This window comes from Pseudoxanthomonas fibrivorans, assembly GCF_041464125.1.
GTDB lineage: Bacteria > Pseudomonadota > Gammaproteobacteria > Xanthomonadales > Xanthomonadaceae > Pseudoxanthomonas.
This window is the reverse complement of sequence record NZ_JBGNUG010000002.1, coordinates 111609-168271: the sequence shown is the minus strand read 5'-3', so window position 1 is coordinate 168271 and position 56663 is coordinate 111609. Positions and strand designations below refer to the sequence as shown.

Sequence of the window (56663 nt, the reverse complement as noted above, 5' to 3'; positions counted from 1 at the left end):
CTCCCGGCGCAGGGCGCCGTCCGGGTCACGGCCATGCGTACGCATGCACGCGGTAGTCGCGCACCGGCACGCCGCGGACCTGCAGGGTGGTGCGATGGGTGCAGTAGCAGGCCGGCTGCGGGCCTTCCGGCGCGCGGTAGCCGGTGCGGACGAACAGATGCCCGCCCACCCGCTGCACCGCGACCGACTCCAGGCCCAGGCCGCAGTTCTCCACCTGCGCGATCGCCAGGTGCAGGGCGTCGCCGGACCAGCGGCTGCGTACCGTGGTGCCGGTCGCCAGCGATGCATCGCACACATCGCTGGCCACCTCCACGCCGGACAGCGCCAGCGGCGTCCCGCGGAAGAACACCAGCGCGCCGCCGGCCAGTGCCAGCAGCACGATCAACGACATCCCGATGCGCCATCGCATGGCGTCCCCCTGTTTCCGTCATCGCCCCCGCCCGGCCGGGCATTCGCCCGGCCCTGCCCCCGCTTTACTCCCGGGCCCCTCAATCACCCGTCGCGCGCGCCGCGCCCCTGCGCCGCCATGTTCGCCGCAACAGGACCGCCGCGCCACCGGCCGTGGCGCCGAGCAGGCAGAGCAGCCCCAGGTGGTCCACGTCGATCCGGTACAGCAGCGGATTGGCGGACGTGAGCGGCCAGAACGGCCGCATGTCGGCATGCATGAACGCATCGAGCACGATGTGCGACAGGCTGCCGGCCCAGGCGCCGGCGAACGCCGCCGGCCAGCCGACCGGCACGCTCGCCGGCGACACCCGCCGCAGCACCGCATTGGTCACCGGCTTGCCGGTGACGGCGCCCACGCCGCCGATGAGCACGGCCCCGGCCAGCGTGTGCGTCGGGCCATGCAGGACCGCACTGCCGCGGAGGATGCCGACCAGGGGCTCCAAGTCCATCAGCACCTGGGTGCCGGCGAAGACCAGGAAGCTCATCCGGCGGCCGGCGACCGCCTTGAACACCGCGCCGGCGCCGAGATGCAGGGGGGTGAAGGGCATCGACCGCAGGCTCCTTTCGTACGTGGGTCAATCGGCCCGCCCCGGCGCGGCATGGGTGCAGCCCGCGCAGGACTCCCGCGTGCGCGGCACGCATGGGACGGCACGCGCGGCGGGCGACGGCGTACGGATGACCGCTCAGGCCTGCCGGTCGTCGCTGGACATGTACCGGTGGTAATGGGCGATGTAGTCGTCCAGGTGCGCTTCCAGCATCTTGGCGTACTCGGCCACGTAATAGTCGCGGATGCCGGCACGCCCGTCGACCAGCGCGTCGCGCGACCCGCTGTTGCATGCGGCGACATGCACGTTGAAGCGGGATGCGCCGTACAGGAACGACGCACTGACCCGTCCGCGGTCGGCGTCCTTGAGCTGTCCGTTCGCCAGGTGGATGTGGGCGTCGGCGCGGTCGTAGAAATGGTCGTCGGGGGCAGTGGGCATGGGTCGTCGTCGAGGTGGGGGCGCGGTCGGGTCCGCCGCCCGGCATAGTGCCTGCAATGACGGGTCACGGCACTGCAGCGGGGAGTGCCAAGTGCAGCTCGCAGGGCTGCGCAGCGGCCCGCACGAACAGCCAAGCCATCCTGCCGCCCCGCACTGGAACCGCTCGCTGGCAGACCGGCGCCCCTGTCTGGACAGCCAGACCGGTGCCCCACCGATACGAGCGCCACTACCCGCCTGACGCCGGAACTGAGCCGACTGGCGAAGCCGGTTCGGCTTGAATGAGTTGTCAGCCCTTCTTGCCAAACCTGCTTCCCAGCGGCAGGCGACCAGTGATTGCGTAGCAGCCGAACAGGTAGATTCCGTAGCAAGCGGAAACCGCAAGCAATCCCGACCACCCGTCAATTGAGCCAGCAGCGAAGAGTTCAAGTGCAGCGAACGCTACGGACAGAAGGCCCACAGCGGCCAATGCGCCACTGATAACCCGAAGCATGATTCGCGAATCTACTACTTCACTCTCATGTGTCATCAAGGGATCCTCATCAGGCCTAACGCCGGAGTTACGCCGCACCGCGAACCGGTGCCGGCTTGAGTGGATAGTCAGGCCGCGCGCCTGCCGCGCCTCAGCGACCTGAAAGCAGCAGGCAGCAAGAGAACACCCACAAGTACCAACGCGATTGAGCCGACAAGGACTGCCGGGCCTAGCCAAGAGGGAGAGGTACCCAGAGCCGCTGCATACGTGCGGCCAATCGTGACGCCAACCAAGCCAGGAGCGAGGCATCCGATTGCTGGAAGAAAGATGGCTAGCCACCTCTTGAAGTCCTTCATCGACCCTCCTGTGGCCCAACGCCGGAGTTAGGCCGACTGGCGAAGCCAGTTCGGCTTGAATGAGTTGTTAGGCCGCATTCTGCGCCGACATGATGCCGTAGACGAGTATGGCAAAGCTGGCCACGTAGACGACCAGCAAAACGCGCATGACGTTGGCCTGTAACAGAACCGCGCGATCACCCAATGATTCGGGTTTGCGAGTAAGCAGGAAGCTGAGAAGCGCGGACGTAGCCTGAGCCCCAAAGCCGCGAGGGCTGCCAATGCGTTGGTGCATCTCGGGATGCTTGTCGGCCAAGGCCCGAAAAAGCATTTGCACTAGTACCAGCCAAACAATGGCGAGGCAGAACAGTGCAAAGAACAAAGGGAGCGTGAAGTTGGTCATGCGGCCTAACACCTGAGTTAAGCCGCGCCGCGAAGCGGCGTCGGCTTGGACGAATTGTTAGCCATTGCCTCGTTTCCTCCAAGACTCGAGCACGAAGAGCGCCAGAGTGTGAGCCGCATGAATAGCCAACCGGGCGTGACGCGGCTCCAAGCGGTACGGTGCCTTGCCCGCGCCGTGTGCCGAACTCGCATGCGTACGCAGCGATCCGATGCCATGTACGACGGAAATGAGCCCAGTAAGAATCTGCTGAAGATCCTGATCTTCGATCTTGCTCGGATCAATCCCAAGGTGCTTGCGCACAACACTCCACACTGACTGTAGGTCCTGCTTGGAGGGCATGGGCAAACCCTCATCCGAGATCACGATCTTGCACACGGATTCAAGAATGTTGCTTGCAGCAGACACGGCCTCACGGGGGGAGGTCGCGGCGTTCTGGACCGCGCGCTGAAATTCTTGATCTATTGACTCTAGGTCACCCTCGCGAATGAACTCCGACAAGGTTCTGGTCGGTGTGCCCATGGCCCCGACGACTCGGCCACCTTTGACATATTGAAGATTGGCGTCTGCCAGTGCGCGGACCAACTTGTCACGTTGGGCAATCTTTTCCTTGTCCCAGCGGTCGTTCGGGTCTAGTACCTGCTCCATGTAGCCTTCGAGGATGCGACCTAACACCTGCAGCGGGTTGGCAGACTCGCTATTGGCACGGCGCAGCCAAGCCAGAGCTTTAGCGTGCTTGCTTCCCTCTGGCGGATCGCCAGGCGCGCCGGCATACGTAAAGAGGCTGTCCAAGGTGGCGTGCGTCTCGCGCTCGGAGCTGAGCTCAGCGGTAAGTGCGAGGACTGCTGCGGGAATCAACTGACGCATAGTGTGATGGCTAACGCCGGAGTTAAGCCGCGCCGCGAAGCGGCGTCGGCTTGAAGGAACTGTTAGGTGGCCAGCTTGCGAGATTCATCTGCGGATGCGATTGGCCAAGTCATACGCGCGGTCTCGCAAGGCGAGTAGCTCCCGATGCGACTCCGGGTTGGCTCCCTGCAAGTCTAGAAATGATCCCATGCCGCCCTGATACATTGCCAAAAATGCAGGAGTGCCAGATGTGCTTCCGGAAGCAATCTGATCGACGTATTTCTCGACGCGTTTGCGCCATTGCTTGGCTTCCGGCTCGCCAAGTTGCCGAACAAGGTCGCGCAGAGTCTCTTCGAGTTCGCGAAGCTCTTCCATGGCCACCTAACGCCTGAATTAAGCCGACCCGCGAAGCGGGTTCGGCTTGAATGAATTGTTAGAGCCCGCCCGATTACGACGGAGCTCTCGCGGAGAGTGTGGCGCGCAATGACCGACGCGTGAGGCTACATATGTGCGGCCTTGCATCGAAGTGAGCGATACAGCGCAAACAAATGGATCGCCATAAGTGAGCCGCGAGGGCTTTGTGTGTGGTACGAGGGCTCCGAACTCAAGAGTTATATGAGCGGCACTGATGGCCAGCCCATCCAGCCTAGATGTTAAGTAAGTGGCGTAGTGCAGAACAACCGCTCGGGTAACGGGGGTGTTTGGCTGCGAGATGCCAATCAAGAGATCCAGGTCGATGCTTGAAGCCGAGTGCGTCAGCGCATCTTGGTAGAGCTTACCGATACCCCAATATCCAGACACGTCGTTGTTGCGACTGATGAAAGTCTCAACAAGGCTGTTGGCTATTCCTTTCAAGTCGCGATTCCGCGTCATAAGGGCTCTAACGCCCGAGATAAGCCGACTGGCGAAGCCAGTTCGGCTTGATTGAGTTGTTAGGCGCAAACTTCAGCATTGCTGGGTCACTCCTTGGGCCGGTACAGCGAGACGGCACCAACAACCAGGCCAAAAACCATCAACGCAATTCCATGGAACCTGGATTGCGCGGGAGTCACATGCTGCGTGGGCGTGACGAAGCGCGAAGGTGTATTCCCACGGGGCATCATATTTGGATGCGAGGCGACCATGTCCGCGGGAAAGGCCGTGAGGTAGCCGCCAGCCGCCAGCATTGAAACCGCCAGAAAGAGTCCAAGCTTGCTGATAGACCCACTTAGCTTCATCGCGCCTAACGCCGGAGTTAAGGCGTGCCGCGAAGCGGCATCGCCTTGAACGAGTGGTTAGGCCGGCGACCCATCAGGCAAGAAGCCTGGATAGCCGAAGCGCCAGCCTGGTGATTGTGCGAGACGCGCGCCGACCGAACGCCTTCCCCGCGTCCGACCCGCTGCGATGCCGCACGCCAACGATCCATTGCGATTCCCCTACCGAAGTCCGACGACCCACCCCAAACACGAACGCCACAACCCGCCTAACTACCAGTAGACCCCCAGCAGGGGTGTAGCGCCGAGTCTGTGGCCACGTCCGGCGGGCCGTCAATCGAGAAACTCCTACGCCGATCACGGACTTGGCCGATACCGCCGGGGTCCGCGACGGGGCCACGCTGCCGGGTAAAGGCGGCAAGGAGGCCCCGATATGTCTTATGACGGCGAGCACACCCCGATATCTTCCGGCGGACGCCAGGGCGGGGAGCCGCGCCTGCTGGAGCAGGTGCGCGGCCGGATGCGGCTCAGGCACTACAGCCTGCGCACCGAGCAGGCGTACCTGTACTGGATCCGCCGGTATATCCGGGCGAACCTGCCGCGGCATCCGCGCGAACTTGACGGGGTGGCGGTGGAGGCTTTCCTCACCCGCCTGGCGACCCGCGACCACGTCGCCGCCAGCACCCAGAACCAGGCCCTGTCGGCGCTGCTGTTCCTCTACCGGGAGGTGCTGGGGATCGAGCTGCCGTGGATGGAGAACGTGGTCCGGGCCAGGCGGCCGCAGCGGCTGCCGGTGGTGCTGTCGCGGGCGCAGGTCGGGCAGCTGCTCGCCCGCCTGGCCGGGCGCGAGGCGCTGATGGCCGGCCTGCTCTACGGCAGCGGCCTGCGCCTCATGGAATGCGTGCGGTTGCGGGTCAAGGACGTGGGCCTGGCGCGCAACGAACTGCTCGTGCGCGACGGCAAGGGCGGCAAGGACCGGATGACCGTGCTGCCGGCGGCGCTGCGCGAAGCGCTGGCGCGCCAGCTGGCCGAGGTGCGCGTGCTGCACGCGCGCGACCTCGCGGCGGGGTTCGGCCGCGTGCACCTGCCGCATGCGCTCGCGCGCAAGTATCCGAACGCGGCGGTGGAGCTGGCCTGGCGGTACGTGTTCCCGGCCACGCGCCTCTCGGTGGACCCGCGCGATGGCGTGCAGCGGCGCCACCACATCGACGAGAAGGTGCTGCAGAAGGCGGTGCGGCGGGCGGCGCTGGAGTCGGGCTTCGACCGGCCGGTCACGCCGCACACCCTGCGCCACTGCTTCGCCACCCACCTGCTGGAAGCCGGGGCCGACATCCGCACGGTGCAGGAGCTGCTCGGCCACAAGGACGTGGCGACCACGCAGCGTTACACCCATGTCCTCAACCGGGGCGCGCACGGGGTGCTGAGTCCGTTGGACCGCTGACGGGTCGCGCGGCCGGCGGCGGCAAGCCGGCAAGGCCCCAGGCGCTGCGCGCAAGGCTTCCGGGCCTGCGCGCAAGGGTCGGAGGCTTGCGCGCAAGGCTTTTCGCCTTGCGCACGAGGCTCCAGGGCTCCGATCACGAGGCTTTTTGCCTTGCGCACGGGGCTCCGGGGCCCGATCACGGGGCTTTTGGCCTCGCGCACGGGGCGCCAGGGCTCCGATCACGGGGCTTTATGCCATGGGCACGGGGCTCCAGGGCTCCGATCGCAAGGCTTTTTGCCTTGCGCACGAGGTTCCAGGGCCCCGATCGCGGGGCTTTTTGCCTTGCGCACGGGGCTCCAGGGCTCCGATCGCGGGGCTTTTTGCCTTAGGCACGGGGCTCCAGGGCTCCGATCGCAAGGCTCGGAGGCTTGCGCGCAAGGCTTTTTGCCTTGCGCACGGGGCTCGAGGGCTCCGATCGCGGGGCTTTTTGCCTCGCGCACCAGGCTCCAGGGCTCCGGTCGCAAGGCGATGTGCCTCGCGCGCGAGGCCCGGGAACTCCGGTCACGGGGCCCTTTGCCGTGCGCGCAAGGCTCCGTGGCTTGCGCGCTGGACGGGGAGGCGGGCGATCGGGACCGCGGGGGCCAGGTTCCCGCGGCAACGCCGGCGTTCATGCCGCGATCTGCGGCGTCCGCCGGCTCACCCCACCACCCGCTCCAGGACCAGCACCCCCGCCAGCCCGATCACCGAGATCAGCGACTCCATCACCGTCCACGACTGGAAGGTCTGCTTCATCGACAGGCCGAAGAACTCCTTGAACATCCAGAACGCGGAGTCGTTGACGTGCGAGCCGAACACGCTGCCGGCGCCCACCGCCAGCACCATCAGCTCCGGCGAGGCGCCGGTGCTGGCGATCAGCGGGCTGACAATGCCGGCGGCGGTGATCACCGCGACGGTGGCCGAGCCGATCATCACCCGCAGGATCGCGGTGGCCAGCCAGGCGAACACCAGCGGCGGCATGTGCCAGCTGGCGCTGAGCGCGGCGATGCGGGCGCCGACGCCGCTGTCCACCAGCACCTGCTTGAACACGCCGCCGGCGGTGATGATCAGCAGGATCACCGCGATCCCGGCGATGGCGGCATTGAGCCAGCGCGTCTGCACCTCCAGGCCCACGCCGCGGCGATACCCCAGCCACCAGAACGCGACCAGCGTGGCCAGCAGCAGGGCCACGGTGGGATTGCCCAGGAACAGCAGCGCGGTCCGCCACACGCCGTCGGGCAGCAGCGCGTCGGCCAGCACCGAGGCGCTGATCAGCAGCACCGGCGAGAGCGCGATCAGGAACGAACACCACGCGCCCGGCAGCTCGCGCGGCGCTTCGCTGGCGGTGAACAGGTCCGGTAGCGGCGGGTTGATCGCCTGCAGGCGCCGGCCCAGCCAGGGCCCGGCGACGACCACCGCCGGGACCGCCATCGCGATGCCGTACACCAGGGTCAGGCCCATGTCGGCGCCGAACGCGTTGACCAGCACCACCGGGCCCGGGTGCGGCGGCAGGAAGCAGTGGGTGGTGCTGAGCGAGGCCACCGTCGGGATGGCCAGGTACAGGATCGGCAGGCCGGTCCTGCGCGCGAGCGAGAAGATAAGCGGCACCAGGATGATGAAGCCGGCATTGAAATACAGCGGGATGCCGACCAGGAAGCCGGTGAGCAGCAGCGCCCACTGGATGTTCCGCTCGCCGAAGCGGGCGATCAGGGTGATGGCGATCTTCTCCGCCGCCCCGCTCTCCTCCAGCACCTTGCCCAGGATCGCGCCGAGCACGATCACCAGCGCCAGCCCGCCCAGGGTGCTGCCGACGCCGGCGTCGATGGTCTTGAGCAGCTCCTGCGGCGTCATGCCCAGCAGCAGGCCCATCGGGATCGCCACCACCAGCAGCGACAGGAACGGGCTCAGCTTGCGCGCGGTGAGGAAGATCTGCAGCGCGATCGCCGCGGCGATGACCAGGAAGACGGTCATGCGCTGCACCCCTTGCCGGCCAGCGCCTCGCGCCCGGCGCGCAGCGTCTCGATGATCGCGTCCACGTCGTACACGCAGCCGGCCCAGGTGCCGCCGCCGGCGTCCTGCAGCGCGGCCCACAGCCGGGTGTCGTCCGGCAACCGGGGATGCGGGGCGATCGCCGGATGCAGCGGGCGCGCGGCCAGCACCGCGGCGGCGGCATCCGCATCGAGCGGCCGCTGCGCATCCTCGCCGATGAAATCCACGCGCCCTTCCAGCCTCGCGCGGTCGATCTCGATGCGCACGATGTCGCCGTCGCGCAGCCGACCCAGCGGGCCGCCGGCCAGCGCCTCCGGGCCGACGTGGCCGATGCAGGCGCCGGTGGACACGCCCGAGAAGCGCGCGTCGGTCAGCACCGCCACGTGCTTGCCCCACGGCAGGTACTTCAGTGCGGACGTGAGCTGGTAGGTTTCTTCCATGCCGGTGCCCATCGGCCCGCAGCCGGCGAGCACGACCACGTCGCCGGCGCGCACCGCGTCGTCGCCCTTGCTCTTGATCGCGCGGATCGCGTCGTGCTCGGAGGCGAACACGCGTGCCGGGCCGGTATGCCGGTAGACGTTGCCTTCGTCGACCAGCGAAGGATCGATCGCGGTGGCCTTGATCACCGCGCCCTGCGGGGCGAGGTTGCCGACCGGGAACACCATCGTGCTCGACAGGCCGGCCTTGCGCGCCGCGTCCGGGCCCATGATCACCACGTCGGGATCGACGCCGTCGAGTTCGCGCAGCCGCGCGCGGGCGGCGGCGCGGGTGGCGCTGTGCTCCCACCAGGCCAGGTTCTCGCCGACGGTGCGTCCGCTCACGGTCGGCACGTCCAGGTGCAGCAGGCCCATGTCGCGCAGGCGCAGCATCACCTCGGGCACGCCGCCGGCCATGAACACCTGCACGGTCGGGTGGTGGCGCGGGCCGTTGGGCAGCGCGTCGACCAGGCGCGGGGTGGCGCGGCTGGCCGCCATCCAGTCCTGCACGGTCGGCCGCGTCACGCCGGCGGCGTGCGCGATCGCCGGCACGTGCAGCAGCAGGTTGGTCGAACCGCCGAACGCGGCATGCACCAGCAGCGCGTTCTCCACCGCCTGGCGGGTCAGTACCGCCGACAGCGGCGTGCCCTGCCCGGCCATGCGCAGCAACGCCAGTGCCGAGCGCCGCGCCATGTCGGTCCACGCCGGCTCGCCGGACGGCGCCAGCGCACTGTGCGGCAAGGCGATGCCGAGGGCTTCGGCCACCACCTGCGAGGTCGCCGCGGTGCCGAGGAACTGGCAGCCGCCGCCGGGCGAGCCGCAGGCGCGGCAGCCCATCGCCGCGGCGTGCTCCAGGTCGATCAGCCCGTGCGCGAAGCGCGCGCCGATGGTCTGCACCTGGCCGGCGTCCTCGGCGCCGCGCGCCGGCAGCGTCACACCGCCGGGCACGATCACGCCGGGCAGGTCGCTGCATCCGGCCAGCGCCAGCATCATCGCCGGCAGGCCCTTGTCGCAGGTGGCGATGCCGAGCACGCCGCGGCGCGTGGGCAGCGAGCGGATCAGCCGGCGCATCGCGATCGACGCATCGTTGCGGTACGGCAGGCTGTCGAACATGCCGGTCGTGCCCTGGGTGCGGCCGTCGCACGGGTCCGAGCACATCACCGAGAACGGCAACCCGCCGTGGGCGGCGAAGGTCTCGGCGGCGGTGCGCACCAGCCGGTCGATCTCCCAGTGGCCGGTGTGCAGGCCCAGCGCCAGCGGCGTGCCGTCGGCGCCGCGCAGGCCGCCCTGGGTGCTGACGATCAGGTACGGGTCGCGCGCGACCTCGCTGGCGCGCCAGCCCATGCCGGCGTTCTGGGTCAGGCCGAACAGGTCGCCGCTGGCGGCCTCGCGCAGCATCCGCGCGTCGATCGGCAGGTGCCCGTGCGGGCCTTCGCCGGAGGTGCGCGTGCTGGCGAGCGGCGCGCCGTCGCCGAGGATGGCGTCGAGCTCGCCGGGCGCGCTCATGGCGCCGCGCTCCCGGGCGCGGCGTCTTCGACCGCGTTCTCCAGCACCAGCCCGTCGATGTCGATGCGCACCACGTCGCCGGCCTGCAGGGTGAAGTCCTCGCCGGGGACCACGCCGGTGCCGGTGAACAGGAACGCGCCGTGCGGGAAGCTCAGCTCGCGGCACAGGTAGCCGGCCAGCTCTTCCAGCGTGCGCTTGATCTGCGAGGTGCGGGTGGCGCCGGAGAACACGCGGGTGCCGCCGCGGTCGATGGCCAGCGAGATCGGCAGGTCGCGCAGCGCGTCGGCGCCGCACAGGCGGATCGCCGGGCCGATCGCGCAGGCGCCGTCGTAGACCTTGGCCTGCGGCAGGTACAGCGGGTTCTCGCCTTCGATGCTGCGCGAGGACACGTCGTTGCCGGCGGTGCAGCCGCGGATCGTGCCGGCCGCGTCGACCAGCAGGACCAGCTCGGGCTCGGGCACGTTCCAGTGGCTGTCGGCGCGCACCCGGATGCCGGCGCCGGGACCGCGCACGCGCCAGCCGGCGGCCTTGAAGAACAGCTCCGGCCGCGCCGCCGAATAGACCTTGGCGTAGACGTCGGCGTTCTGCGATTCGGCCTCGCGCGCCATCCGGCTGCTGAGGTAGGTCACGCCGCTGGCCCAGGCTTCCTGCGCGTCCTCGATCGGCGCCAGCCGCGGCGCATCGCCGACCGCGCCGCCGCGCGGCAGCGCGGCCAGCTGCGCGTCGGCCTGCGCCGCCGGCAGCGCCAGCCAGGCCCCGAGGTGGAAGTCGGCCGGCAGCCAGTGGCCATCGAGCGCCCAGCGCGGGCCGTCGGGCGTGGTGTGGCGGGTCAGGGTCGCAGGCATGTGGGGCTCCACGGGACAGGGTGGGAACAGCTACTCCGGGACGCGCTTTCCTTGCATCGCCCTCCGGGCGGGCGCCGGAGGTACCGCTTCAACACGGAGGGCCGGACCGCCGATGCCTGGGGCTCGCGGCATGGCCCTCCGACGTCACGCCGCCAGCGCGCGCGCCACCGCGGCCGGCGAGCCGTCGCCGAGCGCGGCGTACGCGCGGCGCAACGCCTCGACGAAACGCGCGTCGCCGGCCAGCGGGCCGAACACGCCATCGAGCGCGAGGAACGCATCGACGTCGTGCGCGGCTTCGCCGGTGGTGGCCGCGCCGATCCGCGCCAGCGCGTCGGCCAGCGGATCGACGATCGCCACGCCCGCCAGCGACTGGCGGCGCACGAACCGCAGCCAGCCGGCCACCGGCAGGCACAGCCGGTCGACGGCGCGGCCGGCGGCCAGCGCCTCGGCGATCGTGCCGAGCAGGCGCACGGGGATCTTCTGCGAGCCGTCCCAGGCGATCTGCGCGAGCAGGTGGCGGATGGCCGGGTTGCGGAAGCGGGCCAGGATCGCCTCGATGTACGCGTCCGGATCGAAGCCCTGCGGCAGCTGCAGCGACGGCACGATGTCCTCGTGCATCAGCCTGGCGACGAAACCGGCCAGCGCCGGCTCGCGCATCGCGTCGGCCACCGCCTCGATCCCCATCAGCGAGCCGAGGTAGGCGAGCGTGGAATGCGGCGCATTGAGCAGCCGCAGCTTGGCCTTGTCGTAGCCGGCGATGTCGTCGCTCAGGACCACGCCGGCGCGCTCCAGCGGCGGGCGGCCGTTGCGGAAATCGTCTTCCACCACCCACTGCGTGTACGGCTCGCGCTGGATCGGCCAGGCGTCGTCCATGCCGAGCTGCGCGGCGACCCGGGCGCGCAGCGCGTCGTCGGTGGCCGGGGTGATGCTGTCGACCATCGAGCGCGGGAATGCGACTTCGGTGTCGATCCAGTCGGCCAGCGCGGGATCGGACTGGCGCGCGAACTGCAGCACCGCGCGGCGCAGGCGGCCGCCGTTGTCGGCCAGGTTGTCGCAGCTGAGCACGGTGAACGGCTCCAGCCCCTGCGCGCGGCGCGCGCGCAGGCCGGCGACCAGCCAGCCAATGGCACTGACGGGCGCACTGACGGGTGCACGGGTCGGCGCGTCAAGCGTGGCCAGGTCGCGCACGATGTCCGGGTGCTGCAGGTCCACCCCGTCCGGCGACAGGCAGTAGCCCTTCTCGGTGATGGTCAGGGTCACCAGCCGCACGTCGCGGTCGGCCAGCCGCGCCAGCACCGCCGCGCCCTCCTCCGGCGCGCACAGCACTTCGCGGATCGAGCCGACCACGCGCAGCGCCGGCGACCCGTCGGCCTGCGCCTGGTCCAGCAGCGCCAGCGTGTACAGGCCGTCCTGCGGGCGCAGCGCGTCGCGCACGCCGGCGCTGTGCAGCGACACCGCGCTGATCGCCCAGTCCGGATCGGACGCGAGCAGGTCGTCGAAGTACACGGCCTGGTGCGCGCGATGGAACGCGCCGGGGCCGAAGTGGACCACGCCGATGCGCGTGCCGGCGCGATCGTAGGCGGGACGCCGTACCGCTGCCGGCAGCGCGGCGAGGGTGGCATCGGACAGGCGGGGGACGGCGGAAGTCACGGACATCGGGATCATCGGTTCCTGGAAGTGCGGATGCCGCAGGCGCAGGTGCCGCCGCAGGCATCGATGCCGGACGGGGGCCGGCATGCGGAAGAAAGAGGTCCGGCGAAGCCGGCGACCTGGGAGAGTCGCCGCCGGCTCCGCCTCGCCTCGCCCGGCCGCCCCTCCGGGGAGCGGAACGGCCGGTACAACGGGGTCAGCGCCTGCCCACCGTGAGCGGCACGCGGGCGCGGATGTCGGCGCTGGACGCGCCGACCTGCACTTCGTAGCGGCCCGGGTCGACCACGTAGGCCCCGGCCTTCTCGTCCCAGGTGCGCAGGTCCTTCTCCGGCACCACGGTGAACTGCAGCGTGCGTTCCTCGCCCGGCTGCAGCGCCACGCGCTGGAAGCCGCGCAGTTCCTTCGCCGCGCGGTCGCGGGCCGGGTCGAGCGGATGCAGGTACAGCTGCACCACTTCCTCGCCGGCGCGGGTGCCGGTGTTCTTCACCTTGACCGAGACCGTGACCGGATCGGTCGCCGCCGCACGCGCGCGGTCCAGCGCCAGCGCCGAGTAGCCGAACCGGGTGTACGACAGGCCGTGGCCGAACGGGTACAGCGGCTGGCCGTCGTAGTAGCGGTAGGTGCGTCCGTCCATGGTGTAGTCGGAGAACGCGGGCATCTTCGCGTCGGCGGTGTAGAAGGTGACCGGCAGGCGGCCGGCGGGGTTGGCGTCGCCGAGCAGCACGTCGGCGACCGCGCTGCCGCCGCGCTGGCCCGGGTACCAGGCGACCAGGATCGCCGGCAGGTGCTGCTTGGCCCAGTCCACCGCCAGCGCCGAACCGGTGGTCAGCACCAGCACCACCGGCTTGCCGGTCGCGTGCACGGCCTCCAGCAGCTTCTGCTGGGTCGCGGGCAGGCGGGTGTCGGTGCGGTCGCCGCCGGCGAAACCCGGGTAGTTGACCTTCATCTCCTCGCCTTCGACGTCGCCGGTCAGGCCGCCGACGAACACCACCACGTCGGCGTCGCGCGCCGCGTCCACCGCTTCCTCGAACGCGGGCTTGGCGCCGGGCATGCGCCAGGCCAGGCGCACGCCGGCATCGCGTTCCTGCTCCTGGTATTCCAGGCGGAGGTCGTAGGCGCGGCCGGCCTGCAGCGTCACCTTCGCGCCGTGCGAGGTCAGCCGGTCGGCCTTTTCCCAGTGGTCGATCACGCGCTTGCCATCCAGGTACACGCGCACGCCGTCGTTGGCGGCCGCCTCGAGCTCGTACTCGCCCGACACCGGCGGCAGCAGCTGGCCGCTCCAGCGGATCGAGAAGTTGTCGCTGGGCACCGCCTCGTCCGGGCCGGCCTCGCCACGGGCCATCAGGTTGTCGGTCGGCGAGCCGCGGTCCCAGCTGAAGCCGATCACCGGGTCGACCCGCACCAGCGCCGGCGTGCCGGACAGGTCGGTGTTGCGGAAGTACTCGCCACGCAGGCCGCGCTCGGGCGAGTCGGCGGACGGGCGCAGGAACTGCGCCTCGACCAGCGGCGTGGCGGCCGGGTCGTTGCGGCCTTCGACCAGGTCGGCGCCGCGCGCGTAGGTGATCTGCGCATCCGGCAGCGCCGCGCGCAGGCCGGCCAGCACGGTGACCGGCGCGGCCGGGGTGCCGTAGTAGTTGCCGAGCAGGGCCATGGTGTCGTCGGCGGTCGGGCCGACCACCGCGATCTTCCTCGTGTCGCGCGACAGCGGCAGCACGCCGTCGTTCTTCAGCAGCACCATCGAGGCCTGCGCCATCTTCCGCGCCAGCGCGTCGTGCGCGGCCGACTGGTTGACCGAATACGGGATCTGCGCCCATTTCACCTGCTGCGGCGGGTCGAACATGCCCAGCCGCATCCGCGCGGTGAACAGGCGGCCCAGCGCGTCGTCCAGTTCGGCCTCGGTGATCAGCCCCTGCTTCACCGCCAGCGGCAGGTGCTTGGCGTAGGTGCTGCCGCAGTTCAGCTCGGTGCCCTTCTTCACCGCCAGCGCCGCCGCTTCCTCGGGAGTGGCCACGATCTTGTGGTTCTCCCAGATGTCGCGGATGGCCCAGCAGTCGGACATCACGTAGCCCTTGAAGCCCCAGTCGCGGCGCAGGGTGTCCAGCAGCAGGAACTGGCTGGCGCTGGCCGATTCGCCGTAGACGCGGTTGTAGGCGCCCATCACCGCGTAGACGTCGCCTTCCTTGACCAGCGCCTCGAACGCCGGCAGGTAGGTGTCGTACAGGTCGCGCTTGGACGGATGCACGTCGAAGGTGTGGCGGTCGGCCTCCGGGCCGCTGTGCACGGCGAAGTGCTTGGCGGTGGCGTCGAGCTTGCGGTAGGTCGGGTCCAGCGGCGCGCCGGTCACCGGGTCCATGCCCTGCAGGCCGCGCACGAACGAGATGCCCATGCGCGAGGTCAGGTAGGGATCCTCGCCGTAGGTCTCCTGGCCGCGGCCCCAGCGCGGGTCGCGGAAGATGTTGATGTTCGGCGACCAGAAGGTCAGGCCCTGGTAGCGGCCGTGCTTGCCCTCGGCGAAGAAGCGGTGGTGCTTGGCGCGTGCCTCGTCGCTGATCGCCGCGGCGACCTGGTCCATCAGCGGGATGTCGAAGCTGGCGGCCATGCCGATCGCCTGCGGGAACACGGTGGCCCCGCCGGCGCGGGCGACGCCGTGCAGCGCTTCGTTCCACCAGTCGTAGGCCGGCACCCCCAGGCGCTCGATCGCCGGGCTGTCGTTCTGCATCTGCGCAGCCTTCTCCTCCAGCGTCATCTGCGACACCAGCGCGGCGGCGCGCTCCTCGAAGCTGCGCTGGGTGTCCAGCCACGGCCGTGCGTCGGCGGCGTGGGCCTGCAGCGCGGGGACGGTGGCCAGCAGCGCGGCGGCGCACCAGCGGGCCAGCGCGCGGCGGCGCGGTGCGGGGGTGGTGCGATGGTTCGCCGCGTCGCGCGCGGTCCTCGTGTTCGACTGCATGGGCCCTGCCTCCCTGGAGTTCGTCATCGTCATTCGTGCGGTGTCACGGTGCGCGTTCGTCGCGCGCGTACGGGCCGACCATGGCGCCGACGAAACCGCCGGCGGTCTCGGTGCTCAGCACGGTGCCGTCCTGGTCGCGGGCCAGCCATTGCCAGCCGCGGCCGTCGCCGGCGTCGTACGCGAAGCCGTAGTCGCCCTCCTCGCCGCTGACCTTCAGCTTCAGTGCCTGCGCCGGACCGGCCGCGCGCATGGCGACGATCTCCGACGGACCCTCGCCCGCGCGCTTCTCCAGGAACACCTCGGTGCCGTCGTCGCCGGCGCGGCGCACGCCGAGGAAGTACCAGTACTTCTCGTTCTGGAACGCGGCCAGGCCGGCGGCGATGCCGCGCTCGGGCCGCGCCAGCGCGGTGCTGGCCTCGAACACCAGGTGCTGCTGGCGGCGGGCCAGGAACGAGGGATTGCCGAGCGTGTCCAGGCCTTCGCGCCGCGGGTGGATCGACAGCGCGCCCGGCGTGGCGGTGAAGTCGGCCCAGGCGTGCCTGGGCACGCGCACCGACAGCCATTCGCGGCGCTGCGCCGGCGCGTCGAACTCGTCGCGCCAGGTGAAGTTGCCGGTGTTCGGCGCCTGCGAGGCGTCGCCGCGCATGAACGACGGCGCCTTGGCCACGTAGGGGATCGCCTGGCCGGGATCGAGGATCACCGGCCAGCCGTCCTTCCACGTCACCGGCAGCAGCCAGGTCTCGCGGCCGGTGTTGTAGTGGCGCACGTCGTAGTTGCGGCTGGCCAGGAACACCGCCCACCAGCTGCCGTCCGGCCCCTGCACCAGGTCGGCGTGGCCGGCGTTGGTCACCGGCAGCGCGCGGTCGTCGGGCAGGTCGCGCTGGGTCAGGATCGGATTGCGTTCGTAGGGCACGTACGGCCCCCATACGTTCCGGCTGCGCAGCACCACCTGCGAGTGCTGCGGGCCGGTGCCGCCCTCGGCATCGGACAGGTAGTACCAGCCGTCGATCTTGTAGACGTGCGGGCCTTCGATCCAGATCGGGTTCTCTTCGGGCTTCACCCCGCCGTCGATCAGGACCTTGCGCGGCCCCACCGGCTTGCCTGCCGCGACGTCGATCTGCTGCATCCAGATCGCGCGGTGGCCGTCGTAGCGCGGGGTGCCGGCCGGCGCGTCGTTGTTGACGATGTAGGCCTTGCCGTCCTCGTCGAAGAACAGCGACGGGTCGATGCCGCCGATGCCCGGCAGCCAGACCGGCTCGGACCAGGGGCCGGCCGGGTCCTTCGCGGTGACGAAGAAGTTGCCGCCGCTGTCCACCGCGGTGGTGACCACGTAGAACAGGCCGTCGTGGTACTGGATCGCCGGGGCGAAGATGCCGCGCGACACGCCCAGGCCGTCGAAGTCCAGCGTGTCCGGCCGCTCGATGGCGTTGCCGACCTGGGTCCAGTGGACCAGGTCGGTGCTCTTGAACACCGGCACGCCGGGGAAGAAGGTGAAGCTGGAGTTGACCAGGTAGAACGTCCCGTCCGGCCCCACCGTCACGCTCGGGTCGGCATGGAAGCCGGCCAGCACCGGGTTGCGGTAGTGGCCGGCCGGCAGCGGCGCTTCGAACGCGGCGTCGCGGCCGGTGTACTCGAACCAGTCGAAGACCGCCGGCGCCGCCGCGCCGCCGGCGGCGTGCGCCACCGGGGCGCACGCGGCCAGCGCGAGCGCCAGCCCGCGCCACCTGTTCCTGATCGACCCGCCCTTCCCCATCGGCCTGTTCCTCCTGTTATGCGATCGCTTCGGCGCTGGTGCTCACCAGTCCCACATCGAGCCGTCTTCCAGCCGCGCGACCGGCAGCTGCTTGGGCGCGTACGGGTACTTCGCCGCCAGCTTCTCGTCGATGTCCACGCCAATGCCCGGCGTGTCGCCCACATGCAGCCGGCCGGCGCGCAGGACGTAGTCGTGCGGGAACACCGCGTCGGTTTCCTCGGTGTGGAACATGTATTCCTGGATGCCGAAGTTCGGCACCCAGGTGTCGAAGTGCAGCGCCGCGCCCATGGTCACCGGCGACAGGTCGGTGGCGCCGTGGAAGCCGGTGCGCACCGAGTGCAGCGCGGCGAAGTCGGCCAGCCGGCGCACGTGGGTGATGCCGCCGCCATGGACGATGGTCGTGCGGATGTAGTCGATCAGCTGGTTCTCGATCAGGTGCTTGCAGTCCCAGATCGAGTTGAACACCTCGCCCACCGCCAGCGCGGTGACCGAGTGCTTGCGGATCAGCTCGAACGACTTCTGGTTCTCGGCCGGGGTGGAGTCCTCCAGCCAGAACAGGCGGTACGGCTCCAGGTCGCGGGCCAGGCGCGCGGCCTCGATGGGGGTCAGGCGGTGGTGCACGTCGTGCAGCAGCTCGACGTGGTTGCCGTGGTCCTTGCGCAGCTGCTCGAACAGCTGCGGCACCACCTCCAGGTAGCGCGGCGTGTTCCACACCGTCTCCAGCGGCAGTTCGCTCTCGGCCGGCTCGTAGCCCTTGGCGTTGGAGATGCCGTAGGCCTTCTTCACACCCGGCACGCCGCACTGCGCGCGCACCGCCAGGAAGCCCTGCTCGATGAACCTGCCGACCGCGTCGGACGCCTCGGCGATGTCGCGGCCGTTGGCGTGGCCGTAGACCAGCGCGCCTTCGCGCGAGCGGCCGCCGAGCAGCTGGTAGACCGGCAGGTTGGCCATCTTGCCGAGGATGTCCCACAGCGCGACGTCGACCGCGGCGATGGCGCTCATCGTCACCGGGCCGCGCCGCCAGTAGGCGCCGCGGTGCAGGAACTGCCACATGTCCTCGATCCGGCCGGCGTCGCGGCCGATCAGGTTCGGCACCACGTGGTCCTGCAGGTACGAGGCCACGGCCAGCTCGCGGCCGTTGAGGGTCGCGTCGCCCAGGCCGTACACGCCCGAGCGGGTGGTGATCTTCAGGGTGACGAAGTTGCGGCCCGGGCAGGTGACGATGACTTTGGCATCGACGATCTCGCGGTCATTCTTCGAGCCGTGCGTGGTGGTTTCGGTGGGGGCGGTCGTGCTCATCGGGCGTGGTCGTCGTGGGGCATGGGGGAAAGGGAAAGCTCGAACGGACCGGCCGGCAGGCCGGCGCCGTCGAACAGGGTGCACACCGGGCTGTCGGCCCAGCAGTAGCGGATGCGGGTGGCGGCGTGCGCCTCGGGCGTGCGCAGGGTCACGCGGTGGTTCCAGATCCGGGCGTCGGCATAGCGGCAGGAGCCCTTGTCCGGGCCGCACAGCTCGAAGCCGATCGGGCCGTCGGCACCATAGGCGACCAGGCCGTCGGTGACGTCGCCGAACTCGACCACGACCGCGTCGCCATTGCGGCTGGCCGATCGCGGCACCGGACCTGCGGCAGGAAGCGCCTCGCCGTACACCACATGGCGCGCGGCCCGGGCCAGGCGCCGGCCCAGCTCCTGCTTGTTGCTCGGGTGGATGTCGTAGCGGTCGCCCAGGTCGATCGCCACCACCAGGCCGGTGCGCGGGTCCTCGGCGGCGACCTGGCGCTGGGCCGCGCGCATCGACGCCCAGTCGCTCTCGCCCGGCTTGCTCGCCGGCGTGCCGTAATTGGGCAGCTGCACCACCAGCAGCGGCAGGCCGGCGCCGAACTGCGCGCGCCAGTCCTGGCGCAACGTGCGCAGCAGGTCGGCGTAGCGCTCGTGTTCGAAGGTGTTCGATTCGCCCTGGTACCAGAGCGCGCCGCGCAGGCCGTAGCGACCAAGCGGCGCGATCATGCCGTTGTGCAGCGTCGACAGGCCGGCGGCGGTCTGCCACGGCGCGCGCGGCGGCGTGCCGGCTTCCGGCGGGACGACCCGGTAGTGCCACTGGCCGTCCAGCGGCGCCTTGCCGCCGTCGGCGAAGTGCAGCACGTGCGCCGAACCGGGCCCGCCGAGGCCGCCGTCGCGGTAGGTGTCGAGCACGTTGACCACCACCGTGTTCGCGCCCGGGCGCAGCAGGCCCGGTGGCAGCCGGTACTCGCGGCCCGGGCCGGCGCCGTAGGTGCTGCCGACCGCGCGGCCGTTCACCCAGGTCATGTCGATCTCGTCGGCCGGGCCCAGCGCCAGCACCGCGTCCTGCGCCGCCTGCGCGGCGGTCAGCTCGACCGTGGTGCGGTACCAGACCATGCCATTGAAGTCGGCCAGCTCCGGTACGCCCCAGCGTTCCCACGCGCCCAGTTGCGCCGGCGCCGTGCGCCAGTCGCCGCCCGGCACGCCATGCGCGTTCCAGGGTTCGTCGCCGCCGGCCACGCCCGGGCGTCCGGACCACCAGCCCTGCCACAGCGCGCCCCAGTCGCCGAGCGCGGCGACCGGATCGACGGCGTAGCGCGCGAGCACGTCCAGCTCGGCGTCGTACCCGCCGGCGGTGCGCAGGGCGGGCGCGCTGGTCCAGGCCTGGATGCGCGAACCGCCCCAGGCCGCGTTGACCAGGCCCATCGGCACGTCGACGGTCTTCTGCAGTTCGCGCGCGAAGTAGTAGCAGGCGGCGGAGAAGTCGCGCACCGAGTCCGGATTCACCGGCTGCCACCGCACCGGGCTGGAAAACGTGGCCTGCGGCCGCGCATTGCCCGACTGCGGCACCGTCAGCAGGCGGATGCGGTCATTGCCGGCGCCGGCGATCTCGGCGCGCGCGTCCAGCGTGCGCCACACCTGCAGTTCCATGTTCGACTGGCCCGAGCACAACCAGACATCGCCGACCAGCACGTCGGCGACCGACTGCCTGGCCTCGCCCGCCGTGGCGGTCAGCGTGTACGGGCCGCCGGCCTTCATCGCCGGCAGCTGCGCGTCCCAGCGGCCGTCCTCGCCGGCACGGGCACGCACGCGCTTCCCCGCCAGCTCGACCTTCACTTCCTGGCCGGGTCGTGCCTGGCCCCAGACCCGCACCGGCTGGCCACGCTGCAGCACCGCATGGTCCTGGAACAGGGCGTGCAGCAGCGGCGCCGGCGCGTCGTCGGCGCGCGCCGCCGGAGTGGCGGCCATCACCGCCACCAGGACGAGCCCCGCCGCCGCCAGGCAGCGCGCGCGGCGCGCGCCCGCTTCGACGACCGCCCTCACTTGCCGTCTCCCGGCGCGAACGGGAACTGCAGCGACTGGTAGTACGCGAGGTCGTGCGGCGGCGCGGCTTCGCCGGCCGGCAGCGGCCGCTTCGAGAACGTCTGGAAATAGGCGATGGATGCGTCGCGCCACCATTGCGCCTCCTGCTCCTGGATCGCCAGGAACGCGGCGACCTGCGCGTGCCGTTCGGCGTCGACCTTGCCGGCCAGCCCGTCCCAGGTCGTGCGCATGCCGCGCACGTAGTCGACGCCGCGGCCGTAGCGGTGCACCAGCTCGTCCCACAGCGTGCGGCCCGAGGCCATGCGGTGGTCCCACGGCACGTGGTGGAACCACAGCAGGAACTCCTCCGGCACGGTGGCCAGGTCGCCGAACTGCGCGGCCACCGGCGCGGCGTACTGGGCCACGGCATTGCTGCCGGTCGCGCTGCGGTCAAAGCCAATGCCCTTCGCGTCGGCGCGGTGGTAGTAGACCGAGGTCCAGTCCGCGCGCGGGCCGCCGCTGACCCACGGCGCCGGGCCGTAATGGTGGCCACGGCCCATCAGGTGGTGCAGGCCGAGCGGGGTCATGTAGTCGACCACCGCCTCGCGCGAGCCCATCATCATCGCCACCACCGGATCGACCACCGCCGGATCGGTGGAGAACGTCATCTTCACCCACTCGCGGGCGATGGCTTCCGATTCCAGGTACGGGTCCCAGGCCAGTCGACCGAAGGCGAACCAGTTGGCCTGGTCGAAGTGCGAGCCGCTCCAGTTGCGGTCGCTGCCGATGTTGGCCACGCCGGCCATGCCGGTCAGCGCATGCCCTTCCAGCGAGCCGTCCACCACCTTGGCCACGGTCGAACCCGGCCCGCGCACCTGCGTGTCGGCGCGCAGCGCCTCCTCGTACAGCGGCGCCAGGTAGGCCAGGTGGGTGGCGAAGCCGAGGTACTCCTTGGTGATCTGGAACTCCATCATCAGCGGCGTCTTCGGCATCGCGCCGAACAGCGGATGGAACGGCTCGCGCGGCTGGAAGTCGATCGCGCCGTTCTTGACCTGGACCAGCACGTTCGGGGCGAACGTGCCGTCGTAGGGCACGAACTCGGTGTAGGCCTGCTTGGCGCGGTCGTCGGGCTCCTCGTGCGAATAGACGAACGCGCGCCACATCACGATGCCGCCATGCGGGGCCAGCGCCTCGGCCAGCATGTTGGCGCCGTCGGCGTGCGAGCGGCCGTAATCCTGCGGCCCGGGCTGGCCCTCGGAGTTGGCCTTGACCAGGAAGCCGCCGAAGTCGGGGATGGTGCGGTAGACCTCGTCGGCCTTGGCCTTCCACCAGCGGCGCACCGCCGGGTCGAGCGGGTCGGCGGTCTTCAGCCCGCCGATCTCGATCGGTGCGCTGAAGCGCGCGCTCAGGTAGACCTTGATGCCGTACGGGCGGAACACGCCGGCCAGCGCCGCCGCCTTCTCCAGGTACATCGGCGTGAGCATCTGCGCGCTGGTGTTGACGTTGTTCAGCACCGTGCCGTTGATGCCGATCGAGGCGTTGGCACGCGCGTAACCGGTGTAGCGCGGGTCCTTCCAGCCCGGCAGCCGGTGCCAGTCCCAGATCGACTCGCCGGCGTAGCCGCGCTCGACGTAGCGGTCCAGGTTGTCCCAGTGGTTGAGCACGCGCACCTTCGTCTTCGGTGCCTGGCGGATGTCCAGCGCGTGCAGCGGCTGGCCGGTCTGGATCAGGCGCAGGAAGTGGAACGCGCCGTACAACGCCCCGCGATCGGTGTTGGCGGCCACCACCGTGGCCTTGCGTCCGCCGATGGGCAGGCTGCGGATCAGGTAACCCTCCTCGCCCAGCGCGGCCAGGTCCGGTGCCAGCGCCGCCAGCTGCGGCGAACCGGCCGGCGTGCCCACGACCACGGCGCCATCGCGGCCGGCGCGGGCGGCCAGCGCCGGCGCGGTGCCGAGCAGGCCACGCAGGCCGCGCACCAGTTCCTCGCGGGTGGCCTGGCCGGTCGGGGTCGCCGAGGCGACCACCAGTTCGGTGGCGCGGGCGCGGTAGTCGGCGGCGCGCTCTTCCTGCACCGGCACGTAGCGCAGCCACAGGTCATGGCCGTCCTCGGCCAGCACGGGGCCGGCGGGCAGCAGCGCCGCCAGCCAGCAGGCGGCCAGGCGCAGGCCCCGCCGGATGCGGCGCCCCGCCGCATGCATGCGACCCTGTTCGCCAGTCCTACCTGTTAGCGATACCATCAAAACCTCCGGAGTACGGGTACGGGATGGGGATCCATCGGCCCGGTCGTGGCGCAGGCCGCGGCGACCCGGCCCCCGTTGCCGCCGACCGACCGAAGGGACCCACGTTGGAGAAACCGAGGAAATCGGTGCGCCGCAAGAGCCGCGGCGTCACCATCGACGAAGTCGCCACGCTCGCCGGCGTGTCGCCGATGACCGTGTCGCGGGTGATGAACGGCCAGGGCAAGGTCCGCGACGCGACCCGCGAGCGGGTCATGCAGGCGGTGCGCGAGCTGGACTACACGCCCAACCTGGCGGCCAGTTCGCTGGCGGCCGCGCAGCACACCCGCATCGCCCTGGTCTACAACAATCCCAGCGGCGCCTACCTGCGCGAGATGCTGGTCGGCCTGCTGCGCGTGGCCTCGCGCACGTCGATCCAGCTGGTGATCGACTACTGGGACAACGCCGACGCCGACGCCGAGCGCAAGGCCGCGCGGGCCATGGCCGGCAAGGTGGACGGGGTCATCCTGCCGCCGCCGGTGTGCGAGTCGCACGCGGCGGTCAGCGAATTCGTGCGTGCCGACGTGCCGGTGGTGGCGATTGCCGCGGGCCGTTCCAGCGACGAGATCTCCTGCGTGCGCATCGACGACCTGCGCGCGGGCAAGGAACTGGCCGAATACCTGATCGCGCAGGGCCACACCCGCATCGGCTTCATCAAGGGACGCCCGGACCTGAGCGCCAGCGCGCGGCGCTACGAGGGCTTCCAGACCGCGATGTTCGAGGCCGGGCTGGCGATCGACGCCTCGCTGGTCCAGCAGGGCGACTACACCTACCGTTCCGGGCTGAAGACCGGCGAGAAGATCCTGGCCCACAAGCGCCCGCCCACGGCGATCATCGCCTCCAACGACGACATGGCCGCCGCGGTGGTCTCGGTCGCGCACCGGCGCGGGCTGGACGTTCCCCGCGACCTGTCGGTGGTGGGCTTCGACGACAGTTCCTCGGCGACCACGGTGTGGCCGGAGCTGACCACCATCCACCAGCCGATCGCCTCGATGGCCAACGCGGCCATCGACGTCCTGCTGCGCACCATCCGCCGCCGGGACCGCACCACCCGCGTCCTCGTCGACCAGGTGGTGCCGCACCGGCTGGTGGTGCGCGGTTCGGTCGGCACGCCGGGCAAGCGCGGCTGACCGCGCGGGCCGGCCGGCCCCGATGACGATGCGCGCGATGACGGCGTCGCCGCCCATCGATCCCCTCCTCGATCAGGTGAAGCACGTACGGGTGGAACCCGCCGCTCCGGCGCCGTGGCGGCCCGCGCCCGCACGCCTCCCTCGGGCGCGGACGCGGGCACCGGCCGCCGCAGCGGCGTATCGCCTCAGCGCAGCAGGTACTGGTTGAGCAGGTTCTCGTAGCGTTCCTGCTTGCCGCTGATCTGCTTCGGCTCGCCGTTCCTGGCGCCGAGCGCGGCCAGGTCGGCCAGCGACAGCTTGCCCAGTTCGAAGTCCTTGCCGGCACCGCCGTCGAAGCTGGCGTAACGCTCCTTGCGCCAGGTCTCCCACGGCGAGTCGTTGAGCAGGGCGTGCGCCACTTCCAGGCCCTTGGCGAACGCGTCCATGCCGCCGATGTGGGCCAGGAACAGGTCCTCCATGTCGGTGGACTCGCGGCGCGGCTTGGCGTCGAAGTTCAGGCCGCCCGGCAGGCCGCCCTGGCGCAGCACCACCAGCATGGCGCCGACGGTGTCGTACAGGTCGGTCGGGAACTGGTCGGTGTCCCAGCCGTTCTGCGCGTTGCCGCGGTTGGCGTCGATGCTGCCCAGCAGGCCGTGGTCGGCCGCGACCTGCAGGTCGTGCTCGAACGTGTGGCCCGACAGGGTGGCGTGGTTGGCTTCGATATTGAGCGAGAAGTCCTTCTCCAGCCCGTGCTCCTTCAGGAAGCCGGCCACGGTGGCACTGTCGAAGTCGTACTGGTGCTTCATCGGCTCCATCGGCTTGGGCTCGATGAAGAACTGGCCCTTGAAGCCGATGCTGCGGCCGTAGTCGCGGGCCACGGTCAGGAAGCGGGCGAAGTGCTCGAGCTCGCGCTTCATGTTGGTGTTGTGCAGCGAGGCGTAGCCTTCGCGGCCGCCCCAGAACACGTAGTGCTCGCCGTCCAGCTCGACCACCGCGTCCAGCACCGACTTGACCTGCACCGCGGCGCGCGCGACGACGTTGAAGTCGGGATTGGTGGAGGCACCGTTCATGTAGCGCGGGTGCGAGAACAGGTTGGCCGTGCCCCACAGCAGCTTGACGCCGGTCGCCTTCTGGCGCTCCTTGGCCAGGCCGACCAGGTGCTTGAGGTTCTTCTCGTACTGGCCGACGTCCTCGGCGTCCGGCGCCAGGTCGACGTCATGGAAGCAGTAGTACGGCACGCCGATCTTGGTGAAGAACTCGAACGCCGCGTCGACCTTGGCCTCGGCCGTGGCCATCGCGTTGTCGCGCTCCCACGGGAAGTGGCGGGTGCCCGGGCCGAACGGGTCGGCGCCGGCGTTGCAGAAGGTGTGCCAGTAGCAGACCGCGAAGCGCAGGTGCTCGCGCATGGTCTTGCCGCCGATCACCTTGTCGGCATCGTAGACCTTGAAGGCCAGCGGGTTGTCGGACTTCGGACCCTCGTAGGGGATCGCGCCGATGCCGGGGAAATATTCCTTGGCGCCGATGAAGGGCTTGCTGCTCATGTCTGTGCTTCCGTCGGGAGTGTGGGGGGTGGTCTGGGAGGGCGCGTCAGGCGTACAGCGGCCGGATCGCGTCGAGGTGGGAGAGGAAACGCTGGTACTGGGCGGCGTAGGCGGCGGTCGCCTCGGCGTGCGGATGCGCGGACAGGCGCGGATCCAGGCGCACGTGCGCGGCGGCCAGCGCGGCCAGGTCGGCGCCCGGGTCGCTGGCGCGCTGGGTCGCCCACAGCGCCTGCAGCGCGGCGCCGAACGCCGCGCCCTCGGCCTGCTCGGGCACGTCGACCGGCAGCCCGAACACGTCGGCCACCATCTGCCGCCACACCGCGCTGTGGCTGCCGCCACCGGTCAGGCGGATCGCCTCGAAGCGCATGCCGGCATCGACGAAGGCGTCGTATCCGTTCTTCAGGCTGTAGACCGCGCCTTCCATCGCCGCGCGGTAGAGGTTGGCGGGGGTCAGGTTGGTGGCGGTCATGCCGAACAGGCTGCCACGGCCGTTGGGCAGGTTCGGGGTCCGCTCGCCGTTGAAGAACGGCAGCATCAGCAGGCCCGCGGCACCGGGCCGGGTGCCGGCCAGCAGCTCGTCGCCCTGCTTCGTGGAGAAGTCGCACAGGCCCGCGACCGCCTCGGTGGCCACGGTGCAGTTCATCGTGCAGATCAGCGGCAGCCAGCCGCCGGTGGAATCGCAGAACGCGGCCCAGCGGCCTTCGTCGTCGACGATCGGGCGGTCGGCATAGGCGAACAGGGTGCCGGACGTGCCCAGGCTCATGCTGAGCACGCCGGCGGACACGTTGCCGGTGCCGATGGCGGCCATCATGTTGTCGCCGCCGCCGGCCGACACGCGCACCTCGCGCGGCAGGCCAAGCTCGTCGGCGATGGCCCCGGCCAGCGGGAACGTGGCATCGGCCTCGACCAGCGGCGGCAGGCACGGGCGCAGGTCGCGGTCCTTGTCGGTCGCGGCGATCATCGCCTCGGACCACTGGCGGGTGCGCACGTCGAGCCAGCCGGTGCCGGAGGCGTCGCCGCGCTCCATCCAGCGCTCGCCGGTGAGCCAGAAGTTCACGTAGTCGTGCGGCAGCATGATCGTGGCCAGCTGCGCGTAGGCCTGCGAGCGGTGCTCCCGGGTCCACGGCAGCTTGGAGGCGGTGTAGCCGACCATGATCGGGTTGCCCGCGGCCTGGATCGCGCCCTGCGCGCCGCCGACCGCGTCCATGATCAGGTCGCACTCGGCCGCGGTACTGGTGTCGCACCACAGCTTGGCCGGGGCCAGCACGTTGCCGGCGCGGTCTACCGGGACGAACCCGTGCTGCTGGCCGGAGACGCCGATCGCGGTCGTCCGCGCGCGCAGGGCCGGGTCAAGCCGGGAGAAGCAGGCGCGGATCGCATCGATCCACCATTCGGCGCGCTGCTCGCGGCTGCCGTCATCGCCGGACGCCAGGTCCAGGGCCTGGCCGATGGTGGCGGCCACCTGCCGCGCCTGCGGGTCGTAGGCGACCAGCTTGACGCTCTGGGTGCCCACGTCCAGGCCGATGACGATCGGGGTGTTCCGGTCCATTCCGCTCATTCCAGTCAGCTCATCCCAGCAATCGTGTTAGCGCTACCATCGGGGTCAGGGAAAAACGGGCGCCTCGGCCCGTTGTCGCCCATGCCCGCCGCAACACGCGCGGACAGGGGCAAGTGCGGACTGTACCAGCCCCCCGGAAAATGGCTTGCTGCAGTGCGCAACCGCCGCCTGGGGCTGGTCCGCGGACGGCCGGCAGGGGGTGTCGGTGCCCGCCCGGGCGTGCCGGCTACCGGCTGGAGCGACAGCGGCGGGCGCGACCGGGCGGCCCCGCCCGCGCGGCGGCGGAGGGTCGCTCCCGGTACCGATCGGTTGATCGCCTGCGTCAACCGATCCCCCGGGATATCGTCCGGTCCGGGCACCAGCGCGACGTTCCGCGGCCTGCGAACCGGACGGCGGCCGTAGAATCGAAACGACCGTTTTCCCGCGCCTCGCACCGTCCCCGCGGATGCTGGCGCGGCCGCCCCGCCAGCGCAAAGCCCGCCATGAACACCGAATTCCGCAAGCCCCTTCCCGGCACGTCCCTGGAATGGTTCGACGCCCGCGCCGCCGTCGAGGCGCTCCGCCCCGGCGCATGGGCGACCCTGTCCTACACCGCCCGGGTCCATGCCGAGAACCTGGTCCGGTGCGCCGACCCGGCCCGGCTGCCGGCCTATCTGGGCCAGCTCGTCGAGCGCCGCCGCGACCTCGATTTTCCCTGGTTCCCGGTGCGCGTGGTCTGCCACGACATCCTCGGCCAGACCGCGCTGGTCGACCTGGCCGGCCTGCGCGACGCCATCGCCGCACAGGGCGGCGATCCGGCCCAGGTCAACCCGGTGGTGCCGGTGCAGCTGATCGTCGACCACTCGCTGGCGGTGGAATGCGGCGGCTACGATCCGGACGCATTCGAGAAGAACCGCGCGATCGAGGACCGCCGCAACGCCGACCGCTTCGACTTCATCGAATGGACCCGGCATGCGTTCCGCAACGTGGAGGTGATCCCGCCGGGCAACGGGATCATGCACCAGATCAACCTGGAGAAGATGTCGCCGGTGGTCTATACCCGCGACGGCGTGGCCTTCCCCGACACCTGCGTCGGCACCGACAGCCACACGCCCCACGTCGATGCACTGGGCGTGATCGCCGTCGGCGTGGGCGGGCTCGAAGCCGAAAACGTGATGCTCGGCCGCGCCTCGTGGATGCGCCTGCCCGACATCACCGGGGTCCGGCTCGACGGCCGTCCGCAGCCGGGCATCACCGCCACCGACGTGGTCCTGGCGCTGACCGAATTCCTGCGCAAGGAAAAGGTCGTCGGCCACTACCTGGAGTTCTTCGGCGAGGGCGCGGCGGCGCTGACGATCGGCGATCGCGCCACCATTTCCAACATGTGCCCGGAGTACGGTGCGACCGCCGCGCTGTTCTACATCGACCGCCAGACCCTGGACTACCTGCGCCTGACCGGCCGCGAGGAAAAACAGGTGCACCTGGTCGAGACCTACGCGAAGGCCGCCGGCCTGTGGGCCGACGACCTGGCCGCGGCTCAGTACGAGCGCGTGCTGGAGTTCGACCTGTCCTCGGTGGTGCGCAACATGGCCGGCCCGTCCAATCCGCACCGGCGCCTGCCGACCTCGGCCCTGGCCGAGCGCGGCATCGCCGACGAGGCCAAGCTCGAGGCAGCGCGCGGCGAAGAGGCGCGCGGCCTGATGCCGGACGGCGCGGTGATCATCGCCGCGATCACCAGCTGCACCAACACCAGCAACCCGCGCAACGTGATCGCCGCCGCGCTGCTGGCGCGCAACGCCAACGCACGCGGGCTGCAGCGCAAGCCATGGGTGAAGACCTCGCTGGCGCCGGGATCGAAAGCCGTGCAGCTGTACCTGGAGGAATCGGGCCTGCTGCCGGACCTGGAGCAACTGGGCTTCGGGATCGTCGCCTTCGCCTGCACCACCTGCAACGGCATGAGCGGCGCGCTGGACCCGGCGATCCAGCAGGAAATCGTCGACCGCGACCTGTACGCGACCGCGGTGCTGTCGGGCAACCGCAACTTCGACGGCCGCATCCATCCCTACGCGAAGCAGGCGTTCCTCGCCTCGCCGCCGCTGGTCATCGCCTACGCGATCGCCGGCACGGTGCGCTTCGACATCGAAAAGGACGTGCTCGGCGTCGACGCAGGCGGGAACGAGGTGCGGCTGAAGGACATCTGGCCGTCGGACGCGGAGATCGACGCGATCGTCAAGGCCAGCGTCAAGCCCGAGCAGTTCCGCAAGGTCTACGGCCCGATGTTCGACGTGCGCGTCGAGCACGCGGGCCGGATCGAGCCGCTGTACGACTGGCGCCCGCAGAGCACCTACATCCGCCGGCCGCCGTACTGGGAAGGGGCGCTGGCGGGCGAACGCACGCTGCGCGGCATGCGCCCGCTGGCGGTGCTGGGCGACAACATCACCACCGACCACCTCTCCCCGTCCAATGCGATCCTCGCCTCCAGCGCCGCCGGCGAATACCTGGCGAGGATGGGCGTGCCGGAAGAGGACTTCAATTCCTACGCCACCCACCGCGGCGACCACCTCACCGCGCAGCGCGCGACGTTCGCCAACCCGAAGCTGCTCAACGAAATGGTCCGCGACGACGCCGGCAACGTGCGCCAGGGTTCGCTGGCCCGCCTAGAACCGGACGGCACGGTCATGCGCATGTGGGAAGTGATCGAGGCCTACATGGAGCGCCGGCAGCCGCTGGTGATCATCGCCGGCGCCGACTACGGCCAGGGCTCCAGCCGCGACTGGGCGGCGAAGGGCGTGCGCCTGGCCGGCGTGGAGGCGATCGTGGCCGAGGGTTTCGAACGCATCCACCGCACCAACCTGATCGGCATGGGCGTGCTGCCGCTGGAGTTCAAGCCGGGCCAGGATCGCCACACCTTCGGCATCGACGGCAGCGAGACTTTCGACGTGGTCGGCGAGCGCCGCCCGCGCGCGGACCTGACCCTGGTCATCCACCGCCGCGACGGCGGACGCGTGGAAGTTCCGGTCACCTGCCGCCTGGATACCGCCGAGGAAGTGTCGATCTACGAGGCGGGCGGCGTGCTGCAGCGCTTTGCCCAGGATTTCCTCGAGGCGGCGAAGGCGGCCTGAGATGGCGCGAGGGCGTGTCGGATGAAGCGGTTCGCGCCGGACGAGGCGTTCTGGCATCGGCGATGTGGCTGGGACAGGCTGATATTCATCGGCCGATCCAGTGCGCATGCGCGGGACGACCTCGAGCACAGCTTGGTGGTCCATGGCATCCGGGAGAAGCTGGGCCGGCAGGCATTCGCTAGGCACCTCCGCCACCAGTCGCTCTCCGACCGCTACATGGATAAGCCGGAGATCAGGGAGCGGCTCTTGCATGTGGGTGCGAGCATGCAGTTCCCAGCCTTCACGGTGGAGCTCGACGCGTTGGTGGCTGAAGGCCTCCATGTCGAAGCCAGGTCGCGTAAACCATGTGCGGAACTCGCACGTTTCATCATTCTGCTCAACGAACAGATCGATCGGTATGGGCTACCTCCGGGAGGCGGCCATCGACCGCACATCACCCTTGCCTACAGTTTTACCGGCAGCCTGCCCCGCACGCAGTCGATGCCCCGGGTGGACTGGCCGATCGACGAACTGGAACTGGTCGTCGGTAGAGGCACCCCGTACGACTACACCACGCTCGGCAGCTGGAAGCTCGGTCCGGCTCGCCCGCAGCAGGCGCAGGACAGCCTTTTCTGAGCATGGCCCTTCAGCGACGCATCGGATTCCATGAACGCACTTCCCCAACTCCGCATCCCCGCCACCTACATGCGCGGCGGCACCTCCAAGGGCGTGTTCTTCCGCCTGCAGGACCTGCCGGAGGCTGCACGGCAACCCGGCCCGGCGCGCGATGCGCTGCTGCTGCGGGTGATCGGATCGCCCGATCCCTACGCCAAGCAGATCGACGGCATGGGCGGGGCGACCTCGTCGACCAGCAAGGCGGTGATCGTGTCCAGCAGCGCGCGGCCCGACCACGACGTGGACTACCTGTTCGGGCAGGTGTCGATCGACAGCGCCTTCGTCGACTGGTCCGGCAACTGCGGCAACCTGTCGGCCGCGGTCGGGCCGTTCGCGATCTCGTCCGGGCTGGTCGATGCATCGAAGCTGCCGCGCGACGGCGTGGCCACCGTCCGCATCTGGCAGGCCAACATCGGCAAGACCATCGTCGCGCGCGTGCCCGTGGCCGCCGGGCAGGTGGTCGAGGACGGCGACTTCGAACTCGATGGGGTGACGTTCCCGGCCGCCGAGATCCAGCTCGAATTCGTCGATCCGGCGGACGAGGGCGAGGACGGCGGCCGCATGTTCCCCACCGGGCAGCTGGTGGACACGCTGGAGGTGCCCGGGGTCGGCACGTTCCCGGCCACGCTGATCAATGCCGGCATCCCGACCATCTTCCTCAACGCAGCCGACATCGGCTACAGCGGCAGCGAGCTGCAGGAGGCGATCAACGGCGATCCGGCCGCGCTGGCCCGGCTCGAGGCGATCCGCGCCCACGGCGCGCTGCGCATGGGCCTGATCGCGGACGTCGCCGAGGCCGCCAGGCGCCAGCACACGCCCAAGCTCGCCTTCGTCGCCCCGCCCGCCGGCTACACCGCGTCCAGCGGCAAGCCGGTGGACGCGGGCGACATCGACCTGCGCGTGCGCGCGATGTCGATGGGCAAGCTGCACCACGCCATGATGGGGACCGCCGCCGTCGCCATCGGCACCGCCGCGGCCATCCCCGGCACGCTGGTCAACCTGGCCGCCGGCGGCGGCGAGCGCGGTGCGGTGCGCTTCGGCCACCCGTCCGGCACGCTGCGAGTGGGCGCGGAAGCGCGCCTGGCCGACGGCCAGTGGATCGTCACCAGGGCGGTGATGAGCCGCAGCGCGCGCGTGCTGATGGATGGGCACGTGCGCGTGCCGGCCGCCACGCTGCCGGCGTAGCGGCCTATGCGCGCGGCGCGAACGGCAGCCGCGCGTGCACGTCCAGCGCCGCCACCGCGGCCTGGCCCACCGCCACCGAGATCTGGTTCAGCCCGCTGACCACGTCGCCGATCGCGTACAACCCCGGCACGCCGGTGGTCTGGTGGCTGCGGTCGACCGGGATCTCGCCCGTGTCCGTCAGCACGACCCCGGCCTGTTCGGCGAGGCCGGCGCTGGTCTCGCAGCCCAGGAACGGATAGACCGCATCGAACCACCAGCAATCCTCGCCGACCAGATAGCCGCAGCGGCGGCCGTCGAACAGCAGCCGTCCGCCGCCCGGCAGCACCCGCGCGGCCACCTCGCCGAGGTCCCCGTCCGGTCCGGGCGCATCCTGCGGCAGCAGCGACAGCCGCGCGGTATAGCCGCGCAGGAAGCGCGCGTGGCGGACGATGTCCTGCCACGGGCCGAAGATCCCCACGTCCTGGTCGCTGGCCTCGTAGGCGTCGCAGACCGGGCACAGCCGCAGCGCGCCGCACGCGATCGCCTCGTCGCGATGCTCCATCGCCGGCAGGCGGTCGGCCAGGCCCGTGGCCAGGATCACCGCGTGCGCGCGCCAGCGCCGGCCATCGTCGGCCGTGACCACGTAGCCACTCGCGTCGCGCGCCAGCGCGGTGACCGTGGCGGCCTCGAAGCGGGCGTCGTGGGCCTCCGCCTGCTCGCGCATCCGCGCCAGCAGGTCGCGCCCCGGGATCCCGTGCGGAAACCCGGGACAGTTGTTGCTCTCGGGAATCCAGCGCGCGCGGCTGCGGCCGGCGTCGATCACCCGCACCCGCCGGTGCAGGCGCCCCAGATAGGTCGCCGCGGTCAGGCCCGCCGGCCCGCCCCCGATCACCAGCACGTCATCGATCCCGCCGTCCGTCCCGCCCATGCCATCGCCTCGCGCGCGCCAGGCCACCACCTTAGGCGGGCGGCGTGAACGCAATGCGCAGGCCGTCTCAGGGGGTGGCCACGTCCAGGGCCACGTCCATCACGGTGGCGTCGTCGGCGTCGGGGCGGATCCGGAAGCCCAGCTGCTGGCACATCGCCAGCATGGTGACGTTCTCGCGCAGGACCTGGCCTTCCACCACCTTCAGCCCGATCGCGCCGGCGTACTCGATCATGATCCGCATCAGCTGCCAGCCGATCCCGAACCCCTTCAGGTCCGAACGCACCAGGATCCCGTACTCGCCGCGCTCGTAGTTGGCGTCGGCCAGCAGGCGGACCGCACCGAGCATCTCGCCGCTGCCCGGGTCGATCGCCACCAGCGCGATCGAACGCGCGTAGTCGAGCTGGGTCAGGCGGGCGATGAACTCGTGGCTGAAGTGGCGCACCGCGGAGAAGAAGCGCAGGCGCAGGTCCTCGTCGCTGACCCGCCCGAAGAAGGCGCGGAACATGTCCTCGTCCTCCGGCCGCACGGGGCGCACGAACATGCGCCGGCCGTGGGCCAGCTCGACCTGGCGCTCCCATTCCTTCGGATAGGGCCGGATCACGAAGCGCGAATGCCACGGGCCCTTCTGCGCCGGCCCGGGGTGCGGGGCGATCGAGACCCGCGCGTCCACCGCGATCACGCCCTCGCGGTCGGCCAGCAACGGGTTGATGTCCAGCTCGCGCACCTGCGGGATGTCCGCCGCCATCTGCGCCAGCTTGACCAGCACCAGCGCGACCGCGCGCTCGTCGGCGGCGGGCACGTCGCGGTAGGCCTTGAGGATGCGCGAGACGCGCGTGCGCGCGATCAGTTCATGGGCCAGGCGCAGGTCCAGCGGCGGCAGCGACAGCGCCTTGTCGTCGATCACCTCCACCGCGGTGCCGCCGCGGCCGAACACCACCACCGGGCCGAAGGTCGGATCGTCGGCGAGGCCGGCGATCAGTTCGCGCGCCTTCGGCCGCATGATCATGAGGTGCACGGTGACGCCGTCGATCCGCGCGTCCGGACGCAGCTCGCGCGCGCGGGCGAGGATGGCGGCGGCGGCCTCGCGCACTGCCGGCGCCGTCGCCAGGTTCAGGCGCACGCCGTCGACGTCGGACTTGTGCAGGATGTCGGGCGACAGGATCTTCAGCGCGACCTGCGCGCCCTCCGCGAGCAGCGGCGCGGCCGCGGCGACCGCGGCGTCGGCGTCGCGGGCCAGGGTGACCGGCGTGATCGGGATGCCGTAGGCGGCCATCAGCGCGGTGACTTCCAGCGGGTCCAGCCACTGCCGGCCCTGCGCCAGCGCGGCGGAGACGATCGCCTGGCCGGCCGCGCTGTCGACCACGAAGTCCTCGGGCAGGCTCGGCGGGGTCTCCATCAGCGCCTGCTGCGCCTCGCGGTGCCGCACCAGGTAGGTGTAGCCGCGCACCGCGCCGGCCTCGGTGGTGTAGGTCGGCACCCCGGCCGCTTCCAGCCGGGCCAGCGCGTCGGCCTCGCGGCCGAGCCAGACCCCGAGCACCGGCTTGCCCGGTCCGGGGCGCGGCCGCCGCGCCAGCACCTCGACCACCGCGGCCGCAGCCTCGCCGGACGACGCCAGCGCGGTGGGCACGTTCATCACCAGCACCGCGTCGTTGCCCGGGTCCGACAGCAGCGCGTCCAGGGCGGCCGCGTAGCGGGACGCGTCGGCGTCGCCGACGATGTCCACCGGGTTCGAGCGCGACCAGGTCGGCGGCAGCACGCCGTCGAGCCGGCGCACGGTGGCCTCGTCCAGCGCGGCCAGGGTGCCGCCCAGGTCGACCAGCCGGTCCACCGCCAGCACGCCGATGCCGCCGCCGTTGGTGAGGATCGCCAGCCGCCGCCCCGGCGCGCTGCGCAGGTGGCCCAGGGTCTTGGCCGCGGCGAACACCTCGTCCAGCGACAGCACCCGCAGCAGGCCGGCGCGGCGGAAGGCCGCCTCGTACACCGCGTCGGAACCGGCCAGCGCCCCGGTGTGGGTGGCGGCGGCCTTCGCCCCCTGGGCGTGGCGCCCGGACTTGACCACCACCACCGGCTTGGCGCGGGCGGCGGCGCGCGCGGCGGACATGAACTTGCGCGCGTCGCGGATCGATTCGATGTACAGCAGGATCGCGCGGGTCTTCGGGTCCTGGGCGAACCAGTCGAGCAGGTCGCCGAAGTCGACGTCCACCGCATCGCCGAGCGAGACCACCGCCGAGAACCCGATCGAGCGCGCCACGCCCCACTCGACCAGCCCGGAGGCCACCGCCCCGGACTGCGAGACCAGCGCCAGGTCGCCCTTCAGCGGGCTGCGCGCGCCGAAGCTGACGTTGAGCCCGGCATGGGGCGCCATCACCCCGAGGCAGTTGGGCCCGACGATGCGCAGGCCATGCGGGCGGGCGATGTCGCGCAGCTTTTCCAGCAGCGAGCCCGGCCCCTGCCCCAGCCCCGCGCTGACCACCACCGCAGCCCTGGCGCCCACGGCGACCGCCTCGGCGATCACCCCCGGCACGGTCGCCGCCGGCGTGGTCACCACCACCAGTTCGGGCTTGAACGGCAGGTCGGCCAGCCGCGCGACCGCGGTCATCCCGTCGATCTGGCGGTGCTTCGGGTTGACCAGCCCCACCGGTCCGGCGAAGCCGGCCTCGCGCAGGTTGCGGACCACGGCGCGGCCGACCGACCGCTCGCGCGGGCTGGCGCCGACCACGGCGACCGAGCGCGGGCGGAACACCGCATCCAGGGCGTAGGTGCTCATGCCGTCGATACTCCTGCCGTTCCATCGCAGTCCCGGCACGATACCGCGGCCGGTGCCCGGCGCCCCACCCCCGGACAATCTGACCGGGTCACAAGGCCGCCGGATCGGCCTATGCTTTGTCCGAGGGCTAACCCACGCGCCGGCAGGCGGACAGGCGGTCCCGCCGGTCCGCAGTCCTGCCTGGCGCGTCGGGTACGAGGGATAGCCCGGTGCCATCGGCCGGTCATTGATCGCAATCAATGACCGGATCACCCCACAGGGGGATGATCGCCCCCGTTCAGACTGAGGGACGGACCGCATGCAAAGCGTGCAGGGGACTTACAACGACAAGGTGGTGCGCCAGTTCGCGGTGATGACCGTGGTCTGGGGCATCGTGGGCATGGCCGTGGGCGTGCTGATCGCCGCCCAGCTGTACTGGCCGGCATTGAACTTCGACCTGCCGTGGCTGAGCTACGGCCGGTTGCGGCCGCTGCATACCAACGCGGTGATCTTCGCCTTCGGCGGCAGCGCGCTGTTCGCGACCAGCCTGCACGTGGTGCAGCGTACCTGCCACGTGCGGCTGATTTCCGACGGGCTCGCCGCGTTCGTGTTCTGGGGCTGGCAGCTGGTGATCCTGCTGGCGGCCATCACCCTGCCGCTGGGCCTGACCCAGGGCAAGGAGTACGCCGAGCTGATCTGGCCGATCGACATCCTGATCGCGGTGGTGTGGGTGGCCTACGCGGTGCTGTTCATCGGCACCATCGCCAAGCGCCGGGTCAAGCACATCTACGTGGCGAACTGGTTCTACGCCAGCTTCATCATCGCGGTGGCGCTGCTGCACATCGTCAACAACATCGCCATCCCGTCCGGCCCCCTGCACTCCTACCCGGTCTATAGCGGCGCGGTCGACGCGATGGTGCAGTGGTGGTACGGCCACAATGCGGTCGGCTTCTTCCTGACCGCCGGCTTCCTCGGGATGATGTACTACTTCGTGCCCAAGCAGGCCGGGCGGCCGGTGTACTCCTACCGCCTGTCGATCGTGCACTTCTGGGCGCTGATCGCCGTCTACATGTGGGCCGGCCCGCACCACCTGCTCTACACCGCGCTGCCGGACTGGGCGCAGTCGCTGGGCATGGTGTTCTCGCTGATCCTGCTGGCCCCGTCCTGGGGCGGCGCGATCAACGGCGTGATGACCCTGTCCGGCGTCTGGTACAAGCTGCGCACCGACCCGATCCTGAAGTTCCTGATCGTCGCGATCTCCTTCTACATGATCGCCACCTTCGAGGGACCGATGATGTCGATCAAGACGGTCAACTCGCTGTCCCACTACACCGACTGGACCGTGGGCCACGTCCACGCCGGCGCGCTGGGCTGGGTGGCGATGATCTCGGTCGGCTCGATCTACTCGCTGCTGCCGCGCCTGCTCGGCCGCGAGCAGATGTTCTCGATCAAGGCCATCGACCTGCACTTCTGGATGCACACCCTGGGCGTGGTGTTCTACATCGCCTCGATGTGGATCGCCGGCGTGATGCAGGGCCTGATGTGGCGCGCGACCAACGACGACGGCACGCTGACCTACAGCTTCGTCGAGGCGCTCAACGCCACCTACCCGTACTACCTGATCCGGCTGTTCGGCGGCCTGCTGGTCCTGGCCGGCATGTTCGTGATGGCCTGGAACGTGCTGCGCACGTACCGCGCCGCCCCCGCGATCGAGTCGCAGCCGGTGATGCCGGTCGACGCCTCCCAAGTGCGCGCCTGAGGCCTCCCAATGAGCGAACACAACCAGAATCCCCACGAGAAAATCGAGAAGAACGTCGGCCTGATGGCGGTCCTGATCGCGGTCGCCATCTCCTTCGGCGGCCTGGCCCAGATCGTGCCGCTGATGTTCCAGGCCGAGGCGATCAAGCCGCTGGAAGGGGTCGAACCCTACCCGGCGCTGGAACTGGCCGGCCGCGACGTCTACGTGCGCGAGGGCTGCTACAACTGCCACTCGCAGATGGTGCGCACGCTGCGCTTCGAGTCCGAGCGCTACGGCCACTACTCGCTGGCCGGCGAGTCGGTCTACGACCGTCCGTTCCAGTGGGGCAGCAAGCGCACCGGCCCGGACCTGGCCCGCGTCGGCGGGCGCTACTCCGACGACTGGCACCGCGTGCACCTGATCAACCCGCGCGACGTGGTCCCCGAGTCGAACATGCCCGGCTTCCCGTGGCTGGCGGACAGCAAGGTCGACGGCGCCACCGTTTCCCGGCGCATGTCGGCGCTGAAGACGCTGGGCGACCCGTATACAGACGAGCAGATCGCCCAGGCCGCGGCCGACGTGGACGGCAAGACCGAACTCGATGCGGTGGTCGCCTACCTGCAGGCCCTGGGCCGGCATGCGCCGCGCGGAGGCCAGCCATGATCGCCGGCCTGTTCACCGCGGCGCTGCTGGTGCTGTTCATCGGCGGCTGGATCTGGGCGTGGAGCCCGAAACGCAAGCGGGCGTTCGACGAAGCGGCGCGACTGCCGCTGGATGACGGCGACGCCGGCCGGGAAGACAAGGGGAACGTGGCATGACTAGCGGATGGACCTGGTTCGTCATCGTCCTGGTGGCCATCAACATCGTCGGATGCGTGTGGCTGCTGTGGTGGACCGCACGCCGCCGCCCGGGCGATCCCAAGCCCGAGGACACCTCCCACGTCTGGGACGGCGACATCACCGAATACAACAAGCCGTTGCCGAAGTGGTGGATCAACCTGTTCTACCTGACCATCGTCTTCGCCGTCGCCTACCTGGTCTGGTTCGGCGGCCTGGGCGGAATCCCGAGCTACGCCGGCTGGACCTCCACCGGCGAGCACGCCAGGGCCAAGGCGGTCGAGGATGCCAAGCTCGAGCAGACCTTCAAGCCGTTCGCCGGGCAGGCCATCGACCGGCTGGCGCAGGACCCGAAGGCGGTCGCGCTGGGCCGTTCGATCTTCAGCAACACCTGCGCCACCTGCCACGGCTCCAGCGGCCAGGGCGCGATCGGCTACCCCAACCTGACCGACGACATCTGGCACTGGGGCGGCTCGCCGGACCACATCCTGCAGACGGTGCTCGACGGCCGCGAAGGGATGATGCCGGAGTGGGGCACGGTGCTCACCGGCATGGGCGGCCCGGACGCGGTGGACTACACCATCGCCTACGTGCGCACCCTGTCGGCGCCGGAAACGCTGCAGAACAACTACATGGCGGCGCGCGGGCGCAAGCTGTACGAGGGCGTGTGCGCGGCCTGCCACGGCGTGGACGGCACCGGCAACCAGGACCTGGGCGCACCGGACCTGACCGACGACTACTGGCTGTACGGCAGCAGCCGCGAGAGCCTCTACCAGACCATCGCCCACGGCCGCCACGGCAGCATGCCGGCCCACCGCGAGCTGCTGGGCGAGACCCGCGCGCGACTGGTCGCCGCCTACGTCTGGTCGCTGTCGCATAATGGGGGCACGTCCGCTGCCGAGCCCGCCGCGAAGTGACCGATTTCAGCGAGCCACGCTTCGACCACCCCCCGCGCCCGCTCGCGCAGCGCGTGGGGGCCATCGCCTGGCCCAGCTTCTTCGCCGCCGGCGTGGCGACGATGGTGTTCTTCGCCTTCGTCGACCCGCTGGCGCTGCGCGACCTGACCTTCCCCACCCTGCAGATCACCCGCGAGCTCGGCTACACGCTGGGCTTCTTCATGTTCTGGCTGGCCACCGCCTCGTCCAGCCTGTTCACGTGGATCCTGCTGCGTCCGTCCAGCCGCTTCAACCGCGCGCTGCCGCCCGAGTAACGCGGCGCCGCGGCGTGCGCCCCCTGCGGCAATTTGTCGTCTGGCGCACCGTCGCAATCGGCGGATACTTGCAGGGCAGGCCACAGGATCCGCCCGCCACGCCGCACCGCGGCCCAGCCGACACCATGAACGCAACCGACCCCCACCGTAACGGCACGCGCCCCCGCGGGTGCGCGACGCCGCAGCCAGGACGGCAGCCATGAGCAAGCGCATCCCGCTCGACGTCGTCGACGAGCAGGGCAATTCGTTCTACGTCAGCGAGCGCAAGGTCTATCCGCGCGACGTATCCGGCCGCTTCAACCGGCTGCGGGTGGCGGCCGTGGCCTGGCTGCTGGGCATGTTCTACCTGTTCCCGTGGCTGCCCTGGGATGGCCGCCAGGCGGTGCTGTTCGACCTGCCGGCGCGCAAGTTCTACGTGTTCGGGCTGGTGTTCTGGCCGCAGGATTTCCTGTTCCTGGCGCTGCTGCTGATCATCGCGGCGATGGCCCTGTTCTTCTTCACCGCGCTGGCCGGGCGCCTGTGGTGCGGCTACGCCTGCCCGCAGACGGTGTGGACCGAGGTGTTCCTGTGGATGGAGCGCTGGACCGAGGGCGACCGCGGCCGGCGGATGAAGCTGGACGCGGGCCCGTGGAACCGCGACAAGATCCTGCGCAAGGGCGCCAAGCACGCGCTGTGGGCCGTGTTCGCGCTGTGGACCGGCTTCACCTTCGTCGGCTTTTTCACCCCGATCACCGACCTGGCCGCGCGCCTGGTGCCGTTCGCCTGGGGCGGCTGGGAGACGTTCTGGGTGCTGTTCTACGCGCTGGCGACCTGGGGCAACGCAGGTTTCCTGCGCGAGCAGGTGTGCAAGTACATGTGCCCCTACGCGCGCTTCCAGAGCGCGATGTTCGACCGCAACACCCTGCTGATCGCCTACGACCCGATGCGCGGCGAACCGCGCGGCCCGCGCAAGCGCGGCCTGGGCAGCGTGCTGGAGCGGGCGCGCGGCCTGCTCGACCCGAAGACCGCCTACGACTACGTGTTCCGCGCCAGCGCCCATCCGACCGCGGCCGACAACCGGCTGCAGGCGCACGGCACGATCACCCTCGGCGGCGCCGGCGAGAAGCCCCAGCCGCTGCCGAAGTTCGCCCACGAGGAACTGGGCGACTGCATCGACTGCACGATCTGCGTGCAGGTCTGCCCGACCGGCATCGACATCCGCAACGGCCTGCAGTACGAGTGCATCGCCTGCGGCGCCTGCATCGACGCCTGCGACGAAGTGATGGACAAGATGGGCTACCCGCGCGGCCTGATCCGCTACTCGACCCAGAACGCGATCGACGGCCGCTCCACCCGCGTGCTGCGCCCGCGCATCTTCGCCTACGGCCTGCTGCTGCTCGCGCTGTGCGGGGCCTGGGCCTGGGGCGTGGCCAGCCGCAGCGAACTGATCGCCGAGGTGCTGCGCGACCGCAACGCGCTGTACCGCGAGGCCGCCGGTGGCCACGTCGAGAACGACTACACGCTCAAGCTGGTGAACAAGAGCCAGCAGGGCCAGCGTTACCGCATCACCCTGGAGGCCGGCGGCGCCGACCTGCGCCTGTCCGCCCCGCCGGTGGTCGAGGCCGGTCCGGAGCAGGTGCTGCCGGTCGCCCTGAGCGTGGCCGCCCCGCCCGGCGTCGGCGGCCGCCACGACATCCGCTTCGTCGTCGAGAGCGAGGACGGCCGCGAGCGGCGCGTCGTCGACAGCAGCTTCTTCGGACCCAGCCCATGAACGATCCGCTTCCCCACGACGCCTCGAAACCCCTCTGGCGCAACCCGGTGATGTGGCTGGTCGTCGGCCTGCCGCTGCTGTCGATCGTCGCCGGCGTCGGCCTGGTCATCGTCGCCACCCATACCGGTGGTGCCGACAGCGTCACCGACCCGGTCCGCCGCGTGGCCCAGATCCAGACCACGGACCTCGGTCCGGATGCGGCGGCGCGCAAGCTCGGGCTGAGCGCGGTGCTGCGGGTGGAGGACGGGATCGTCGAGGTCCTGCCGGCCACCGGCCGCTTCGCCCGCGACCGCCCGCTGCGGCTGCTGCTGGAACATCCGACCCGCCAGGCCGAGGACCTGCAGCTGGAGCTGCCGCCGGGAGGCCCCGGCTGGCGCCTGCAGCAGGCGGTCGACCCGCAGCACGACTGGGTCGTGCAGCTGCACGCGGCCGATGGCAGCTGGCGCCTGCACGGGCGCCTGCCCAGGCAGCAGCATGCCGCCCGCCTGGCACCGTCGCTCGGCGCGCCGCCGCCCGACGCGAGCGGCTGAGGCGAGCGTGTCCGTCGACCTGGCCATGCCCGCGGCGGCCGTCGCCACCGGCGCGTGCCACCACTGCGGCGAGGCGCTGCCGGCGCATCCGTGCCTGCAGGAAGTCGACGGACGCACCCGGTCGTTCTGCTGCCACGGCTGCGCCGCGGCCGCCGAGTGGATCGGCCAGGCGGACCTCGAAGGCTATTACCGCCTGCGCAGCGCCAACGCCGGCAACGGCACGGGCGGCCGGGTCGGCGACGAGCTTCCCGACCTGTCGGTGTGGGACCGCGACGACGTGCAGGCCGCGCACAGCCGCGCGGTCGCCGATGGCCGCGAGATCACCCTGCTTACCGACGGCATGCGCTGCGCCGCCTGCGCCTGGCTGATCGACCGGGCGATGGCGCGCGAGCCCGGCGTGGTCGATTGCACCGCCAACGCGGTCACCGGCCGCATCCGCATCGCCTGGGATCCGGCGCGCACCGCGCTGTCCACGCCGTTGCGGCGGCTGGCGATGCTCGGCTACCGGCCGTACCTGGCCGGCAGCGAAGCGCATGAGCGTGCGCGCGTGCGCGAGCGGCGGCGCTGGCTGCTGCGGCTGGGCATCGCCGGGCTGGGCATGCTCCAGGCCATGATGCTGGCCGAGGCGCTGTACCTGGATTTCCACGACACCATGCCCACGGCCACGCGCGACTTCTTCCGCTGGCTGACCTTCCTGCTGAGCACGCCGGTGGTGTTCTACTCGGGCTGGCCGTTCATCGCCGGCGCCCTGCGCGAGCTGCGCGAGCGACGCCTGGGCATGGACGTGCTGGTCGCCGGTTCGACCCTGCTGGCCTACTTCGCCAGCCTGTTCGAGACGATCCGCGGCGGCGAGCACGTCTGGTACGACGCGGCGGTGATGTTCGTGTTCCTGCTGCTGGCCGCGCGCATGCTCGAGCAGCGCGCGCGCAGCGTGGCCAGCGCCCAGGTCGATGCGCTGGCCCGTGCGCGCCCGGCCTTCGCCACGCGCGAACGCGACGATGGCAGCCGCGAGACCGTGCCGCTGGCGGCGCTGCAGCCGGGCGATGTGGCCTGCGTGGCCGCCGGCGAGGCGGTGCCCGCCGACGGCGTGTTGCGCGATGCGGAAGCCTGGTTCGAGGAAGCGCTGCTGACCGGCGAGTCGACCCCGGTGCGCAAGGCGGTGGGCGACCCGGTATACGCCGGCACCGTCTGCCGCGAACGACCGGCGCGCCTGCGCGTGGACTGCACCGGCGCGGCCACGCGGATCTCGCAGCTGGCGCGCCTGGTCGAGCAGGCACAGGCGCACCGTCCGGGGCTGGCGCGCGTCGCCGACCGGCTGGCCGGGCGCTTCGTCGTGTTCCTGCTGCCGGTCACGCTGGCGGTGTTCGCCTGGTGGTGGCAGCACGAACCGGCGCGCGCGCTGGAAGTCACCCTGGCGCTGCTGGTGATCAGCTGTCCGTGCGCGCTGTCGCTGGCGGTGCCCGCGGCGCTGGCCGCCGCGCACGGCGCGCTGGCCCGCATCGGCCTGCTGGCCGTGCGCCCCGACGCACTGGACACGCTCGCCCGCGCCACCGACATCGTGTTCGACAAGACCGGCACCCTCAGCGACGGCCGGCCGGTGCTCGCGTCGGTGGAGGTCCTCGATCCTTCGCTGGAGCCGTCGCACGCGGTGGCCATCGCGGCCGCGCTCGAGCGCGACAGTGGCCACCCGCTGGCCGCCGCATTCGCCACCGGGCAGGACCGGCCGCTGGCGGCGACCGGCATCGAAGCGGTCCCCGGCCGTGGCGTGCAGGGACAGGTGGACGGCCGTCACTGGCGCCTGGGCCGCGCCGACTTCGCCGCCGCATGCGAAGACGACGGCGCGCTCTGGCTCGGCGACGGCGGGCGTGCCTTCGCGCGCTTCCTGCTCGAGGAGCGCGAACGCGCCGACGCGTTCGCCGCGATGGTCCAGCTGCGCGGCCTCGGCCTGGGCCTGCACCTGGCCAGCGGTGACGGCGAAGCGGCGGTGCGGCGCATGGCCGGCGTCCTGGCGCTGGACGAGGCGCACGCGCGCCAGTCGCCGGAGGACAAGCTCGCGCTGGTCCGCGGCCTGCAGGCGCAGGGACGCGTGGTGGCGATGGTCGGCGACGGACTCAACGACGCGCCGGTGCTGGCCGGCGCCGACGTGTCGATCGCGATGGGCGACGGCGCCTCGCTCGCCCACCGGGCCGCGGACCTGGTCACCACCGGCGGCAGCCTGCAACGCGTGCCCGAGGCGATCGCCCTGGCCCGGCGCACCCGCCGCATCATCCGCCAGAACCTGGCGTGGGCGGCCGGGTACAACCTGCTCGCGCTGCCGGTCGCGGCGGCGGGCCTGGTCACGCCGTGGATCGCGGCGCTGGGCATGGCGGCGTCCTCGCTGGCGGTCACCCTCAACGCGCTGCGGCTGGCGCATGCCGGGGCGGCGGCCGCGCCGCGCCGCCACGCCGGCCACCCGGAGGAATCCGCACGATGAACATCCTGCTGCTGCTGATCCCGATCAGCCTGGTCCTGCTCGGCATCGCGATCGCCGCGTTCGTGTGGGCGGTCAGGCGCGGCCAGTTCGACGACCTCGACACGCCGGCGCTGGACATCCTCGAGGATGACGACCGGCCGGCCCCGCCCCGCGACCCGCGCGGATCCTGAGTGCCCGTCGACCTGCCCACGCTGCTCGCCGCCGCGCTCGCCGGCGTGCTTGGCGGCCTGCACTGCGCGGTGATGTGCGGCGGCATCGCCGCCGGCTTCCCGGCGATGGCGCCGGGGCGCGCGCTTGCGGTGGCCTGGCAGGCCAACGTCGGCCGGATCGGTGGCTACGTGCTCGCCGGCGCGCTGGCCGGCGGACTTGGCGGCGGACTGCTCCGGGTGCTGCGCATCGACGCGCTGGTGGTGGGCGTGCGCATCGCCGCGGGCGTGGCCCTCGTCCTGGTGGCGCTGCGCCTGCTCGATCGCGGCGGCCGGCTGGACCTGCTGGCCAGGCCCGGGGTGCGGGCCTGGCGCCGGCTGCAACCATTGCACCGGCGCCTGCTGCCCGCCGACCGCGCGTGGCGTCGCGTGGCGCTGGGCGCGCTCTGGGGCTGGATGCCCTGCGGCCTCAGCCTGGGCCTGCTCACCGTGGCCTGGCTGCAGGCCAGCGCGGGCGGCGGCGCGATGGTGATGGCTGCATTCGGCCTGGGCACGCTGCCGGTGATGCTGCCGCTGACCTGGTCGGGCGCGCGCATGAACCGCTGGCTGCAGCGCCCGCGGCTGCGCCTGGCGCTCGGCGGCGTGGTGCTGGGCGCGGGCCTGCTGACGATCGCGGCGCCGTGGCTGATGCAGGTGCCGGCGCTGCATGGACCGCTCGCGGCGATGGGCTGCCGTCCCTATCCGGGGTAAGGCGCGTTCCTCAGGAGCGGACGCAGTCGCGACCCGCGTCCTTGGCCCGGTACAGGGCTTCGTCGGCGGCCCCCGTCCAGTCCTCGATCGCCTCCATGCCCGGAGCGAGTTCGGCCACGCCGATGCTGAACGTGACCGGCACGCCCGCGATGGCCACCTCCGCGGCCACCGCGCGGCGCAGGCGTTCGGCCACCTCGATCGCGGCCTCGCGGGCGGTGCCCGGCAACAGCACGCCGAACTCGTCGCCGCCATAGCGTCCGGCGGTGTCGGCGCTGCGCAGTCCTTCGCGCAGGATCCGGCTGACGTCGTGGATCACCTGGTCGCCGACCAGGTGCCCGGCGCTGTCGTTGATGCGCTTGAAGTGGTCGATGTCGACCATCAGCAGCGAGGACACCGCGCCGTAGCGCTGGAACCGGCGCAGCTCCGCGGCGACCAGCGCCAGCCACTGCGGGCGCGTGGCCAGGCCGGTCTGCGCGTCGATCCTGGAGCCCTGCACCAGGACGCGCTTCTGCGCGCGCACCTTGTCGGCGAACATCCGCGTGGAGGCGCCGATCGCCAGCAGGTACAGCACCAGGAACGGCATGCACCACAGCATGGTCGTGAACTGCGTCCGCGGCTGGAACGCGAACCCGTTGAAGGCGGACGTGACCAGCGCCACGGCGGCCATCACGCCCATCGAGCGACGGGTCAGGGACCAGCCGCCGGCCACGGTCCGGTCCATCGCCATCACCGCGGCGAGCAGCGCGCTGGGCAGCAGGTCAAACTGCGCCATCGCGATCCAGAACCCGGCAAGGCCGGTATCGATGGTGAGGTTGCGGAACTCGGCCTTGAGTGGATCGCTGGCCGCCCCCGACAGCCGCCACGCCAGCACCGGCCAGCACAGGCAGGTGAAGCCCAGCAGCAGGAGGGTCGTGGCCGGCGCGCCCTGGCCGTGCAGGGCCGAGCCGATGCCGAGCATGCCCGCATAGAAGCCGAGCGCGCGCATGGCGCACGTGTACCGCACGAAGTGGCGGATTCCGGATTCGACGCTGGCGGGACGGTCTGGCATGACGGACGACGGACTGCTCGGGCCCGCTGGAGGACGCAAGGAGCATGCCACTTTCGGCCGGAGGCGGCGTGCAGCAGGCACTTTTCGCCGGGCATGAAAAAGCCCGGCCTTTCGGCCGGGCTTTTCGAAGATGGCAGCCCCGGATGGATTCGAACCACCGAATGCCTGAGTCAGAGTCAGGTGCCTTACCGCTTGGCGACGGGGCTGTAGGCAGGGCGGAATTATATGCCCGCCCGCGGTCGAATGCATCCCATCGACGCACTCCACCGCGATGGCGGGACCAGGCCGGCATGGCCCGGTCCGCCGTGGCCGCATCCCGCTGAAGGGATGCGACCGTCCAGGCGCATCAGCGCTTGGAGAACTGCGTGGCGCGGCGGGCCTTGTGCAGGCCGACCTTCTTGCGCTCGACCTCGCGGGCGTCGCGGGTCATGAAACCGGCCTTGCGCAGGTCGCTCTTCAGCGACTCGTCGTACTCGACCAGCGCGCGGGCGATGCCCAGGCGGATCGCACCGGCCTGGCCGGTGGTGCCGCCGCCGGTGGCGGTGACGACGACGTCGAACTTGTCGGTGCTCTGGGTCAGCTCGAGCGGCTGGCGCACGATCATGCGCGCGGTCTCGCGGCCGAAGAACTCGTCAAGCGGACGGCCGTTGACGGTGATGCTGCCACTGCCCTTGCGCAGGAACACGCGGGCGGTGGAGGACTTGCGACGGCCGGTGCCGTAGTTCTGAGTGGTAGCCATCGTTGTGCCTTAGATGTCCAGCGGCTGCGGCTGCTGGGCCGCGTGCGGGTGTTCGGAACCGGAGTAGACCTTGAGCTTGCGGTACATCGCACGGCCCAGCGGGCCCTTCGGCAGCATGCCCTTGACCGCGATCTCGAGGACGCGTTCCGGGTGGCGCTCCAGCGCCTGGGCCAGGGTCTCGCTCTTCAGGTTGCCGATGTAGCCGGTGAAGCGGTGGTACATCTTGTCCTGCAGCTTCTTGCCGGTCACCGCGATCTTCTCGGCATTGACCACGACGAGGTAGTCGCCGGTGTCGACGTGCGGGGTGTAGACGGGCTTGTGCTTGCCGCGGAGGCGGTGGGCAAGCTCGGCGGCCAGGCGGCCGAGGGTCTTGCCGGAGGCGTCGACGAGGTACCAGTCGCGCTGGACGGTCTCGGACTTGGCGATGAAAGTCTTCATGGGAACTCGGGTCGTTGGTCGGGTTGGTTCCGTGGCCGGGTTGCCCGGGCGGAACTTCGCCTCGCGTTGTGAAAGGTGCAGCAAAGAGGCGGAATGATACCCGCCGCGTCAGTTTCGTGCAAGCCGCCCCGGCTGGAGCCGCACGGCCCCCGCGGCGGGTTGGCAGCCGGCCCATGGCGGGCGGACAATCAACGGGCCTTGGACCATCCGGCGCATGCCCGGGAGCCCGCAGTATGACCGTTGTGCGCCACCTCTCGCCGATCGACCGGGTGCTGGTCGAGGCGCAGCGCGCGCTGGAGACCACCCTGGGCGACCCGCCCGCGGCCCGGCCCTACCCGGCGACCGCTTCCGACCCGGTCCTGCCGGCCCCGGCCCGGCGCCATGCCGCAGGCCTGATGCGGATCAACCACGTCGGCGAGGTCTGCGCCCAGGGCCTGTATTTCGGCCAGGCGGCCGTGGCCCGCGACCCGGCCACCCGCGCGCACCTGCTGGACGCGGCCCAGGAAGAGACCGACCACCTGGCCTGGTGCGCCCGCCGGCTGCAGGAACTGGACAGCCGGCCAAGCCTCTTCAACCCGCTCTGGTACGCGGGCAGCTACGCCATCGGCGGCCTGGCCGGGCTGCGCGGGGACGGCTGGAACCTCGGTTTCGTGGTCGAGACCGAGCGCCAGGTCGAGGCCCACCTCGACGAACACCTGGAATCCCTGCCTGCCACCGACATGCGCAGCCGCGAGGTCATCCGGGTCATGAAGGAGGACGAGGCCCGCCATGCCGAGCATGCCGAGCAGGCCGGCGCCCGGGTCTTGCCGCCGCCGATCCCGCAGGCGATGGCGCTGGCTTCGAACCTGATGAAGCTGGTCGCCTACCGCATCTGAAGGCCGCTCACGCCGGCGAGACCAGCTTCAATCCGATCACCCCGGCCACGATCAGGCCGATGCAGGCCAGCCGCGCCGGCGAGGCGCTTTCGCCCAGCAGCAGGATGCCCAGCAGGGCCACGCCGACCGCCCCGATCCCGGTCCAGACCGCATAGGCGGTGCCGACCGGCAGCGTGCGCATGGCCAGGGTCATCAGGTACAGGCTCACGGCCGCCGCCGCCGCGGTGCCCAGGCTCGGCCACAGCCGGGTGAAGCCGTCGGTCTGCTTGAGCCCCAGCGCGAAGCCGATCTCGAACAGGCCCGCCAGCAGCAGGTAGGTCCACGCCATGTCGTTCTCCTCCGGAAGGTGGAAAAAAAAAGCGGCCCGGAGCTGTGCTCCGGACCGCCGTCGGTTTCGTCCGCGGCCTTCGCCGCGCGCGGGCCGTCCCGCGATGTGGCGCCATGGTGCCGGCGCCTGGCTGAACCCCCGCGCACCCGCAGGCGCGCCGGGCGGTCACTCGACCAGGTTGCGGCCGTGGAACAGTTCCTCGATCTCGCGCTTGAGCAGCGCCTCGATCCGCATCCGGTCCTTGAACGACAGGTTGCGCGCCTTCTCCTCGAACAGGTAGGTGTCGAGGTCGAACTCCTTCAGGTGCATCTTCGTGTGGAAGATGTTTTCCTGGTAGACGTTGACGTCGATGGACTCGTAGCGCGACTTGATGTTCTTCGCCAGGAAGTCCTGGATCGAATTGATCTTGTGGTCGATGTAGTGCTTCTTGCCCTTGATGTCGCGGGTGAAGCCGCGCACGCGGTAGTCCATCACCACGATGTCCGACTCGAAGCTCTCGATCAGGTAGTTCAGCGCCTTCAGCGGCGAGATCACGCCGCAGGTGGCCACGTCGATGTCCGCGCGGAAGGTCGCGATCCCGTTCTGAGGGTGCGTCTCCGGGTAGGTGTGGACGGTGATGTGGCTCTTGTCCAGGTGCGCGACCACGGCATCGGAGATGATCTCCTTGCCGGCGTCCTTCTTGTCGATGACCGGCTCCTCGGAAATGAGGATGGTCACCGACGCCCCCTGGGGGTCGTAGTCCTGGCGGGCCACGTTCAGGATGTTGGCGCCGATGATCTGGGCCACGTCGGTCAGGATCTGGGTCAGGCGGTCGGCGTTGTACGCCTCATCGATGTACTCGATGTAGCGCTGGCGCTCGTCCTCGGAGACCGCGTAGCAGACGTCGTAGATGTTGAAGCTCAGCGCCTTGGTGAGGTTGTTGAAGCCTTGCAGCCTCAGGCGCGGCAGGGGTTTGACCACGGCGGTCATGCCTCTGGGGGTGGAAAACGCGGCATTATGGGCCAAAGCCGGTGACCGCGATATGTATGGCGGCCACCGGGGTTTGCCGGCCAGCCCTCGGCCGGCTATCTTCGGGCGCCAACTCACCCATGAAAATCAGGAATCCCGCCGTGACCCCCCTGCGCTTCACCAGCAGCCCGCTGACGCTGGACCAGGCCGCCGTCGAGCGCTTCCTGGCCCATTGCCAGCGCCGGCGGTACCCGAACCGGACCGACGTGTTCCGCCCCGGCGATCCGGCCGGCACCCTGTACTACGTGGTCAACGGCTCGGTGAGCATCATCGCCGAGGAGGAGGACGGCCGCGAGCTGGTGCTGGGCTACTACGGCGCCGGCGAGTTCGTCGGCGAGATGGGGCTGTTCATCGAATCGGACAGCCGCGAGGTCATCCTCCGCACCCGCAGCGCCTGCGAGCTGGCCGAGATCAGCTACGACCGCCTGCAGCAGCTGATGCTGGGGCCGCTGGTCGGCGATGCCCCGCGGCTGCTCTATTCGATCGGGGTCCAGCTTTCCCGGCGCCTGCTGACCACCAGCCGCAAGGCCAGCCGCCTCGCGTTCCTGGACGTCACCGACCGGATCGTGCGCACCCTGCACGACCTGGCCAAGGAACCGGAGGCGATGAGCCACCCGCAGGGCACGCAGATGCGCGTGTCGCGCCAGGAGCTGGCCCGACTGGTCGGGTGCTCGCGCGAGATGGCCGGCCGCGTGCTCAAGAAGCTTCAGGCGGACGGGCAGCTGCACGCGCGCGGCAAGACCGTCGTGCTGTACGGCACCCGCTGACCGGCGGCGTGCCCGGTCCACGGGACGATGGAGTTCGGCGAGACCTTCTTCTGGTTCGTGCTGATCGGCCTGGCGGCGCAGCTGGTCGACGGGGCGCTCGGCATGGCCTACGGGCTGGTCTCCTCCTCGGTCATGCTGGCCATGGGCCTGCCACCGGCGCAGGTCAGCGCGAGCATCCACGCCGCTGAAGTGTTCACGACCGGCGCCTCCGGCGTGTCCCATCTGGCCATGGGCAATGTCGACCGGCGCCTGTTCCTGCGCCTGGCCATCCCCGGCATGGTCGGCGGCGTCATCGGCGCCTACGTCCTCACGCAACTGCCGGGCGATTTCATCCGCCCGTTCGTCTACGCCTACCTGCTGGTGCTGGCGGTGCTGATCCTGGTCCGTGCCAGCGGCCGGCTGGTGCCGCGCCGGGAGGTCCGGCGGGTGCCGGTGCTCGGCTTCTTCGCCGGCCTGCTCGATGCCAGCGGCGGCGGCGGCTGGGGCCCGCTGGCCACCTCGACCCTGCTCGCCGGCGGCGGCCAGGCCCGCACGGTGATCGGCTCGGTAAGCGCGGCCGAGTTCGTGGTGACGCTGGCGGTGTCCATCACCTTCCTGCTGTCCATCGGCCTGCAGCACCTGCAGATCGTGCTGGGCCTGCTGGTCGGCGGCATGATCGCCGCCCCGGTGGCGGCGCTGCTGGTCAAGCGCGTGCGCGAGCAGTGGGTGCTGGTGGCGGTGGGCGTGCTGGTGCTGTGCATCAGCCTGTTCCAGATCGGGCACGCGCTCCTGAAGCTGTAACCGGCGTGGGGCTCAGGCGGCCGGCATGCCGGCGCGGTCCCGGCAGCCCCAGTTGAGGATCGGCGTGCCCGGTGGCAGCACCCGGCGGAACATCTCCACCCTGCCCGGCTTCGGATTCACCACGACCGGGCTGCGTGCGGCCTGCAGCAGCGGCAGGTCGGCCGAGGAATCGGAGTACGCCACGTCGATGTCGGCATAGCCGCGCTCGCGCAGCATGCGGACCTTCTCCTCGTTGTGGCAGTGGCGGGTGGCGACCACCGCGCCCAGCCGCGGCCCGACCGCGGTGCCGATCACCGGCACGTCCTCGTGCGCGACGAAACCCAGGATGGCCCGCGCCAGTTCCGGCGGCGCGCCCGTTGCCACGACCACGCGATCGCCCTGCGCGCGGTGGCGGGCGAACACCTCGAGCGCCACCGGCAACAGCCGCCCGGCGATCTCGTCGCGGTGGCCGGCGACGTAGCGGTCGATCACGCGGTCGAACTCGCGCGCCGCGTGCAGGCCGAAACTGCCGATCCAGACGTAGCCCGAGATGCCCCAGCGCCGCGTCGGCAGGAACGCCACCATCGGCCCGAGCAGCGGCGTGGCCAGCAGTGCGGCGGCCACCCGCAGGGGGTTGCGCCGGATCAGCCAGGCGAACAGGTGGCTGCCCGAGTCGCCGTCGTACAGCGTGTGGTCGAAGTCGAACACCACCAAAGGCGCGTCGTCGCGCGGCGTCGGATAGGGTCCCGCGCTCACTGGGGCGGCCTCATGCATCGAAGAACAGCTGCCGCAGCGCCTCGCCCGGCTCCTCGGCGCGCATGAAGGTCTCGCCGACCAGGAACGCGTGCACCCCGGCGTCGCGCATCCGCGCCACGTCCGCGTGCACCAGGATCCCGCTCTCGGTGACCAGCAGGCGGTCGCGCGGCACCGCGCCCTTCATTTCCAGGGTCACGTCCAGCGAAACCTCGAACGTGCGCAGGTTGCGGTTGTTGATGCCGACCAGCGGCACCGGCACCTGGATCGCCCGCTCCAGTTCGTCGATGTCGTGGACCTCGACCAGCACGTCCATGCCCAGTTCCATCGCCAGGCCCGACAGGTCGGCCAGCTGCATGTCGTCCAGCGCGGCCACGATCAGCAGGATGCAGTCGGCGCCGAGCACGCGCGCCTCGTGCACCTGGTAGGCGTCGACCGTGAAATCCTTGCGCAGCACCGGCAGGGTGCAGGCGGCGCGGGCCTGTTGCAGGTAGTCGTCGGCGCCCTGGAAGAAATCCACGTCGGTCAGCACCGACAGGCACGACGCGCCGCCGAACTCGTAGCTGACCGCGATGTCGGCGGGCCGGAAATCCGGCCGGATCACGCCCTTGGACGGGCTGGCTTTCTTGACCTCGGCGATCACCGCGGGATCGCCGGCGGCGATCGCGGCCTTCAGCGCGGCGGCGAACCCGCGGACCGGCCCCGCATCGCGCGCACGCGCCGCGACCTCGGCCAGCGGCACCCGGCTCCGGCGTTCGGCGATCTCTTCCGCCTTGCGGGCGAGGATGGTCTGCAGGATGTCGGTCATCGGCGGTCGCAAGCTGGCGCGCGGCGGACGGGCATTCTCGCATGCGCCGGCACCGCCGGTGCCTCAGCCTCCCTCGAAACCGGAGGCGCGCTCGACCCGCGCCACGCGCAGTTCGTAGTGCTCGTACCAGTGGCGGCGGCCATGCCGGCGCACCTGCGCATGCTCGGCATGCTCGCGCCAGGCGCGGATGGCGGCCTCGCTTTCCCAGTAGGAGACGGTGATGCCGAAGCCGTCCGCCTCCCGGGCCGACTCCACCCCGAGGAAGCCGGGCTGCACGCGGGCAAGCTCCAGCATGCGGTCGGCGGCGGCGGCGTACTCCCCGGGGTCCGCGCCGTTGCGGCGCGAACTGAAGATCACCGCGTAGTAGGGCGGCGCCGGCAGCCTCGCGAAACCGCCGCTCATGCCGGCGCCACCTGCGCCGCCAGGTCGCGGGTGGCCTGGACGAAGCCGGCCAGCGCCTGGCGCGCCGCGCCGCTGTCGAGGGCCGCGCGCGCGCGCGCGATGCCGTCGGGAATGTCGGCGGCCACGCCGGCGACGTACAGCGCCGCGGCCGCGTTGAGCGCGACGATGTCGCGCGCCGGTCCGGCCGCGCCGTCGAGCACGCCCAGCAACATCGCGCGCGACTCGCCGGCATCGGCGACCTTGAGGTTGCGGCTGGCCGACATCGCGATGCCGAAGTCTTCCGGGTGGATCTCGTACTCGCGCACCACGCCGTCGCGCAGCTCGCCAACCATGGTCGCCGCGCCGAGAGATATCTCGTCCATGCCGTCGCGACCCCAGACCACCAGCGCCCGCTCGGCGCCGAGTTCGTGCAGCACGCGCGCCTGGATGCCGACCAGGTCCGGGTGGAACACGCCCATCAGGATGTTCGGTGCGCCGGCGGGGTTGGTGAGCGGCCCGAGGATGTTGAAGATCGTGCGCACGCCCATCTCGCGGCGGACCGGCGCGACCACCTTCATCGCCGGGTGATGGACCGGGGCGAACATGAAGCCGATGCCGGCGCGCGCGATCGACTCGGCGACCTGCTCCGGCTGCAGCTCGATCGCGGCGCCGAGCGCCTCGAGCACGTCGGCGCTGCCGGATTTCGAGGAGACGCTGCGGTTGCCGTGCTTGGCCACCCGCGCGCCGGCGGCCGCGGCGACGAACATCGAGCAGGTGGAGATGTTGAAGGTGTGCGAGCCGTCGCCCCCGGTGCCGACGATGTCCACCAGGCGGCTGCGGTCGGCCACGTCCACGGTGCGGGAGAACTCGCGCATCACCTGCGCCGCGCCGGCGATCTCGCCCACGGTCTCCTTCTTGACCCGCAGGCCGGTGAGGATCGCCGCGGCCATGACCGGGGAGACGTCGCCGCGCATGATCTGCCGCATCAGCCCGACCATCTCGTCGTGGAAGATTTCGCGGTGCTCGATCGTGCGCTGGAGCGCTTCCTGGGGCGTGATGGTCATGGCGGCATGCGCGGCGGTGCGGTGTCGCCCCAGTCTAACCGCCGCGCCGCCGGGCGGTAGCGGAGGTCGCCGCTGAAACGAAAAACGCCGGCGTGCGCCGGCGTCTTCCGCTGCGTGGCCGGCCGGGGGCCGGGACGCGGGTCAGTGCTTGAGGGTGCGGCGCAGGCGCTCGAGCGCCTGCAGCTGGGCGGAGACCTCGGCCAGGCGCTTCTGCGCCTCGACCACGTCCATCGCCTCGCCGCGATTGGCGAGCACCCGCTCGGCCTCTTCCTTGGCCTTGCGCACGGCCGCCTCGTCGATGTCCTGGGCGCGGATCGCGGTATCGGCCAGCACCGTCACCACCTGCGGCTGCACCTCGAGGATGCCGCCGGAGATGGCGAAGTCCAGCTGGGAGCCGTCCGCCAGCGTCACCACGACCTTGCCGGGCTTGAGCCGGGTGATCAGCGGCGCGTGCCGCGGCGCGATGCCCAGCTCGCCGAGCTCGCCGGTGGCCACGACCAGGGTCGCCTCGCCGTGGAAGATCTCCTGCTCGGCGCTGACGATGTCGCAACGGATGGTGGTGGTCATGCTTGGCTTCTCTTTCCGTGGGCTGCGGCAGCGGGAACCCCGCCGCTGGCGGGGCTACCGGGGATCAGGCGATCTTCTTCGCCTTTTCGGCCGCTTCCTCGATGGTGCCGACCATGTAGAACGCCTGCTCCGGCAGGTGGTCGTACTCGCCGTCGACGATGCCCTTGAAGCCGCGGATGGTGTCCTTCAGCGACACGTACTTGCCCGGGGAGCCGGTGAACACCTCGGCCACGTGGAACGGCTGGCTGAAGAAGCGCTCGATCTTGCGCGCGCGCGACACGGCCAGCTTGTCGTCTTCCGACAGCTCGTCCATGCCCAGGATCGCGATGATGTCCTTCAGCTCCTTGTACTTCTGCAGGGTCTGCTGGACGCGCTGGGCGGTGTCGTAGTGCTCGTGGCCGATGACGTTCGGGTCCATCTGGCGGCTGGTCGAGTCCAGCGGGTCGACCGCCGGGTAGATGCCGAGCGAGGCGATCGAGCGCGACAGGGTCACGGTCGAGTCCAGGTGGGCGAAGGTGGTCGCCGGCGACGGGTCGGTCAGGTCGTCCGCGGGCACGTACACGGCCTGGATCGAGGTGATCGAACCGGTCTTGGTCGAGGTGATGCGCTCCTGCAGCACGCCCATCTCGCCGGCCAAGGTCGGCTGGTAGCCCACCGCCGACGGCATGCGGCCGAGCAGCGCCGACACTTCGGTGCCGGCCAGGGTGTAGCGGTAGATGTTGTCGACGAAGAACAGCACGTCGCGGCCCTTGCCCGAGGCGTCCTTCTCGTCGCGGAAGTACTCGGCCATGGTCAGGCCGGTCAGCGCGACGCGCAGGCGGTTGCCCGGCGGCTCGTTCATCTGGCCGTAGACCATCGCCACCTTCGATTCCTTCGGGTTTTCGACGTTGACGACGCCCGACTCGATCATCTCGTGGTAGAAGTCGTTGCCCTCGCGGGTACGCTCGCCCACGCCGGCGAACACCGACAGGCCCGAGTGCGCCTTGGCGATGTTGTTGATCAGCTCCATCATGTTGACGGTCTTGCCGACGCCGGCGCCGCCGAACAGGCCGACCTTGCCGCCCTTGGCGAACGGGCACATCAGGTCGATGACCTTGATGCCGGTCTCGAGCAGCTCGGTGGCCGAGGCCTGCTCGTCGAAGCTCGGGGCGTCGCGGTGGATTTCCCAGGTCGTGGCGGCGTCGATGTCGCCGGCCTCGTCGATCGGCGCGCCGAGCACGTCCATGATGCGGCCCAGCGTGCCGGCGCCGACCGGCACCGAGATGCCGCGGCCGGTGTTGGTGGCGACCAGGTTGCGCTTGAGGCCGTCGGTGGAGCCCAGCGCGATGGTGCGGACCACGCCGTCACCCAGCTGCTGCTGCACTTCCAGGGTGATGGCGGTGCCATCGACCTTCAGCGCGTCGTACACCTTCGGCACTTCCGCGCGCGGAAACTCGACGTCGACGACCGCGCCGATGATCTGAACGACCTTGCCCTGACTCATTGCTGCATTCCTCTAGAAGAATTCTTTGTGGCTTCGCGCGTCAGACCGCTGCCGCGCCGCCCACGATCTCGGAGATTTCCTGGGTGATCGCCGCCTGCCGCGCCTTGTTGTAGACGAGGTTCAGGGTGCCGATCAGCTTGGTCGCGTTGTCGCTGGCCGCCTTCATCGCCACCATGCGCGCGGCGTGTTCGGAGGCCACGTTCTCGAGCAGCGCCTGGTACACCACGGACTCCAGGTAGCGGATGAGCACGTGGTCGATCACGGTCGCCGCATCCGGCTCGTAGATGTAGTCCCAGTCGTGGTTGGGCACGCCGGACGGCGTCGGCGGCAGCGGCACCAGCTGGTCGAACGTGGCCTTCTGGGTCATCGTGTTGACGAAGTGGTTGTAGACCACGTACACGCGGTCCAGCTGCCCGTCCATGTACGACTGCAGCAGCAGCTTGACCACGCCGCGCAGGTCGTCCAGGTGCGGCACGTCGCCCAGGTGGGAAACGCTGCCGACCATGTTCACGTTGATCCGGCGGAAGAAGGCCTGCGC

The 56663-nt window shown here is 70.7% G+C and carries 49 protein-coding genes and 1 tRNA gene (1 of these 50 only partly in view); 18 read left to right on the top strand and 32 right to left on the bottom strand.

All coding sequences use genetic code 11. The features are described from left to right. Positions 1 to 25 precede the first annotated feature (25 nt). The 6 genes from ACA089_RS14245 to ACA089_RS14220 all read right to left on the bottom strand — a co-directional run bounded on the left by ACA089_RS14245 (position 26) and on the right by ACA089_RS14220 (position 3855). The gene (locus ACA089_RS14245; protein WP_372018047.1) at positions 26 to 391 is read right to left on the bottom strand and encodes a hypothetical protein; all 366 of its coding nucleotides are present in this window, start codon (positions 389 to 391) and stop codon (positions 26 to 28) included. A gap of 97 nt (positions 392 to 488) precedes the next feature. Continuing rightward, on the bottom strand, positions 489 to 995 hold the full coding sequence (locus ACA089_RS14240) for a metal-dependent hydrolase (RefSeq protein ID WP_372018045.1): 507 nt from the start codon (positions 993 to 995) through the stop codon (positions 489 to 491). 135 nt (positions 996 to 1130) lie between these two features. After that, positions 1131 to 1430, bottom strand: coding sequence for a DUF3144 domain-containing protein (locus ACA089_RS14235; RefSeq protein ID WP_372018043.1), 300 nt, complete (start codon positions 1428 to 1430; stop codon positions 1131 to 1133). An 892-nt stretch (positions 1431 to 2322) separates the two neighbouring features. Next, positions 2323 to 2637, bottom strand: coding sequence for a hypothetical protein (locus ACA089_RS14230; protein WP_372018041.1), 315 nt, complete (start codon positions 2635 to 2637; stop codon positions 2323 to 2325). Between the two features lie 57 nt (positions 2638 to 2694). Beyond that, the gene (locus ACA089_RS14225; protein WP_372018040.1) at positions 2695 to 3501 is read right to left on the bottom strand and encodes an abortive infection family protein; all 807 of its coding nucleotides are present in this window, start codon (positions 3499 to 3501) and stop codon (positions 2695 to 2697) included. A gap of 84 nt (positions 3502 to 3585) precedes the next feature. Continuing rightward, on the bottom strand, positions 3586 to 3855 hold the full coding sequence (locus ACA089_RS14220) for a hypothetical protein (protein WP_372018038.1): 270 nt from the start codon (positions 3853 to 3855) through the stop codon (positions 3586 to 3588). Positions 3856 to 5106: 1251 nt separating this feature from the next. On the opposite strand from ACA089_RS14220, the gene ACA089_RS14215 reads away from it, so the two are divergent. Continuing rightward, complete coding sequence (locus tag ACA089_RS14215) at positions 5107 to 6114, top strand: integron integrase (RefSeq protein WP_372018036.1); 1008 nt, start codon at positions 5107 to 5109, stop codon at positions 6112 to 6114. 675 nt (positions 6115 to 6789) lie between these two features. Here ACA089_RS14215 and ACA089_RS14210 read toward each other — a convergent pair. The 9 genes from ACA089_RS14210 to ACA089_RS14170 all read right to left on the bottom strand — a co-directional run bounded on the left by ACA089_RS14210 (position 6790) and on the right by ACA089_RS14170 (position 22795). Next, a complete protein-coding gene (locus ACA089_RS14210; protein ID WP_372018034.1) occupies positions 6790 to 8100 on the bottom strand; it encodes a GntT/GntP/DsdX family permease in 1311 nt (436 codons plus the stop codon). Continuing rightward, a complete protein-coding gene (locus tag ACA089_RS14205; protein ID WP_372018033.1) occupies positions 8097 to 10100 on the bottom strand; it encodes a YjhG/YagF family D-xylonate dehydratase in 2004 nt (667 codons plus the stop codon). Before ACA089_RS14205 ends, ACA089_RS14210 begins: the two co-directional genes overlap by 4 nt. Beyond that, positions 10097 to 10945 carry a fumarylacetoacetate hydrolase family protein gene (locus ACA089_RS14200; protein ID WP_372018031.1) on the bottom strand — a complete coding sequence of 283 codons (849 nt, stop codon included), beginning with the start codon at positions 10943 to 10945 and terminating at the stop codon, positions 10097 to 10099. Before ACA089_RS14200 ends, ACA089_RS14205 begins: the two co-directional genes overlap by 4 nt. Before the next feature lie 144 nt (positions 10946 to 11089). Beyond that, positions 11090 to 12601: a mannitol dehydrogenase family protein gene (locus ACA089_RS14195; protein WP_372018029.1), complete on the bottom strand. Its 1512-nt coding sequence runs from the start codon at positions 12599 to 12601 to the stop codon at positions 11090 to 11092. Between the two features lie 190 nt (positions 12602 to 12791). Beyond that, entirely contained in the window at positions 12792 to 15542 is a 2751-nt protein-coding gene (locus ACA089_RS14190) for a glycoside hydrolase family 3 protein (RefSeq protein ID WP_372018028.1), read from the bottom strand. A gap of 43 nt (positions 15543 to 15585) precedes the next feature. After that, a complete protein-coding gene (locus ACA089_RS14185; RefSeq protein ID WP_372018026.1) occupies positions 15586 to 17295 on the bottom strand; it encodes a glycoside hydrolase family 43 protein in 1710 nt (569 codons plus the stop codon). 42 nt (positions 17296 to 17337) lie between these two features. After that, on the bottom strand, positions 17338 to 18594 hold the full coding sequence (gene manD / locus ACA089_RS14180) for a D-mannonate dehydratase ManD (RefSeq protein ID WP_372018025.1): 1257 nt from the start codon (positions 18592 to 18594) through the stop codon (positions 17338 to 17340). Further along, positions 18591 to 20543, bottom strand: coding sequence for a sialate O-acetylesterase (locus ACA089_RS14175; RefSeq protein ID WP_372018948.1), 1953 nt, complete (start codon positions 20541 to 20543; stop codon positions 18591 to 18593). The genes manD and ACA089_RS14175 overlap by 4 nt, the downstream gene beginning before the upstream one ends. A 71-nt stretch (positions 20544 to 20614) precedes the next feature. Continuing rightward, entirely contained in the window at positions 20615 to 22795 is a 2181-nt protein-coding gene (locus tag ACA089_RS14170; RefSeq protein ID WP_372018023.1) for an alpha-glucuronidase family glycosyl hydrolase, read from the bottom strand. Between the two features lie 146 nt (positions 22796 to 22941). On the opposite strand from ACA089_RS14170, the gene ACA089_RS14165 reads away from it, so the two are divergent. Further along, positions 22942 to 24003: a LacI family DNA-binding transcriptional regulator gene (locus ACA089_RS14165; RefSeq protein ID WP_372018021.1), complete on the top strand. Its 1062-nt coding sequence runs from the start codon at positions 22942 to 22944 to the stop codon at positions 24001 to 24003. 185 nt (positions 24004 to 24188) lie between these two features. On the opposite strand, the gene xylA is transcribed toward ACA089_RS14165, so the two are convergent. Further along, positions 24189 to 25523, bottom strand: coding sequence for a xylose isomerase (gene xylA / locus ACA089_RS14160; protein ID WP_372018019.1), 1335 nt, complete (start codon positions 25521 to 25523; stop codon positions 24189 to 24191). Positions 25524 to 25569: 46 nt separating this feature from the next. Then, complete coding sequence (gene xylB / locus ACA089_RS14155; protein WP_372018017.1) at positions 25570 to 27072, bottom strand: xylulokinase; 1503 nt, start codon at positions 27070 to 27072, stop codon at positions 25570 to 25572. A 491-nt stretch (positions 27073 to 27563) separates the two neighbouring features. On the opposite strand from xylB, the gene acnD reads away from it, so the two are divergent. From acnD to prpF, 3 genes are read left to right on the top strand one after another with little or no spacing between them, the layout of a single operon-like run. After that, positions 27564 to 30182 carry a Fe/S-dependent 2-methylisocitrate dehydratase AcnD gene (acnD, locus tag ACA089_RS14150; RefSeq protein WP_372018015.1) on the top strand — a complete coding sequence of 873 codons (2619 nt, stop codon included), beginning with the start codon at positions 27564 to 27566 and terminating at the stop codon, positions 30180 to 30182. 21 nt (positions 30183 to 30203) lie between these two features. Further along, positions 30204 to 30797 carry a 2'-5' RNA ligase family protein gene (locus ACA089_RS14145; protein WP_372018013.1) on the top strand — a complete coding sequence of 198 codons (594 nt, stop codon included), beginning with the start codon at positions 30204 to 30206 and terminating at the stop codon, positions 30795 to 30797. A 30-nt stretch (positions 30798 to 30827) separates the two neighbouring features. Continuing rightward, positions 30828 to 32021, top strand: a complete 1194-nt coding sequence (gene prpF, locus ACA089_RS14140) for a 2-methylaconitate cis-trans isomerase PrpF (RefSeq protein ID WP_372018011.1) — start codon at positions 30828 to 30830, stop codon at positions 32019 to 32021. Between the two features lie 4 nt (positions 32022 to 32025). Here the strand turns inward: prpF and ACA089_RS14135 are convergent, their stop codons facing one another. Both ACA089_RS14135 and ACA089_RS14130 read right to left on the bottom strand, forming a co-directional pair. Beyond that, positions 32026 to 32928 (bottom strand): NAD(P)/FAD-dependent oxidoreductase, encoded by a 903-nt coding sequence (locus tag ACA089_RS14135; protein WP_372018009.1) that lies wholly within the window; start codon positions 32926 to 32928, stop codon positions 32026 to 32028. A 67-nt stretch (positions 32929 to 32995) separates the two neighbouring features. After that, positions 32996 to 35695, bottom strand: a complete 2700-nt coding sequence (locus ACA089_RS14130) for a bifunctional acetate--CoA ligase family protein/GNAT family N-acetyltransferase (RefSeq protein WP_372018007.1) — start codon at positions 35693 to 35695, stop codon at positions 32996 to 32998. Between the two features lie 298 nt (positions 35696 to 35993). Between ACA089_RS14130 and ccoN the strand changes: the two genes are divergently transcribed. The 10 genes from ccoN to ACA089_RS14080 all read left to right on the top strand — a co-directional run bounded on the left by ccoN (position 35994) and on the right by ACA089_RS14080 (position 45107). Then, positions 35994 to 37433, top strand: a complete 1440-nt coding sequence (gene ccoN, locus ACA089_RS14125) for a cytochrome-c oxidase, cbb3-type subunit I (RefSeq protein ID WP_372018006.1) — start codon at positions 35994 to 35996, stop codon at positions 37431 to 37433. A gap of 9 nt (positions 37434 to 37442) precedes the next feature. Further along, on the top strand, positions 37443 to 38075 hold the full coding sequence (ccoO, locus tag ACA089_RS14120; RefSeq protein ID WP_372018004.1) for a cytochrome-c oxidase, cbb3-type subunit II: 633 nt from the start codon (positions 37443 to 37445) through the stop codon (positions 38073 to 38075). Further along, entirely contained in the window at positions 38072 to 38230 is a 159-nt protein-coding gene (locus ACA089_RS14115) for a cbb3-type cytochrome oxidase subunit 3 (protein ID WP_372018002.1), read from the top strand. The genes ccoO and ACA089_RS14115 overlap by 4 nt, the downstream gene beginning before the upstream one ends. Next, complete coding sequence (gene ccoP / locus ACA089_RS14110; RefSeq protein WP_372018001.1) at positions 38227 to 39165, top strand: cytochrome-c oxidase, cbb3-type subunit III; 939 nt, start codon at positions 38227 to 38229, stop codon at positions 39163 to 39165. Before ACA089_RS14115 ends, ccoP begins: the two co-directional genes overlap by 4 nt. Then, the gene (locus tag ACA089_RS14105; RefSeq protein ID WP_372017999.1) at positions 39162 to 39458 is read left to right on the top strand and encodes a hypothetical protein; all 297 of its coding nucleotides are present in this window, start codon (positions 39162 to 39164) and stop codon (positions 39456 to 39458) included. Before ccoP ends, ACA089_RS14105 begins: the two co-directional genes overlap by 4 nt. Before the next feature lie 199 nt (positions 39459 to 39657). Continuing rightward, positions 39658 to 41208: a 4Fe-4S dicluster domain-containing protein gene (locus ACA089_RS14100; protein ID WP_372017997.1), complete on the top strand. Its 1551-nt coding sequence runs from the start codon at positions 39658 to 39660 to the stop codon at positions 41206 to 41208. Continuing rightward, complete coding sequence (locus tag ACA089_RS14095) at positions 41205 to 41738, top strand: FixH family protein (RefSeq protein WP_372017996.1); 534 nt, start codon at positions 41205 to 41207, stop codon at positions 41736 to 41738. Before ACA089_RS14100 ends, ACA089_RS14095 begins: the two co-directional genes overlap by 4 nt. A 7-nt stretch (positions 41739 to 41745) precedes the next feature. Continuing rightward, on the top strand, positions 41746 to 44211 hold the full coding sequence (locus ACA089_RS14090) for a heavy metal translocating P-type ATPase (RefSeq protein WP_372017994.1): 2466 nt from the start codon (positions 41746 to 41748) through the stop codon (positions 44209 to 44211). Then, a complete protein-coding gene (gene ccoS / locus ACA089_RS14085) occupies positions 44208 to 44381 on the top strand; it encodes a cbb3-type cytochrome oxidase assembly protein CcoS (RefSeq protein ID WP_372017992.1) in 174 nt (57 codons plus the stop codon). The genes ACA089_RS14090 and ccoS overlap by 4 nt, the downstream gene beginning before the upstream one ends. Continuing rightward, positions 44382 to 45107, top strand: a complete 726-nt coding sequence (locus ACA089_RS14080; protein ID WP_372017991.1) for a sulfite exporter TauE/SafE family protein — start codon at positions 44382 to 44384, stop codon at positions 45105 to 45107. A gap of 10 nt (positions 45108 to 45117) precedes the next feature. On the opposite strand, the gene ACA089_RS14075 is transcribed toward ACA089_RS14080, so the two are convergent. The 4 genes from ACA089_RS14075 to rplM all read right to left on the bottom strand — a co-directional run bounded on the left by ACA089_RS14075 (position 45118) and on the right by rplM (position 47332). Next, positions 45118 to 46155, bottom strand: a complete 1038-nt coding sequence (locus tag ACA089_RS14075) for a diguanylate cyclase (protein ID WP_372017989.1) — start codon at positions 46153 to 46155, stop codon at positions 45118 to 45120. 131 nt (positions 46156 to 46286) lie between these two features. Continuing rightward, positions 46287 to 46361 (bottom strand) — tRNA-Gln (locus tag ACA089_RS14070). Positions 46362 to 46501: 140 nt separating this feature from the next. Further along, positions 46502 to 46894 carry a 30S ribosomal protein S9 gene (gene rpsI / locus ACA089_RS14065; RefSeq protein WP_372017988.1) on the bottom strand — a complete coding sequence of 131 codons (393 nt, stop codon included), beginning with the start codon at positions 46892 to 46894 and terminating at the stop codon, positions 46502 to 46504. Between the two features lie 9 nt (positions 46895 to 46903). After that, positions 46904 to 47332 (bottom strand): 50S ribosomal protein L13, encoded by a 429-nt coding sequence (gene rplM / locus ACA089_RS14060; RefSeq protein WP_162376978.1) that lies wholly within the window; start codon positions 47330 to 47332, stop codon positions 46904 to 46906. A gap of 233 nt (positions 47333 to 47565) precedes the next feature. On the opposite strand from rplM, the gene coq7 reads away from it, so the two are divergent. Then, on the top strand, positions 47566 to 48207 hold the full coding sequence (gene coq7 / locus ACA089_RS14055; protein ID WP_372017985.1) for a 2-polyprenyl-3-methyl-6-methoxy-1,4-benzoquinone monooxygenase: 642 nt from the start codon (positions 47566 to 47568) through the stop codon (positions 48205 to 48207). Between the two features lie 7 nt (positions 48208 to 48214). Here the strand turns inward: coq7 and sugE are convergent, their stop codons facing one another. Together sugE and speD are read right to left on the bottom strand one after the other, a co-directional pair. Beyond that, complete coding sequence (sugE, locus tag ACA089_RS14050; protein WP_372017983.1) at positions 48215 to 48535, bottom strand: quaternary ammonium compound efflux SMR transporter SugE; 321 nt, start codon at positions 48533 to 48535, stop codon at positions 48215 to 48217. Between the two features lie 165 nt (positions 48536 to 48700). Further along, positions 48701 to 49495 carry an adenosylmethionine decarboxylase gene (gene speD, locus ACA089_RS14045; protein WP_372017981.1) on the bottom strand — a complete coding sequence of 265 codons (795 nt, stop codon included), beginning with the start codon at positions 49493 to 49495 and terminating at the stop codon, positions 48701 to 48703. A 128-nt stretch (positions 49496 to 49623) separates the two neighbouring features. Between speD and crp the strand changes: the two genes are divergently transcribed. Further along, positions 49624 to 50310, top strand: coding sequence for a cAMP-activated global transcriptional regulator CRP (gene crp / locus ACA089_RS14040; protein ID WP_372017980.1), 687 nt, complete (start codon positions 49624 to 49626; stop codon positions 50308 to 50310). 27 nt (positions 50311 to 50337) lie between these two features. Then, positions 50338 to 51090: a sulfite exporter TauE/SafE family protein gene (locus tag ACA089_RS14035; protein WP_372017978.1), complete on the top strand. Its 753-nt coding sequence runs from the start codon at positions 50338 to 50340 to the stop codon at positions 51088 to 51090. Between the two features lie 12 nt (positions 51091 to 51102). Here the strand turns inward: ACA089_RS14035 and ACA089_RS14030 are convergent, their stop codons facing one another. The 7 genes from ACA089_RS14030 to atpG all read right to left on the bottom strand — a co-directional run. After that, the gene (locus ACA089_RS14030; RefSeq protein ID WP_372017977.1) at positions 51103 to 51843 is read right to left on the bottom strand and encodes a haloacid dehalogenase-like hydrolase; all 741 of its coding nucleotides are present in this window, start codon (positions 51841 to 51843) and stop codon (positions 51103 to 51105) included. Next, positions 51836 to 52630: an indole-3-glycerol phosphate synthase TrpC gene (gene trpC / locus ACA089_RS14025; protein WP_372017975.1), complete on the bottom strand. Its 795-nt coding sequence runs from the start codon at positions 52628 to 52630 to the stop codon at positions 51836 to 51838. The genes ACA089_RS14030 and trpC overlap by 8 nt, the downstream gene beginning before the upstream one ends. Before the next feature lie 63 nt (positions 52631 to 52693). After that, entirely contained in the window at positions 52694 to 53032 is a 339-nt protein-coding gene (locus ACA089_RS14020) for an antibiotic biosynthesis monooxygenase family protein (protein WP_372017974.1), read from the bottom strand. After that, on the bottom strand, positions 53029 to 54075 hold the full coding sequence (trpD, locus tag ACA089_RS14015; RefSeq protein WP_372017972.1) for an anthranilate phosphoribosyltransferase: 1047 nt from the start codon (positions 54073 to 54075) through the stop codon (positions 53029 to 53031). The genes ACA089_RS14020 and trpD overlap by 4 nt, the downstream gene beginning before the upstream one ends. Before the next feature lie 141 nt (positions 54076 to 54216). Continuing rightward, positions 54217 to 54642 (bottom strand): F0F1 ATP synthase subunit epsilon, encoded by a 426-nt coding sequence (locus tag ACA089_RS14010; RefSeq protein ID WP_372017971.1) that lies wholly within the window; start codon positions 54640 to 54642, stop codon positions 54217 to 54219. Positions 54643 to 54706: 64 nt separating this feature from the next. Continuing rightward, complete coding sequence (atpD, locus tag ACA089_RS14005; protein ID WP_372017969.1) at positions 54707 to 56125, bottom strand: F0F1 ATP synthase subunit beta; 1419 nt, start codon at positions 56123 to 56125, stop codon at positions 54707 to 54709. A 40-nt stretch (positions 56126 to 56165) separates the two neighbouring features. Next, positions 56166 to 56663: the 3' portion of a F0F1 ATP synthase subunit gamma gene (atpG, locus tag ACA089_RS14000; RefSeq protein WP_372017967.1), read on the bottom strand. 366 nt of this gene lie beyond the right edge of the window; the window shows 498 of its 864 coding nt (coding positions 367-864); its start codon lies beyond the right edge, outside the window — the gene reads right to left on this strand; the stop codon is at positions 56166 to 56168.

Bases quoted from the DNA above. Each gene is read 5' to 3' on its own strand.
- ACA089_RS14245 (WP_372018047.1), bottom strand. From the start codon at position 391: ATGTCGTTGATCGTGCTGCTGGCACTGGCCGGCGGCGCGCTGGTGTTC.
- ACA089_RS14240 (WP_372018045.1), bottom strand. From the start codon at position 995: ATGCCCTTCACCCCCCTGCATCTCGGCGCCGGCGCGGTGTTCAAGGCG.
- ACA089_RS14235 (WP_372018043.1), bottom strand. From the start codon at position 1,430: ATGCCCACTGCCCCCGACGACCATTTCTACGACCGCGCCGACGCCCAC.
- ACA089_RS14230 (WP_372018041.1), bottom strand. From the start codon at position 2,637: ATGACCAACTTCACGCTCCCTTTGTTCTTTGCACTGTTCTGCCTCGCC.
- ACA089_RS14225 (WP_372018040.1), bottom strand. From the start codon at position 3,501: ATGCGTCAGTTGATTCCCGCAGCAGTCCTCGCACTTACCGCTGAGCTC.
- ACA089_RS14220 (WP_372018038.1), bottom strand. From the start codon at position 3,855: ATGGAAGAGCTTCGCGAACTCGAAGAGACTCTGCGCGACCTTGTTCGG.
- ACA089_RS14215 (WP_372018036.1), top strand. From the start codon at position 5,107: ATGTCTTATGACGGCGAGCACACCCCGATATCTTCCGGCGGACGCCAG.
- ACA089_RS14210 (WP_372018034.1), bottom strand. From the start codon at position 8,100: ATGACCGTCTTCCTGGTCATCGCCGCGGCGATCGCGCTGCAGATCTTC.
- ACA089_RS14205 (WP_372018033.1), bottom strand. From the start codon at position 10,100: ATGAGCGCGCCCGGCGAGCTCGACGCCATCCTCGGCGACGGCGCGCCG.
- ACA089_RS14200 (WP_372018031.1), bottom strand. From the start codon at position 10,945: ATGCCTGCGACCCTGACCCGCCACACCACGCCCGACGGCCCGCGCTGG.
- ACA089_RS14195 (WP_372018029.1), bottom strand. From the start codon at position 12,601: ATGTCCGTGACTTCCGCCGTCCCCCGCCTGTCCGATGCCACCCTCGCC.
- ACA089_RS14190 (WP_372018028.1), bottom strand. From the start codon at position 15,542: ATGCAGTCGAACACGAGGACCGCGCGCGACGCGGCGAACCATCGCACC.
- ACA089_RS14185 (WP_372018026.1), bottom strand. From the start codon at position 17,295: ATGGGGAAGGGCGGGTCGATCAGGAACAGGTGGCGCGGGCTGGCGCTC.
- manD (WP_372018025.1), bottom strand. From the start codon at position 18,594: ATGAGCACGACCGCCCCCACCGAAACCACCACGCACGGCTCGAAGAAT.
- ACA089_RS14175 (WP_372018948.1), bottom strand. From the start codon at position 20,543: ATGGCCGCCACTCCGGCGGCGCGCGCCGACGACGCGCCGGCGCCGCTG.
- ACA089_RS14170 (WP_372018023.1), bottom strand. From the start codon at position 22,795: ATGCATGCGGCGGGGCGCCGCATCCGGCGGGGCCTGCGCCTGGCCGCC.
- xylA (WP_372018019.1), bottom strand. From the start codon at position 25,523: ATGAGCAGCAAGCCCTTCATCGGCGCCAAGGAATATTTCCCCGGCATC.
- xylB (WP_372018017.1), bottom strand. From the start codon at position 27,072: ATGGACCGGAACACCCCGATCGTCATCGGCCTGGACGTGGGCACCCAG.
- acnD (WP_372018015.1), top strand. From the start codon at position 27,564: ATGAACACCGAATTCCGCAAGCCCCTTCCCGGCACGTCCCTGGAATGG.
- ACA089_RS14145 (WP_372018013.1), top strand. From the start codon at position 30,204: ATGAAGCGGTTCGCGCCGGACGAGGCGTTCTGGCATCGGCGATGTGGC.
- prpF (WP_372018011.1), top strand. From the start codon at position 30,828: ATGAACGCACTTCCCCAACTCCGCATCCCCGCCACCTACATGCGCGGC.
- ACA089_RS14135 (WP_372018009.1), bottom strand. From the start codon at position 32,928: ATGGGCGGGACGGACGGCGGGATCGATGACGTGCTGGTGATCGGGGGC.
- ACA089_RS14130 (WP_372018007.1), bottom strand. From the start codon at position 35,695: ATGAGCACCTACGCCCTGGATGCGGTGTTCCGCCCGCGCTCGGTCGCC.
- ccoN (WP_372018006.1), top strand. From the start codon at position 35,994: ATGCAAAGCGTGCAGGGGACTTACAACGACAAGGTGGTGCGCCAGTTC.
- ccoO (WP_372018004.1), top strand. From the start codon at position 37,443: ATGAGCGAACACAACCAGAATCCCCACGAGAAAATCGAGAAGAACGTC.
- ACA089_RS14115 (WP_372018002.1), top strand. From the start codon at position 38,072: ATGATCGCCGGCCTGTTCACCGCGGCGCTGCTGGTGCTGTTCATCGGC.
- ccoP (WP_372018001.1), top strand. From the start codon at position 38,227: ATGACTAGCGGATGGACCTGGTTCGTCATCGTCCTGGTGGCCATCAAC.
- ACA089_RS14100 (WP_372017997.1), top strand. From the start codon at position 39,658: ATGAGCAAGCGCATCCCGCTCGACGTCGTCGACGAGCAGGGCAATTCG.
- ACA089_RS14095 (WP_372017996.1), top strand. From the start codon at position 41,205: ATGAACGATCCGCTTCCCCACGACGCCTCGAAACCCCTCTGGCGCAAC.
- ccoS (WP_372017992.1), top strand. From the start codon at position 44,208: ATGAACATCCTGCTGCTGCTGATCCCGATCAGCCTGGTCCTGCTCGGC.
- ACA089_RS14075 (WP_372017989.1), bottom strand. From the start codon at position 46,155: ATGCCAGACCGTCCCGCCAGCGTCGAATCCGGAATCCGCCACTTCGTG.
- rpsI (WP_372017988.1), bottom strand. From the start codon at position 46,894: ATGGCTACCACTCAGAACTACGGCACCGGCCGTCGCAAGTCCTCCACC.
- rplM (WP_162376978.1), bottom strand. From the start codon at position 47,332: ATGAAGACTTTCATCGCCAAGTCCGAGACCGTCCAGCGCGACTGGTAC.
- coq7 (WP_372017985.1), top strand. From the start codon at position 47,566: ATGACCGTTGTGCGCCACCTCTCGCCGATCGACCGGGTGCTGGTCGAG.
- sugE (WP_372017983.1), bottom strand. From the start codon at position 48,535: ATGGCGTGGACCTACCTGCTGCTGGCGGGCCTGTTCGAGATCGGCTTC.
- crp (WP_372017980.1), top strand. From the start codon at position 49,624: ATGAAAATCAGGAATCCCGCCGTGACCCCCCTGCGCTTCACCAGCAGC.
- ACA089_RS14035 (WP_372017978.1), top strand. From the start codon at position 50,338: ATGGAGTTCGGCGAGACCTTCTTCTGGTTCGTGCTGATCGGCCTGGCG.
- ACA089_RS14030 (WP_372017977.1), bottom strand. From the start codon at position 51,843: ATGCATGAGGCCGCCCCAGTGAGCGCGGGACCCTATCCGACGCCGCGC.
- trpC (WP_372017975.1), bottom strand. From the start codon at position 52,630: ATGACCGACATCCTGCAGACCATCCTCGCCCGCAAGGCGGAAGAGATC.
- ACA089_RS14020 (WP_372017974.1), bottom strand. From the start codon at position 53,032: ATGAGCGGCGGTTTCGCGAGGCTGCCGGCGCCGCCCTACTACGCGGTG.
- trpD (WP_372017972.1), bottom strand. From the start codon at position 54,075: ATGACCATCACGCCCCAGGAAGCGCTCCAGCGCACGATCGAGCACCGC.
- ACA089_RS14010 (WP_372017971.1), bottom strand. From the start codon at position 54,642: ATGACCACCACCATCCGTTGCGACATCGTCAGCGCCGAGCAGGAGATC.
- atpD (WP_372017969.1), bottom strand. From the start codon at position 56,125: ATGAGTCAGGGCAAGGTCGTTCAGATCATCGGCGCGGTCGTCGACGTC.